33 protein-coding genes (1 of these 33 running past the window's edge) are annotated in these 43,973 nt (G+C 72.0%); 18 read left to right on the top strand and 15 right to left on the bottom strand.

Annotated features, from left to right (window positions below; all coding sequences use genetic code 11):
- The 5 genes from Ade02nite_RS23100 to Ade02nite_RS23080 all read right to left on the bottom strand — a co-directional run.
- Nucleotides 1-1,645 (bottom strand): UvrD-helicase domain-containing protein (locus tag Ade02nite_RS23100; RefSeq protein ID WP_203767439.1); only part of this gene is annotated, 1,645 nt, incomplete at its 3' end.
- Nucleotides 1,646-1,660: 15 nt separating this feature from the next.
- Nucleotides 1,661-1,957, bottom strand: coding sequence for a DUF6510 family protein (locus Ade02nite_RS23095; protein ID WP_275409938.1), 297 nt, complete (start codon nt 1,955-1,957; stop codon nt 1,661-1,663).
- Nucleotides 1,954-2,712: a ferredoxin reductase gene (locus Ade02nite_RS23090; protein WP_203767436.1), complete on the bottom strand. Its 759-nt coding sequence runs from the start codon at nt 2,710-2,712 to the stop codon at nt 1,954-1,956. The genes Ade02nite_RS23095 and Ade02nite_RS23090 overlap by 4 nt, the downstream gene beginning before the upstream one ends.
- Nucleotides 2,682-3,281: a sulfite oxidase-like oxidoreductase gene (locus Ade02nite_RS23085; RefSeq protein ID WP_203767434.1), complete on the bottom strand. Its 600-nt coding sequence runs from the start codon at nt 3,279-3,281 to the stop codon at nt 2,682-2,684. The genes Ade02nite_RS23090 and Ade02nite_RS23085 overlap by 31 nt, the downstream gene beginning before the upstream one ends.
- A gap of 104 nt (nt 3,282-3,385) precedes the next feature.
- Nucleotides 3,386-5,281 (bottom strand): S8 family serine peptidase, encoded by a 1,896-nt coding sequence (locus Ade02nite_RS23080; protein ID WP_203767431.1) that lies wholly within the window; start codon nt 5,279-5,281, stop codon nt 3,386-3,388.
- A 189-nt stretch (nt 5,282-5,470) separates the two neighbouring features.
- On the opposite strand from Ade02nite_RS23080, the gene Ade02nite_RS23075 reads away from it, so the two are divergent.
- Nucleotides 5,471-6,232: a hypothetical protein gene (locus Ade02nite_RS23075; RefSeq protein WP_203767428.1), complete on the top strand. Its 762-nt coding sequence runs from the start codon at nt 5,471-5,473 to the stop codon at nt 6,230-6,232.
- A 68-nt stretch (nt 6,233-6,300) separates the two neighbouring features.
- Here Ade02nite_RS23075 and Ade02nite_RS23070 read toward each other — a convergent pair whose 3' ends face one another.
- Nucleotides 6,301-8,115, bottom strand: coding sequence for a hypothetical protein (locus tag Ade02nite_RS23070; RefSeq protein ID WP_203767425.1), 1,815 nt, complete (start codon nt 8,113-8,115; stop codon nt 6,301-6,303).
- A 217-nt stretch (nt 8,116-8,332) separates the two neighbouring features.
- The gene (locus Ade02nite_RS23065; protein ID WP_203767422.1) at nt 8,333-10,897 is read right to left on the bottom strand and encodes a beta strand repeat-containing protein; all 2,565 of its coding nucleotides are present in this window, start codon (nt 10,895-10,897) and stop codon (nt 8,333-8,335) included.
- 326 nt (nt 10,898-11,223) lie between these two features.
- Here Ade02nite_RS23065 and Ade02nite_RS23060 point away from each other — a divergent pair, with 326 nt between their 5' ends.
- The 8 genes from Ade02nite_RS23060 (at nt 11,224) to Ade02nite_RS23025 (ending at nt 19,628) form a co-directional block, all read left to right on the top strand.
- Nucleotides 11,224-11,514 carry a DUF1540 domain-containing protein gene (locus tag Ade02nite_RS23060; protein WP_203767419.1) on the top strand — a complete coding sequence of 97 codons (291 nt, stop codon included), beginning with the start codon at nt 11,224-11,226 and terminating at the stop codon, nt 11,512-11,514.
- 180 nt (nt 11,515-11,694) lie between these two features.
- Complete coding sequence (locus Ade02nite_RS23055) at nt 11,695-12,426, top strand: NUDIX hydrolase (protein WP_203767416.1); 732 nt, start codon at nt 11,695-11,697, stop codon at nt 12,424-12,426.
- Entirely contained in the window at nt 12,423-13,145 is a 723-nt protein-coding gene (locus Ade02nite_RS23050) for a serine/threonine-protein kinase (RefSeq protein ID WP_203767413.1), read from the top strand. The genes Ade02nite_RS23055 and Ade02nite_RS23050 overlap by 4 nt, the downstream gene beginning before the upstream one ends.
- Before the next feature lie 24 nt (nt 13,146-13,169).
- Nucleotides 13,170-14,126, top strand: a complete 957-nt coding sequence (locus tag Ade02nite_RS23045) for a hypothetical protein (RefSeq protein WP_203767411.1) — start codon at nt 13,170-13,172, stop codon at nt 14,124-14,126.
- A complete protein-coding gene (locus Ade02nite_RS23040) occupies nt 14,123-15,313 on the top strand; it encodes an adenylosuccinate synthetase (RefSeq protein ID WP_203767408.1) in 1,191 nt (396 codons plus the stop codon). Before Ade02nite_RS23045 ends, Ade02nite_RS23040 begins: the two co-directional genes overlap by 4 nt.
- A 10-nt stretch (nt 15,314-15,323) precedes the next feature.
- On the top strand, nt 15,324-17,102 hold the full coding sequence (locus tag Ade02nite_RS50350) for a nitroreductase/quinone reductase family protein (protein WP_203767405.1): 1,779 nt from the start codon (nt 15,324-15,326) through the stop codon (nt 17,100-17,102).
- A 195-nt stretch (nt 17,103-17,297) separates the two neighbouring features.
- Nucleotides 17,298-18,449 carry a DUF5925 domain-containing protein gene (locus tag Ade02nite_RS23030; RefSeq protein WP_203767390.1) on the top strand — a complete coding sequence of 384 codons (1,152 nt, stop codon included), beginning with the start codon at nt 17,298-17,300 and terminating at the stop codon, nt 18,447-18,449.
- A gap of 123 nt (nt 18,450-18,572) precedes the next feature.
- The gene (locus tag Ade02nite_RS23025) at nt 18,573-19,628 is read left to right on the top strand and encodes a glutathione S-transferase family protein (protein ID WP_203767387.1); all 1,056 of its coding nucleotides are present in this window, start codon (nt 18,573-18,575) and stop codon (nt 19,626-19,628) included.
- A gap of 178 nt (nt 19,629-19,806) precedes the next feature.
- Here the strand turns inward: Ade02nite_RS23025 and Ade02nite_RS23020 are convergent, their stop codons facing one another.
- Both Ade02nite_RS23020 and Ade02nite_RS23015 read right to left on the bottom strand, forming a co-directional pair.
- Entirely contained in the window at nt 19,807-20,526 is a 720-nt protein-coding gene (locus tag Ade02nite_RS23020; protein WP_239168977.1) for a MarR family winged helix-turn-helix transcriptional regulator, read from the bottom strand.
- 110 nt (nt 20,527-20,636) lie between these two features.
- Nucleotides 20,637-21,281 carry a Rossmann-fold NAD(P)-binding domain-containing protein gene (locus Ade02nite_RS23015; RefSeq protein WP_203767385.1) on the bottom strand — a complete coding sequence of 215 codons (645 nt, stop codon included), beginning with the start codon at nt 21,279-21,281 and terminating at the stop codon, nt 20,637-20,639.
- Between the two features lie 91 nt (nt 21,282-21,372).
- On the opposite strand from Ade02nite_RS23015, the gene Ade02nite_RS23010 reads away from it, so the two are divergent.
- The 6 genes from Ade02nite_RS23010 to Ade02nite_RS22985 all read left to right on the top strand — a co-directional run bounded on the left by Ade02nite_RS23010 (nt 21,373) and on the right by Ade02nite_RS22985 (nt 31,044).
- Nucleotides 21,373-24,159 (top strand): SWIM zinc finger family protein, encoded by a 2,787-nt coding sequence (locus Ade02nite_RS23010; protein WP_203767383.1) that lies wholly within the window; start codon nt 21,373-21,375, stop codon nt 24,157-24,159.
- Nucleotides 24,160-24,290: 131 nt separating this feature from the next.
- Complete coding sequence (locus Ade02nite_RS23005; RefSeq protein WP_203767381.1) at nt 24,291-25,352, top strand: ATP-binding protein; 1,062 nt, start codon at nt 24,291-24,293, stop codon at nt 25,350-25,352.
- On the top strand, nt 25,345-27,735 hold the full coding sequence (locus Ade02nite_RS23000; RefSeq protein ID WP_203767379.1) for a DUF5682 family protein: 2,391 nt from the start codon (nt 25,345-25,347) through the stop codon (nt 27,733-27,735). Before Ade02nite_RS23005 ends, Ade02nite_RS23000 begins: the two co-directional genes overlap by 8 nt.
- Nucleotides 27,732-28,970, top strand: a complete 1,239-nt coding sequence (locus Ade02nite_RS22995) for a VWA domain-containing protein (protein ID WP_239168976.1) — start codon at nt 27,732-27,734, stop codon at nt 28,968-28,970. Before Ade02nite_RS23000 ends, Ade02nite_RS22995 begins: the two co-directional genes overlap by 4 nt.
- Nucleotides 28,971-29,030: 60 nt before the next feature.
- The gene (locus tag Ade02nite_RS22990) at nt 29,031-29,792 is read left to right on the top strand and encodes a class I SAM-dependent methyltransferase (RefSeq protein WP_203767377.1); all 762 of its coding nucleotides are present in this window, start codon (nt 29,031-29,033) and stop codon (nt 29,790-29,792) included.
- Nucleotides 29,793-29,943: 151 nt separating this feature from the next.
- Complete coding sequence (locus tag Ade02nite_RS22985) at nt 29,944-31,044, top strand: calcium:cation antiporter (RefSeq protein WP_203767375.1); 1,101 nt, start codon at nt 29,944-29,946, stop codon at nt 31,042-31,044.
- Between the two features lie 169 nt (nt 31,045-31,213).
- Here Ade02nite_RS22985 and Ade02nite_RS22980 read toward each other — a convergent pair whose 3' ends face one another.
- On the bottom strand, nt 31,214-32,248 hold the full coding sequence (locus tag Ade02nite_RS22980; protein WP_203767373.1) for a LacI family DNA-binding transcriptional regulator: 1,035 nt from the start codon (nt 32,246-32,248) through the stop codon (nt 31,214-31,216).
- Nucleotides 32,249-32,381: 133 nt separating this feature from the next.
- Here Ade02nite_RS22980 and Ade02nite_RS22975 point away from each other — a divergent pair, with 133 nt between their 5' ends.
- Nucleotides 32,382-33,764, top strand: coding sequence for a DUF1996 domain-containing protein (locus Ade02nite_RS22975; protein ID WP_203767372.1), 1,383 nt, complete (start codon nt 32,382-32,384; stop codon nt 33,762-33,764).
- A 41-nt stretch (nt 33,765-33,805) separates the two neighbouring features.
- On the opposite strand, the gene Ade02nite_RS22970 is transcribed toward Ade02nite_RS22975, so the two are convergent.
- The 5 genes from Ade02nite_RS22970 to Ade02nite_RS22950 form a co-directional block, all read right to left on the bottom strand.
- Entirely contained in the window at nt 33,806-34,360 is a 555-nt protein-coding gene (locus tag Ade02nite_RS22970; protein ID WP_203767370.1) for a DUF305 domain-containing protein, read from the bottom strand.
- A gap of 82 nt (nt 34,361-34,442) precedes the next feature.
- A complete protein-coding gene (locus Ade02nite_RS22965; RefSeq protein WP_203767362.1) occupies nt 34,443-34,817 on the bottom strand; it encodes a VOC family protein in 375 nt (124 codons plus the stop codon).
- A gap of 41 nt (nt 34,818-34,858) precedes the next feature.
- Nucleotides 34,859-37,798 carry a discoidin domain-containing protein gene (locus tag Ade02nite_RS22960; protein ID WP_203767360.1) on the bottom strand — a complete coding sequence of 980 codons (2,940 nt, stop codon included), beginning with the start codon at nt 37,796-37,798 and terminating at the stop codon, nt 34,859-34,861.
- Nucleotides 37,799-37,925: 127 nt separating this feature from the next.
- Nucleotides 37,926-38,702: a DUF5995 family protein gene (locus Ade02nite_RS22955; protein ID WP_203767348.1), complete on the bottom strand. Its 777-nt coding sequence runs from the start codon at nt 38,700-38,702 to the stop codon at nt 37,926-37,928.
- 164 nt (nt 38,703-38,866) lie between these two features.
- Nucleotides 38,867-41,650, bottom strand: coding sequence for a helix-turn-helix transcriptional regulator (locus tag Ade02nite_RS22950; protein ID WP_203767345.1), 2,784 nt, complete (start codon nt 41,648-41,650; stop codon nt 38,867-38,869).
- A gap of 177 nt (nt 41,651-41,827) precedes the next feature.
- Between Ade02nite_RS22950 and Ade02nite_RS22945 the strand changes: the two genes are divergently transcribed.
- A complete protein-coding gene (locus Ade02nite_RS22945; RefSeq protein WP_203767342.1) occupies nt 41,828-42,430 on the top strand; it encodes an adenylate/guanylate cyclase domain-containing protein in 603 nt (200 codons plus the stop codon).
- A 102-nt stretch (nt 42,431-42,532) separates the two neighbouring features.
- Nucleotides 42,533-43,973, top strand: the beginning of a protein-coding gene (locus Ade02nite_RS51080) for an ATP-binding protein (protein ID WP_307871225.1). 2,105 nt of this gene lie beyond the right edge of the window; only the first 1,441 of its 3,546 coding nucleotides appear in the window; its start codon is at nt 42,533-42,535; its stop codon lies off the right edge, out of view.

Genomic DNA, 43,973 nt, shown 5'->3' with positions numbered 1-43,973 from the left:
CCTGGGCGGGTGGAGCGGAAACCGCGGTGAAGTCGGCCGGTAGGTCCTCGGGGGCGCCGACCAGGTGCAGGTGTGAAGTGGCGCGGGTCAGGGCGATGTAGAGCAGCCGGTGGCCGCGCGGGTCGTCGTCGACGATGAGGCCGGGCTCGACGACGATGGCCGCCTCGAAGTCGAGGCCCTTTGTCTCGTGTGGGGCGAGCAGGGTGATCGGCGGGTCGGTGGCCGGGTCCGCGTGCCAGTCGAGCTGTTCCCGGTCTAGCAGGGCCGCTATGTCGTCGCGGCAGCGGTGGGGGCAGACGATGGCTACCGAGCGGCCCTCGGCCGCATGGCCGGCGGCGGCCGCCACCACCACGGCGGCGCGGTCCGTGGGGTCGGCCACCGGGGCGATGACCGGGTCGGCGGGGCCGTCGCGGACGGTTGTCGGTGGCTGGACGCTGGGGGCCGCGGTGGGCAGGAGCTCGGCGGCCAGGTCGAAGATCTGGCGCGGGACGCGGTAGCCGAAGCGCAGCTCGCGGTGCACGTGCGGCATCGGGGACGGCAGGTGGGCGAGCACCTCGTGCCAGTCGTCGCGGGCCCACGGGCCGGTGGACTGGGCCATGTCGCCGACCAGGGTCAGGGCGCCGTTCGCGGATCGGCGGGAGATCGCTCGCAGCTGCATCGGCGAGAGGTCCTGTGCCTCGTCGACCAGCACGTGGGCGAAGCGGTCGGGTGCGGCGCCGGCCAGGTGGGTCGCCTCGTCCAGAAGAGCCAGGTCCGCCTCGCTGAAGCCGAACCCGAAGCCGAGGCCCGAGCTGGAGCCGTGCCCGAGGCCGGAGTGGGAGTCGGAGCCGTGCCCGAGGCCGGAGTGGGAGCCGCTGCCGAGCCCGGAGTCGGAGCCGGGGCGGTACAGGGCGTTGATCTCGCGGTCGGTGAACTCCTCGCCCGCCGCGGCGGACAGCCGGTCGCGGGAGGCGAACAGGTCGCGCAGGAAGACGGCCGGGTCGAACTCCGGCCAGATCAGCTCGGCCAGCAGGTCGGCGGCCTCCAGCACCAGGGCCGGGTCGGGGCTGCCGGCGACGAGGACCGCTCGCAGCAGCCGGCGGCGGTCACCGGACGATGCTTCGCTCGCCCGCGCCGTCGTGATCACTCGCTGGACGGTGGCCGGGTCGAGGGTCACGGCCCTTCCTCGTACGGTGACCGTCGCCGGCGTACCGTCAGGAATGATCTTGGGGTGGCCCTCCAGGGCGCGGCCGAGCAGGCCCGCCATGCGCGCCTCGCCCTTGAGCCGGGTCACGTAGAGCGACTCGGGGCGGTCCGCCTCCGCCTTCGGCAGCAGGCCGGCGACCGACCGGTGGGTCACGCCGGTGTGGCCCCAGCCCTCCAGCAGCGTGCGACTGCGCCGGGCGTACGCGGGGGAGGGGCCCACCACCAGCACGTCGGCGGCCGACAGCTTGGTGCCCGGATCGTCGAGCAACCACGCCACCCGCCGCAGCGCCGTGATCGTCTTGCCGGTGCCGGGGCCACCGTGGATCACCAGGAGGCTTTCCGCGGGCGTACGGACGAGCTCGTTCTGGGCCGCGCCGATGGCGGCCGTGAAATCCGGGCCGGCCTGGGTGGTCGCCCGGCGCACCTCGGCCAGCAGCTCATCACGCGAGTCGCCGATCATGCGCCGGGCCGGTTCTCAGCTGTCCGCGAGCGGCACTTCGAGGCGGACGCAGCCGTGGAGGTCGAGGAAGACCCTGTCCGGCGCGCGCACCACCCGGAGGACGACGTCGGAGCAGTGCGGGCAGCGCGCCACCCGGCCGGTCGGCGCTCCCCACAGCATCAGCGTGGCGACCGCGTCGGCGTGCCCGCAACCGGCGCACTTGTAGCGCGCCGCGGTCACGTCGACCGCGAAGAGCTCCCGCAGGTCGCCCGCCATCGCATTACCGTCCAGGGTGGTCGCCTCGACGGGTGCTCTGTCGTCGGGGTCGCTCACGACGTGCCTCCGAAGCGTTCGGTGCGGATCCGGCGTGGGTCGTGGCCGAGCGCGACCAGGATGTCCGCGGCGGTCTCGACGAACGTCGTGGGACCGCAGACGTAGCAGTCCGGTGCGAAGTCCGGCGGCCAACCGTACGTGTTCAGGGTCGCCACGTCGATACGTTTCGGCGGACCGGGCCAGTCGGCCGGCGCCTTGCGTGTGTAGACGAAGCGCACGTCGAGGCCGGCGTCGTCGCGCACCCGCCGGCGCAGCTCGTCGGCGTAGAGCGTGTCCTCGGGGGTGCGCACCGAGTAGATCAGCCGGAACGGCTGCTTGGTGCCCGCCTCGGCGCGGTCGCGGATCATCGCCATCAGCGGCACCACGCCGGAGCCGCCGGCGACCAGGGTCACCGGCGACGGGCTCTTGGAGCGCCAGACGAACCAGCCGCCCACCGGCCCGCGCAACTCGATCTGGTCGCCCACCTCGACCGCGTCGGTCAGGTAGGGCGACACCTCGCCGTCGTCGAGCCGCTGGATGGTCAGCTCGACCTTGCCCTCGCCGGAGGACGGCCAGGCGGAGGCGATCGAGTAGCTGCGCTGGGCGCGGTAGCCGTCCTCGGCCGTCAGCCGCACGTCGACGTGCTGGCCGGGCAGGTGGCCCGGCCAGTCGGGAACGTCGAGCACGAGGGTGCGTGCCGACGGTGTCTCCCAGCGGGCGTCGGCGAGCGTCGCCGCCCGCCAGGTCAGTCGCCCTGGTACCGCTGCTCGAGCCATGGGTCTCCGTACATGTGATAGCCGGCGGCTTCCCAGAAGCCGGGCTCGTCCTCGTTCATCAGCTGGATCCCGTTGACCCACTTCGCCGATTTCCAGAAATAGAGGTGGGGCACGACGAGCCGGGCCGGCCCACCGTGCTCCGGCGCGAGATCCTCGCCGTCGAATTTGTACGCGATCCACGCCTTGCCGTCGAGCAAGTCCTCCATCGGGACGTTCGTGGTGTATCCGCCGAAGCTGTGCACCATCGTGTAGTCGGCGGCCGACTCGACGTTCTCCATCAGGGTGTCGAGCGAGACGCCGCGCCACGTGGTGCCGAGCTTGGACCACTTGGTGACACAGTGGATGTCGACCGTGTAGTCCTCGGCGGGCAGCGCCGTGAACTCGTCCCAGTTCCAGCTGGTGCTCTCGCCGGTCTCGGTCTGGATCGTGAAGCGCCACCGGTCGAGCGGGATGCGCGGGGTGGGCCCGGCCGACAGCACCGGGAAGTCGTGGGTCAGGTACTGACCGGGCGGCAGGCCGGGGACGGACTCGCGCCGCCGACCGCCGAATCCTCGGGAAATGATGGCCATGGTGCTGAGTAAACCGCATGATCAAGCACCCCGGGACCGGACGTACCGAGCGTCACGTCGAGGTTTCGCTCGGCGTGCGCCCGGTCTGTCCGGATCCTCCTGAGTCAGACCGCCGAACTGGTCACGCCGACGATGCCGGCGGTGTCCGGGACGACGACGCGGTACTTCTGGCCGGTGACCAGGTTGCCCACGGTGGTCCGGGCGGCGGCCGGGAAGTCGCCCACCTTCGCCCAGACCTTGTTCACCATCTGCTGCACCTCGACGGTCTGGCCGGCCACGCCGGTCATCGTCACCGTCATCGTCGACTTGGACCGGCTGACCCGGGCCGTCGCCTTCACCGTCACGGCGGCGGCCGGCGAGGTCACCTGGGCCGTCGTGCTCGTCTCGGCCACCGTCACCTGCACCGTGTACGCGGCCGTGGCGGTCCGCTTGACCGGCACCGTGCCGCTCTTGCTGGTCGTCGCGCTCGTGCAGACCGGCGAGCCGCCGGCCTCGGAGACGCAGACCTGCACCGAGGCGTACGGCAGGGTCTTGCCCGCGGACTTGACGGTGAACGTCGTCGTGACGGCCGCGCCGTAGGTGACCTGCTTGGTCGCGGGGCTCACCGTCACCACCGGCACCGTCTTGGCGACGGTCCGGGTCGGCGCCGGCGAGGCGGTGGTCCGGCTGGGCGCCGGTGAAGCGGTGGCGGTGGGCGCCGTGGTGGTCGGTGCGGTGGTGGTCGGCGCAGCGGTGGGCGCCTGCGTGGGCCCGGCCACCTTCGCCAGCGCGGCGGCCGCGTCGATCCGCCCGTACCCGAAGTCGATGTCCTTGCCCGCGGCGCCGAGATCGACCGCCGACGACTCCAGGGCGGCCTGGATCTGGTCCGGCGTCAGGCTGCGGTTGTAGCCCTCGAGCAGCGCCGCCGCGGCCGCGACGTGCGGGGCCGCCATCGAGGTGCCGGACATGTAGGTGTAGCCGCTGCCGAGCGCGGTCGGGTGGGTGCTCGCGATGGTGACGCCGGGCGCCGCCACGTCGACGTAGCCGCCCTGGTTGGAGAAGGAGGCGACGCGGTCGGCCGAGTCGGTGGCGGCCACGCCGATGACGCCGGGGTCGGCGGCCGGGTAGCTGGCCGGGCTGCCCGAGGCGCGCGAGTTGCCGGCCGCGGCGACGACCGTGACGCCCTTGCTGCGGGCGTACGAGATGGCGGTGGTCACGGCCGACACCTGCGTGGTCGCGCCGAGCGACATGTTGATGACCTGAGCGCCGTGGTCGGCGGCCCAGACGATGCCGCTGGCCGTGTGGGACATGAAGCCCGAGCCGTTCGCGTCGAGCGTCCGGATCGGCAGGATCTTGACGCCCGGCGCGACCGAGGCCACGCCGATGCCGTTGCCGGTGAGCGCGGCGATCGTGCCGGCGACGTGGGTGCCGTGCCCGTGCGGGTCCGTGCTCGTGCCGGTGGTGCCGGTGACGTAGTCGATGCCCGGCAGGACCTGCCCGGCGAGGTCCGGGTGGGCGGCGTCCACGCCGGAGTCGATCACGGCGACGACGACACCCGCGCCGGTCGACTTCGCATGCGCGGCCGAGGTGTTGATCTTCGGAAGATCCCACTGCATGGAGCGGTACGGGTCGTCGCCGAATGCCACGACCGGCACGTCCACCTCGACGCCCACGGCGTTCTTCGCCCGCTGCGCCTCCTTGATCAGCTCGCCGGCCGCGGCCTTGTCGGTCGCCGTCCGGACGCTGACCACCGGGCGTCCGTCCTTGTCGATCGTGGTGCTGACGACGCGGACCGGCTTCTCGGCGCTGACGGCCGACGGCAGCAGCTGCGCCGGGGTCGCGCTCAGGCCGTACGGGGCCGGGCGCCACTCGTCCGCCGCGACGCCGTTCGCCGTCGAGCTGTCGAAGGCGCCGGCCGGCCTCCCGCCGTCCGAGACGCCGGGCAGGGCGACAGCGGCGCCGCCCGCGACGGCTCCGACGGCCACCGCTCCCACTGCGTACCTGCGCAGGTTCTTCCGCATGTGTCCCCCTCCGTGGTGAGTGAGCACAACAACGGCGGGGGCGGGCTCGTCTTGAAGGTTGCCGGGGTTGCGGACCGGTTGTTCCGCGCAACGACGGCGTTTTAGCCCGATTTATCCGGCTCTTTGGGACCATGGAGCTTCGGGGTCCGCCCGGGGCGGACCGTTGGCCGAGCTCTTGAGGATTCTGAGATGAGCATTCCAGAGGAAGATCGCTCCGGCGACGAGGGCGTCTACCGGTCGGCCGAGACCGACCGGCGGCAGCGCCGCCGCAAGCAGCGAGCCAAGCAGGCCGCCGTCGGCGTCGCCGGCCTGGCGGTGCTGGGCGCGGGCGCGTTCTTCGTCACGACCCAGGTCGCCGGCCGGAACGCCGGCACCGAGACCCGCGACGCGGGCGCCCTCGCCCCGATGGCCTCACCGGCCACCGGCGTGCCGCCGTCGACGGCGCCCTCGGCCGAGCCCACGGCCGAGGCGGACACCGTCGCGCCGAGCAAGGGGGCGGTCAAGCAGTCGAGCAGCCCGACCCCGGCGCCGTCGCGCAGCCTCTCGGTCGAGGAGCAGATCAAGGAGGCCCGGGAGAAGGCCGCCAAGGACGGTCACCCGGTGCAGCGGGCGCTGACCGCGGCGCCCAACGCCAAACCGGGACCGGTGAACAAGCGCAACGAGACGCTGCCGAACGGCACGCTGCGGGTCATCACCGCGAAGCACGACCTGACGGGACAGGGGGAGTTGCTCTGGGCCGCCGACAAGGGCAAGAAGATCGGGCAGATCAGCTGCACGCAGAACTTCAAGTTCAGCAACAACTCGAAGGCGTCGGTGCGGCCGAACATGCTGCTCTGCTGGCGGACGTCGGCCGGCAAGAGCGTCGTCACGGTGCTGGTGGACCAGGACGGCAAGCCGTCCACCGAGAAGAGCGCCGAGGTCATCAACAGCGAGTGGGCCAAGCTCGGCTGATCCCGGTCGGCGGCACGTGAAACGGCCCGGAGCTTGAAGCTCCGGGCCGTTTCTCGTTCTCAGGTCGGTCAGTAGTCGGAGACGGTGAAGATCGAGCCGCTGGAGATGCGGGACACGTTGTCGTCGATCGCCATGGCTGCCGCGTTCGAGTCCTCCACCACGGCGACGTTGTAGACGCCGCGCGGTACCGAACCGGTGTTGTAGTAACCCGTCGAGTCGCTCGACTTCTTGGTCAGGTCCAGCGTGCAGATCATCTCGTTGTCGCTGATCTTCGTGACGTCCATGCACTGGCTGACCAGGCCCGTCGCGATGACGCTGTTCGCTGTGTCCATGGCGGAGAACCAGCCGTTGGCGACCAGGAACACGCCCACGCCGTCACCGGGCGCGGTGGAGGCGCCGGCCTCCGCCGAAGCGGCGAAGGTGAGCGAGTCGAACCCGGACCCGAGGATGTCGAGGGTCACGGCGGTGTCGTCGAAGGTGGCCGTGTTCGGCGTCGTCGTGATGCCGTACGAGTAGGTGTAGTCGTCGGTGGTGCTGGTCTGGGTGCCGGCCGCGGTGGTCACGCTGAGCCTCGTCGCACCGGCCGCGTGCGCGGTCGTCGTGGCGCTGAACGAGTCGTCGCCCAGGATGGTGATGTCCTCCAGCGGGCTTCCGCCGAGCGACGCCGAGACGGTGCCGCCGACCGGCGGCAGGCCGCCGACGATCTGGACGGTGATGGTCGAGTTACCCTGCGCGGGGCCGCCGTTGGGCGTGATGGTGACCGTGCTGACGTCGAGCTCCTCGGCGACGCTGTAGGTCGACGGCACCGCGATGAGCGCGCCGTCCACCGCGTTCGCGTAGAGGCAGAACCGCCACGCGGTCGTCTCCTCGTCCCCGGTGTGCAGGACACCGGCCGGAACCGCGACCGCCGCCTTGACACCGGAGATCCTGGTGACCGTGGCCGCCTGGTCGTCCACGCCCGCGACGTCGAAGGTGGCGGGGCACGAGGTCGACTCGGTGAACAGGCCGCCCGGGGTGGTGCCCGCGGCCATCGTGCTGGTCGCGGTGGTCACGATGATGGTGTTGCCGCCGCCGGAGTTGCCGGAGGTCGGGCTCACCGTGGACGTCGGCAGCGCCGAGTAGGTGGCGTTACCGAGCAGGTTGCTGGTGCCGGCGGTGCCGGCGTAGATGCAGACGGTGTAGGCGCCGGCCGACGGCAGCGTGGCCGGGACCGTGAAGGTCGCGACCGTGTTGGCCGCGTTCTTGGTCGCCGTCGTGGTGGCGGCCGCGCCGGTCGTCGTGTACGTGCCCGCACAGGCGCCGGTGGAGCGGAAGACCACCCCGAGGGTGCTGCCGCCGGTCGACAGGTAGTTGCCGCCGCGGGTCGCGGTGACCGACGTGCCACCGGCCGCGGGGCCCGCCGCCGGGCTGAGCGTCGGCACGGTGTTCGCGCCGCTCACGGTGAGCGTGTCGACGCCCGAGGTGGCGACCAGGGGCGTCGAGCTGCTGAGGGTGGTGCCGGTGGTCGCGCCGAAGACGCAGGCCTTCCACGTGCCGGCCGCGAGCGACGGCACCGCGATGGTGGCCTCGTTGGCGTTCGCGATGGTCACGGTCGCGGCGGGTTTGGCCGTGGTCGTGGTGCCGTACAGCAGATCGCAGGTCGCGCTGCCGGCGATGAAGCGCCCGCCGACGGTGCCGGGCACGAGGCCGGTGAAGGCGCCCGTCGCGGTCAGGGTGACGGTGACGCCGCCGCCGAGCGGCGCGGCGTTCGTCGAGAGTGTGCCGTCCACGGCCACCGCGTAGGCGGGGCCGGCGGCACCGGCCACCACCAGGGCGGCCGTCGCCGCCGTGGCGATACCGGCGCGCAGAGGCCGGTTGCCGGTCTTGGGTTGGGACTTGCGCATGCGAGGTCCTCCTACGGTTTCAGAAACCGCGTTGTGGAATGGGTGAGCCCGCGCGTGTCGAAGACGGCGGGCCGTCTCGCAGGGAGCGTAACGCGGCTTATAGCCCGAATTTGGTAGAGCGAGAAATTCGCGAAAAATGCTCTGCGCCGTGGTAGTGACCAGGCATAACGCAGGGCGGCCCGGGGAAACCCCGGGCCGCCCTGATGAAGCGGAGGGACTACGCGGGCGCGACCGTGAAGGTCGAGCTGCTGGAGACGACGCTCTGGCTGTAGTCCGGGTCGCTGCTGTTGGCACCGACCGCGCCGTTCGACACGAACGTCAGGGTGTACGCGCCGTTCGGAACCGCGATCGGCGAGTAGAAGCTGACCGTGGTGTCGGTCTGCTGGCTGGCGGTCGGCAGCGACACGGTCGCCGACGCGCCGCCGGGCGCGACCGAGGTGATGAACGTGACGCCACCGGCGTTGAGGCCGGTGCCGCTGATCGGGCGACCGATGTCCGCGCTGGTGAAGGTGCCCGCGTTCGCCGTGATGGTGTAGACGTTGCTGCCGGAGATGTCCACCGTCGCGTTCGTCCGCAGTGCGCCACCGACCGTGAGAGACGTGGTGGAGCTGGCGCCGATCGGGTCACGGTCCATGACGGCCGTGGTGGTGCTCAGCACCCGGGCGATGCGCGTGCCCGCGGCCGCGCCGGCGTGCGTGATCTGAAGGCCGACGTCCTCCGGCTTGAAGGTGCCGGTGGTGGCCGTGATGACCCGGCTGTTGGCCGTGGTGGTGCCGGCCGTCGCGGCGCCCGTGTAGGTGGTCGGGTTGATCGCCGCGCCGCTGGCGTCGAACCGCCGGTTGAGCGACAGCGTGCAGATCAGCTCGGTGTCGCTGATGACCAGCACGTCGGCGCACTCGGACATCGGGCCGTTGGCCTTGGTGGTGCCGCCGATGTCGGTCGGGTTGTAGGCGCCGTTCACGAGGTACATGTGCGCGTTCGCGGCGGCGGTGCCGAAGGTGACCGAGTAGAACCCGACGCCCTTGACCGTGAGGTCGATGGCGGAGGTGGTGTTGGGCGCCGTGTTCGGCGAGACCACCAGGTCGTTCAGGAACGAGAACGCGTTGGCCAGCGTCCTGTTGCCGGACACCGTGGTGACGACCAGCGTGGCGTCGTTCTCCGCGGCGTGCTGCGGCGTGGTGGCGGTGAACGCGTTCGGGCTCACCGGCGTGATGTTGAGCAGCGGCACGCCGCCCAGGGTCGCGGTGATCGAGCCGGCCGTGGTCGGGAAGTTGGTGCCGGTGACCACGATCTCGGTGCCGCCCAGCACGCTGCCGGAGGTCGGCGCGACGCTCGCGACCGTGTGCGGGTTCATGACGGTGTACGCCGCGGAGCCGACCAGGGTGCTCTGCCCGACGGTCGAGCCGTTGTAGAAGCAGGCCTGGTAGACGGTGGGCGACCCGTTGGTGAGCGTCAGAACGGGAACGGTCGCCGCGAGGCGGTTGTTGGCCAGCTTGCGCACCGAACCGACCGCGCCCTCCACGACGCCGGTCGTCGCGGCGGTGTAGGTCACCGGGCAACGCTCGGCGGTCACGTAGTTGGCGGCCAGCGTCGAGACGCCCAGCAGGAAGTTCGCCGTCGAGGTCGCCGTGATGCCGTTGGTCACGCCGGCCGGGCCGACGGTGCTGCTCAGCGTGATGGCGGGAAGCGTCACGCTGTACGGCGAGGCGGAGCTGCCGATCAGCGTCTCGGCGGCGCTCGCCGCGCCGTAGAAGCAGACGTTGTACGGCGTCGTCAGACCCGTGCCGGTCACGCCGGACGGCACGACCACGGTGAGAGCGCTCGTGGACGTCTTGGTGACGCTGGTGCCGACGCGGCCGGCGGCCGGCGAGCCGTAGGCCGCCGGGCAACCGGTCGCCGAGAACACGACGGCCGGCGTGGCCGTGGTGAACGGCGTGCTGCCGCTGGGCGCGGTGAAGGTCAGCGTGTTGCTGCCGCCGCTGGGGCCGGTCGTCGCGCTGGACCCGATGCCGGGAGTGAGCAGGAAGGTCTGCGGATTGTCGAGGACCGGCGTGCTGGAGCTGGTGGTGCCGTTGTAGTAGCACACCCGGTAGGCCCTGGTCGCGCCGTCGGTCAGGGTGAGGCTGGCCGGCGCGGCGAAGGTGATGGTCGTGGAGTCGACCCGCGTGATGTTGGACGCGGCCGCGGTCGTCTGACCGGTGATGCTGGTGGTGTAGGTCGCCGGGCAGCTGGCGTTCGACGTGAAGATGATGCCCGGCGTCCCGGAGTAGTAGGACGTGTTGGGCTGCTTGTTGGTGAGCACCGTGCCCGTCGGGCCGCCGCCCGGCGTCTGCACGGACGGCGTGACCGTGAGCGTCGGCCCCGCGTCGAGCGTCGCTCCGGACGCTGTCGTTCCGGCGTAGGTGCAGACCTTGAAGTCCTTCGAGACCGTGCCGGTCGGGATGCCCAGGGTGGCCGCCGAGGGCACGACGAAGGTGGCCGTGGGATCGCCCGTCTCGGTCGCGGTGACCGCGACAGCGCCGGCCTGGGCCGCCGTGACTGTGGAGTCCGCGTTACAGGTGTTGGCGACCGGAGTCAGGACGATGTAGGGCTGAGCCGTGCTGGCGAACACGCCGGTGTTGACCGTCGCCGTGATCGTGGTGCCCGGTGTCGCGGACGCGGACGACAGCGAGACTGACGCGAACGCCGCTGTCGGTGCCACCAGAACGGCGGCCCCCACCGCCCCGGCGGTCAGCCCGGCTCCGAGAAGCCGCGCTGTGAGTTTGGACTGGGACTTGCGCATGCGAGGTCCTCCTACGGGTCCCTTACGGACCACGTCGCTGGATGGGATGGGGCCCGGCGTGCGGTGAACCGTCGCGGGCCGTCTCGCGGGAAGCGTAGCTATTTATGAGCCGTTCCTGACTAAAAGCGGTGAACATTCGGATATGTCGGACGTAAGGGGGTTGGAGCTGCTACGGAGCCGGGTCGAGGGGCGTCGATGCGGGCGGCCGTCGTCGATGTTAGGAATGGCTTACCTCAATTAAATTAACCGTGGTGTAGTTATGGACCGATCGGGGAATGGTTTATCGTCGTGTAGAACGGGATGCGAGAAATGGGAGGCGAGGAATCATGACTCAGGCTCTGGAAATGCCCCGCGTGCAGACCTGCACGGTCACTCAGTGTGGCTACAACCACGACGGCTGTACGGCCTTCGCGATCACCATCGGCAGCATGAACGCCGAATGCGACACCTACGTCGAGACGGGCGACAAGGGTGGCACCGGCAAGCCTCTTGCGCAGGTCGGAGCGTGCAAGCGCGCCGACTGCGTGCACAACACCGACCTTGAGTGCCACGCTCCGGCCATCGTCGTGGGCGCCTCGGGCGACAAGGCCGACTGCCTCACGTACGAGGCTCGCTGAGCGCAATCTTCGAAAAAGCGCCCGCCGTTCCCGGCGGGCGCTTTTTCTTTAGGTAAGGCAAGCCTTTCGTAGGTGAGCCTTGCTTAATGGCGAGGGCGCCGGGAATGGCGACCGCTTGACGGGCGGTGCGGCCCGCGCTAGGTTATTCTCACATCGAGTCAGTCTCAAGGTGAGGACAACATGGCGAGCGAAGCGGACTTCCTGGCGGGATACGACCCCGCGGCCTACCCGGCCGTCGCGGTCACGGTCGACGTGGTCGCGCTGACCATCCGCGACGGCCGGCTCTGCGTGCTGCTCGTCGATCGGGCCGAGCACCCGTTCGCCGGCCGGCGCGCCCTGCCCGGCGGCTTCGTCCGCGACGAGACCCTCGACGCCGCCGCGCTACGCGAGCTCCACGAGGAGACCGCGCTCGACCGTGTGCATCTCGAGCAGCTCAAGACCTACGGCGATCCCGGCCGCGACCCGCGCATGCGGGTGTTCTCGGTCGCCTACCTCGCCTTCGCGCCCGGGCTGCCCGAGCCGCGCGCGGGCTCCGACGCCTCGGCGGCCGAGTGGGTGCCGGTCGAGCGGGCGACCGGCCTCGCGTTCGACCACGACGCGATCCTCGCCGACGGGCTCGACCGGGCGCGGTCGAAGCTCGAATACACGCCGCTCGCCACCGCGTTCGTCGGCGACGAGTTCACCGTCGGCGAGCTGCGCCAGGTCTACGCCGCGGTCTGGGGCGAGGAGCTGCACGCCGGCAACTTCCACCGCAAGGTGCTCTCCGTGCCGGGCTTCGTCGAGAGCACCGGCGAGACCACGGCACGCGGCGGCGAGCGGGGCGGCCCCCGGGCCAAGCTCTACCGCGCCGGCGACGCCCAGCTGCTGCACCCCGCGCTCCTGCGCCCGGCCCGCGAGGACGGTGTGCGATGACCTTCGCCGAGGCGGTCCGCGTGGCGAGCGGAGACATCGCCGACCTCGTCGCGGCGCGCGACGTGCTCTTCAAGATTCCCCGCGACCCCGCCGACAACGACCTCATGGAGGCCGAGGCGGCGGCGCTGGGTGCGCTGGCCGAGCACGGTGATCCGAAATACCGGCCGTACGCGCCGCGCCTGCTCGAGACGTTCGTCCACGAGGACGGCCAGCGGCGCCGGCGGCGGGTCAACGTGCTCGAGAGGCTCGACGGCTTCGTCCCGCTGAGCGCGCTGACCCGGACGATCGATCCGCGCGACGCCGCCTGGATGTGGCGCCGGCTGCTGGCCGGGCTCGGCTGGGCACACCGCGCGGGCGTCGTGCACGGCGCCGTCTTCGCCGAACACGTGCTGATCCACCCGGAGCAGCACGGCCTGGCCCTCGTCGACTGGTGCTACTCCGGCAGCCGGGTCAGTGCCGTCATCAAGAACCATCACTACCCGCCCGAGGTCAAGCGGGACCGGACGGCCGGCCCTGCCACCGACATCTACCTGGCCACTCGCCTGATGACCTGCCTGATCGGCCCCGGCCTGCCGCCGGCGATGCGCCGCTTCGCCGACGGCTGCCTCTACGACGCGCCGCGCATGCGGCCGCAGGACGCCTGGTCGCTGCTGGGCGAGCTCGACGACCTGCTCCACACGCTCTACGGGCCGCGCACGTTCCGGCCCTTCGCGCTCTGACCGTTCACGAAAACGGAGGACATCATGGGAAGCGGACGCTGGTCCACCGACGTCTACACCGCCGCCGCCAACTACCGCGCGCGCAGCGGCACGAGCGCCTTCGCCTACAGCGACAGCGGCGCCCGGAAGGCCCACCCGGCGCTCGACCCGAACGGGGTCGGCAAGCGCGAGAGCCGCGACAGCGGCGAACACCCGTTCAGCACGCCGATCGCCGTCATCTTCGACGTCACCGGCTCGATGGGCACCGTGCCTCGCACGCTGCAGACCAAGCTTCCGCAGCTGCTCGGCCTGCTGACCCGCAAGGGGTACGCGACCGATCCGCACATCCTGTTCGGCGCGGTCGGCGACGCCACGTGCGACCGGGTGCCGTTGCAGGTCGGCCAGTTCGAGTCGGACAACCGGATGGACGAGGACCTGGCGCGGATCGTGCTCGAGGGCGGTGGCGGCGGGCAGAAGCGCGAGTCGTACGAGCTCGCCATGTACTTCATGGCCCGGCACACCTCGCTCGACTCGGTGCTCAAGCGCGGCCGCCGGGGCTACCTGTTCCTGATCGGCGACGAGATGCCGTACCCGAAGGTCAGCCGCAAGGAGGTCAAGCGGTTCCTCGGCGAGGACCTGAGCGAGGCGATCAGCACCGAGGAGATCCTCGCCGAGCTGCGGCGCAGCTTCGACGTCTACTACCTGATGCCGACGGCGGCGGGCTGGGGCGGCGACCGCGAGATCCTCGAGCGCTGGCGCGGCCTGCTGGGCCAGAACGTGCTGGAGCTCGACGACCTGGACGCGGTCTGCGAGACGATCGCGCTCACCGTCGGCCTCGGCGAGGACATGATCGACCTGGACGAGGGCCTGTCGCACCTGACCGAGGCGGGCTCCGCGCACGGCGGCACGGTCGGCAAGGCGCTCGCGCCGCTCCAGCGCGGCACGGTCGTCCGATCGGCTCTCGACGTCACCTCGGCGGCGAGCGGGAACGAACGGCTGTGAACGAGCACGTCGCGGTCGTCGACCTCGGGTACGGCGACGCCGGCAAGGGCACCGTGGTGGACGCGATCTGTGCCGCCACCCCGGTGCGGGCGGTCCTGCGCTTCAACGGGGGAGCGCAGGCCGCCCACAACGTGATCACCGAGGACGGCCGGCACCACACGTTCGCGCAGTTCGGCTCCGGCACACTGCGTGGCGTGCCCACCCACCTGACCCGCTTCATGGTGGTCGACCCGCTGGCGCTGGCGGCCGAGGCGGCCGCCCTCGGCAATCCGTTCGAGCTGCTCACGGTCGATGGCGACGCCCTTCTCGCCACTCCGTGGCATCGTGCGGCCAACCGGCGGCGAGAGGCCGAGCGGGGCTGGTCCCGTCACGGTTCGTGCGGCATGGGCGTGGGCGAGGCCATGTCGTACGCGCTGAGCCACGCCGACGCGCCGCGCGTGGCCGACACCCGCTCCCGTGCGCGCCTGCGCAAGGTCCTCGCCGCGGTGGAGGAGGACCTCGGGCCGATCGGCGCGCCCCTGGACGACGTGGTGGAGGCGTTCGCGCTCTTCGGCTCGACAGTGTCGATCGTGGACGGCGCGCACACCGGCCGGCTGCTGCGGGAGGGGCCGTGCGTCTTCGAGGGCGCCCAGGGCGTGCTGCTCGACGAGTGGCGCGGGTGGCACCCGCACACGACCTGGTCGACGACGACGTTCGACAACGTGGCCGCGCTGTGCGGGTCGTTCCGGCGGCTCGGCGTGGTGCGCACCTACACGACACGGCACGGCGCGGGACCGTTCGTCACCGAGGACGCCTCGCTGGCGCTGCCCGAGGCGCACAACGGGACGGGCGAGTGGCAGGGCACGTTCCGGGTGGGCCACTTCGACGCGGTGGCGCACCGCTACGCGGTGGAGGTCGCCGGCGGCGTGCACGGCCTGGCGGTCACGCACCTCGACACCCCCGCCCACTGCGCTTCGCTGCGCGTCTGCACCTCGTACGAGATCGACGGGGTTGATGTTGATCGGCTCGTCCCCGGCACCCTGGGCGACCTGGCGCACCAGGCCGAGCTGACCGCGCGGCTCTTCCGCGCCCGGCCGGGACGGCTCCACCGGCCCGCGGACTGGTCGGGCGAGATCGAGTCGCTGCTCGGCGCCCCCGTGGAGATCGAGTCGCACGGGCCCACTTCAGCGGAGAAGAAGTTCGTGTGACGCTGAGGGGGTGCTCGCTCGGCGCCGGAGCCTGCCCGTAGCCGTCGTGATGGCGGTCGGCCTCCTGCTGCCTCCCTCCGCCGCGCCCGGGACAGACGACGCGGCGATGGCCGTGGCGGCTCGCTCCGCCGTCGTGCGGGGCGCGGAGGTGGCGGGGACCGTGACGGGCCGTTCCGCCGTCGTGCGGGGCGCGGAGGTGGCGGGGACCGTGACGGGCCGTTCCGCCGCCGTGCGGGGCGCCGAGGTGGCGGTGACCTTGACGGCCCGGTCCGAGAAGGGCAGATACACGCTTAACGGCATCACGCCGGGGCCGCAGATCCGGATGCTCGCGGGGCAGACGCTGCGGGTGACGGTCGTGAACGAGTCGGTGCCCGAGGACGTGACCATGCACTGGCACGGCATGAGGGCGGACGCCGTCACGCTGCGGCGGGGCGAACGGCACGTCTACCAGCTCGGCCCGGCGGCGGAGGGGACGTACTGGTACCACGCGCATCGGGAGCTCTTCGGCGCGCTGGTGGTGGGGCGGCCGGCGGTGGACGTGGACCGGGCGCTGGTCGTGCGCACGTACGACGGGCGAAGAACCATCAACGGGATGCCGGGCCTGTCGTCGCTGACCGGGATCGCCGGATCGGCACCCTCGCCGGGCTCGGTGTCGCGCGTGCGGCTGATCAACGCGGACCCGGAGCCGCTGCGCGCGTGGGTGTCGGGCACGCCGTTCCGCGTGGTGGCGGTCGACGGGCACTCGGTCAACGGCCCGTTCGACATCCTGAACGAGGCGGTCCTCGTGCCCGCGGGCGGCCGGGTGGACCTCGCGTTCTTCGGGGCGGCCCGCGTCGACGTCGGCGGGGGAGCGGCGGTCGTGTGGGGCGCCGTGCAGCCGACGGCGCCGCCGCGGGACATCGTCGATCTTCTGTCGTACGGGACGCCGGCGCCGCTCGGCTTCGACCCGGCGGCCATGGGACGGCGCCTCGAATACCAGGTGGGGCGGCGGATCGGGCTGTTCGCCGGGATGCCGGGACTGTGGTGGTCGGTCAACCGGAGGCTCTACCCGGAGGTGCCGGCCTACCTGGTCCGTAGCGGCGAGCCGGTCCACCTGACCGTGACGAACGCGAGCGGCGCGGCCCATCCGTTTCACCTGCACGGCGCCCGCGCGGTGGTGCTCAGCCGTGACGGCGTCGCGGCCTCGGGCAGCCCGTGGTGGTTCGAGACGCTCAGCGTGGGCGACGGGGAGACGTACGAGATCGCCCTGGTCCCCGGCCACGTCCCCGTGTGGGCCGGTCACACCTCCGTGCCCGCAGTGATATGTGTCTCTGCTTGCGGGGGCAGGTTCCTCCCTAGGCTGGGGGTCATGCCACTCAGCGGAGAGTACGAGCCGAGCACCTCCGGGTGGGCCCGCAAGCAGGCCGAGAAGTTCGAGTCGTCCCAGGGCGCCTCGGCCGGCACGATCCAGGGCTATCCGATCGTCCTGGTCACCTCGGTCGGTGCCATCAGCGGCAAGCTGCGCAAGACGCCTTTGATGCGCGTGGAACACGACGGCGAATACCTGGCGGTGGGCTCCCTCGGCGGCGCCCCGAAGAACCCGGTGTGGGTCCACAACCTGCGCAAGAACCCCCACGTCGAGCTCCAGGACGGCGCTGAGCGGCACGACTACGTCGCCCGCGAGCTGTCGGGCGAGGAGCGCGCCGTGTGGTGGGAACGGGCCGTGGCGGCGTTCCCCCATTACGCGGGTTACCAGGCCAAGACGTCGCGGCTCATCCCGGTCTTCCTGCTGAGTCGCTTGCCCTCGTGAGCCGCTTGCCCTGCTGAGCCGCCTGCCCTCCCGGTGCGCGTCCCGCCCTCCTGCCGGGTCCTTCGCGGGGGCGCCACTTCCCTTCGCCCTGCTGGGCCTTCGCGGCCGTTTCGATCGGGGCGCGGGCGGGTCCCGATCGGGCCAACTGAGGGAAAACGGGGTGCCTTTCGGGCATCGACGCTCGATCATGGAGTGATGCGCACTCCCCACCAGGCCGTCGACCGGGCCGGCAACCGGCATGCCGAGGCTGCCGCCGCGCTGCCGCTTTCCGGCGCCGCGCCGCTGCCGCTGTCGGGGGCGGTCGACGACGGCGACCGCCTCGTCGATGTGGTGGACCTGCTCGCGCTGGACGGTTTCGTGACGGGCCGGGAGCCGTTCGGCCGCAGCTGCTACCTGGAGAACGTAAAGGCCGACGCCGCGCTGACCACAGACGACGCCCGGGTGGTCCGCGACGCCGTCGACGAGGACGGCCAGGGCCGGCTGTCGGTCGGCGAGGGCTGGACGTTGCACGTCACCCGCTGGAAGCAGAGTCGCCGAGCGCGCGTCACGGTCACGGCGGTCACCGCGGAGCTGGCCGAGACGGTCCTCGAGGCGGCCACGAAGAACGCCGTCGAGGAGCCGGTCCCGGCGAGCGACAGCGTGCCCATCGGCTTCTGGCACTTCGGCCCGCACGGCCCGCGCCGCGTCCAGCGCGAGATCGACGCCGCCCCCTGGCCGAAGATCTCGGCGAACTACGCGACCCCCGTGGCCCGAACCCTCGAAAAGCTGATGGCGCTCGACGGCACCGCCGTGAACGGCCGCCTCCTGCTCCTGCACGGCGAGCCCGGCACGGGCAAGACCACGGCCCTGCGGGCGCTGGCCCAGCAGTGGCGCTCGTGGTGCCAGGTCGACTGCGTGCTCGACCCCGAGCGCCTGTTCAGCGACCCCGCCTACCTGATGAGCGTGGCCCTGGGCAGCGACGACGAGGACGAGCCCCGCTGGCGCCTGCTCATGCTCGAAGACTGCGACGAGCTGATCAGCGGCGAGGCGAAAGCCAGCGCCGGCCAGTCCCTGTCCCGCCTGCTCAACCTCACCGACGGCCTGCTCGGCCAGGGCCGCAACGCCCTGATCGCCATCACCACCAACGAGGACCTGGCCTCCCTGCACCCCGCCGTGGTCCGCCCCGGCCGCTGCCTGGCCAGCATCGAGGTGGGCAGGCTCCCCTACACGGAGGCGGTCACCTGGCTCGGCACCCCCCGAGGCATCGGCCCCGAGGGCGCCACGTTGGCCCAGCTGTACGCCCTCAAAACCGGCACCGAGCCCGTGACCGTCCCCAAGCCGGAGCCGGCCACCGGCATGTACCTGTAGCCGCCCATCGGCGGAGCGCTCCGCCCGCCCGGCCGCGCGCCGGGGCGGGAGGGTATTGGGTAGGCCGCTTCGGAATCGCTCGCTCGGCCTGCGGGCCGGCCGCGCCCGTCGCAGGATGGGGGCATGGCTTACGTGAATCCGTCGGGCGAGTACGACCGGGACCAGCGCTACATCCCGACCCGGATCACCGCGGACGGGCGCGACGGTTATCCGGTGGAGCCCGGGCGTTATCGGCTGATCGTGAGCCGAGCATGCCCCTGGGCGAACCGGGCGATCATCGTGCGGCGGCTTCTCGGCCTCGAGGACGTGCTCTCCATGGGCATCGCCGGTCCCACTCACGACGAGCGCAGCTGGACCTTCGACCTCGACCCGGGCGGGCGTGACCCGGTGCTCGGCATCGAGCGCCTCCAGGAGGCCTACTTCGCCCGCTACCCGGACTACGACAAGGGCATCACCGTGCCGGCGATCGTCGACGTGCCGACCGGGCAGGTCGTGACGAACGACTTCGCACAGATCACCATCGACCTCTCGCTGGAGTGGGCGCGCTATCACCGTCCGGGCGCGCCGCAGCTCTACCCGCCCGAGTTGCGCGACGCCATCGACAAGATCAACCGGCTCGTCTTCGCCGACGTGAACAACGGCGTCTACCGGGCCGGGTTCGCCGGCACGCAGGAGGCGTACGAGAAGGCCTACGCGCGGCTTTTCGCGCGGTTCGACAAGCTGTCGGACCTGCTGGCCGGACAGCGGTACCTGGTGGGCGACACGATCACCGAGGCCGACGTCCGGCTCTTCACGACGCTGGCCCGCTTCGACGCGGCCTACCACGGCCACTTCAAGTGCAACCGGAGCAAGCTGACCGAGATGCCGGTGCTCTGGGCCTATGCCCGGGACCTCTTCCAGACCCCCGGCTTCGGCGACACGATCGACTTCGTCGACATCAAGAAGCACTACTACGTCGTCCATAAAGACATCAACCCCACGGGGATCGTTCCGGCCGGACCGGATCTCTCCAACTGGCTGACCGAACACGGCCGCGAGAAGCTGGGCGGCCGCCCCTTCGGCGACGGCACTCCGCCACCGCCGCCGAAGGCCGCCGAGGTGGTCCGGCCCGGCCACGGCCCGGAGGCGGCAGGACTCACCGCCGAAGCCACCGCAGCCGTCGAAGCCACCGCAAGGTGAGCGAACACGGCCGGCCTCGGAGCCCCTCGACTGCACGGCAAGCGGATGCGCGATCAGTGCCGACCGGGAGGCTGCCGACCGGGTAGCCACCGTGACTCAGGCTGCTGCCCGGTGGCAGCCTCCCGGTCGGACGCCTTGGACGCGGCGACGGCGAGGACTGAGCCCGGCCGCCGCGAGCTCAGGACCGGCCACGTCCGCGGCCTCGGGAGCCGCGGGCATCGCCCCGCCCGGAGTCACGGCCGGTGGCGAACCACCGGATGTCGCCGGTCATGCGCGCACCGCCCGTCGCGCGCAGCGCCTCGCGCAACAGGGCGTCGAGCTGCCGGAGCCGTTCGCTGGGCAGGTCGGCGAGCATGCGCTGCTGCTCGGCCAGCCCCGCACCGACGGCCTGCTCGATCACCTCGTAGCCCGCCTCGGTGAGGCGGACCAGGACGCTGCGCCGGTCACTGGGCGACGGAAGCCGCTCGACCAGGCCGGCCTTTTCCAGCCGGTCGAGCCTCGCCGTGGTGCCCCCGGTGCTCAACGCCATCGAGGCGGCGAGCTCGCCCGGCGAAAGCTGGAAGGGCTCACCAGCGCGCCGCAGCGTCGCGAGCACATCGAACTCGGGACGGCCTATCCCGAACGCGGCATAGGCCTGCTCCACCCGGTCGCCGGCGATGCGGGACAGGCTGGCGATGCGGTCGAAGACGGCCATCGCCGTCGTGTCGAGGTCGGGCCGCTCGTGGGCCCACTGACCGACGACCTGATCGACGCCGTCGAGGTCCTCGGTGTCGCGCTCGCTGTCGTGCCGGCCGCGAACGGCCGGGGCGGCCTCGTGCTCGGCCGGTGAGGGCTCGGGCCGGCCGGTGCTGCCGCCTTCAGCGGGGGCGTCCTGAGCGAGGTCTTCATCGGTCTCCACCTCTCCATTGTCTCGATGGCGAGCTTCTTGACAACGAGAGACTAGCGGGCCTTTATCTCGATGTCGAGATACTTTCCGTCGAGGGAGTTGGCGTGATGCGTTTCCGCTGGTCAGCGCAGATCGGCGTGCTCCACGACACGGTTCGGGAAGCCGACGCGGGCCGCCCTCAGCATTGCCCGCCCGAGCCGGTCGGTCGTCGTGACGTACTTGGGGGCGATGCGCTCCAGCAGGGGAATCAGCGGGCCCAAGACCGTGTAGGCGGTGTTGTAGAGCCGGGTCTTCGACCGCACGCCCCGGGTCGGCTGGATGATGCCGGGCCGGAAGGCGTAGCCGTTGGGCAGCAGGTCGATGATGTCGCGCTCCGTACGGCCCTTGACGCGAGCCCACATCTGCCGGCCGTTCGGGTTCGTGCCGGCTCCGGAGACGTAGACAAAGGTCGTCCGCCGGTCGAGCTCGGCGAACATGCGCGCCGCGGCCATCGGATAGTCGTACGAGACTCGCGCGTAGGCGGCCTCGTCCAAGCCCACCGCCGACACCCCGAGACAGTAGAAACAGGCGTCGGAGCCGCGCAGCTCGTCGCGGATGGGCCCGAGATCGGCGAAGTCGGCCAGCCGCACTTCCCGCAGGCGTGGATGCGAGATTCCCGTCGGCGTCCGAACGACCGCCAGCACCTGCTCGACGTCGGGCGCGAGCAGGCACTCGTGGAGCACGCCCTGGCCGACCATGCCGGTCGCCCCGAAGATCACGACCTTCATCGGTCCTCCCTCTCGATCAGCTCGATCATGGCACTCGGCGTCTCGTCCGCGGACGGCCAAAAATGTCGTACGGGCGGCCTAGGGTTCTCCCGTGTCCGTTGAACGATGGTCGGCCGCCCAGGTCGAGACGCTCGCGCCCGACGCCGCGTCGGTCAAGGCCGGCCGGGCGCTCTCCGCGCCCATCTCCTGGTCGGCGACCGGGCGGCTCGACGACGTCCTGTGGGGACTGTGCCGTGGCTATCAGGTGTGCGCCGACCTGACCGGCCCGGCGTACAAATGCTCCTGCCCCAGCCGCAAGATCCCGTGCAAGCACGCCCTGGGGCTGCTGCTGCTCTGGGCCGAGACCGGTGTCGCGACCGCGGCGGCCCCCGACTTCGCGCGTGAGTGGCAGGCCGCCCGCGCCGCAAAGGCGGCGGCCAAGCCGCGAGCCGCCGCCACTCCCGATCCCGCCGCCGCGGCCAGGCGAGCCGAGCAGCGCGCCGAGCGGGTGGCCGGTGGCATGACGGAGCTGCGCCGGTGGCTCGACGACCAGGTCCGCCAAGGGCTGGCCGGCGCCCAGCGAGCCGGCCACCAGCCATATGAGGCGATGGCCGCGCGGCTGGTCGACGCGCAGGCCCCCGCCGCGGCCAACGCCGTGCGGCGGCTGGGCACCATCGCGGGGATCGGCCCGCACTGGGCCGACCGCCTGCTCGGTGAGCTGGCCCTGCTCCGGCTGCTCGTCACCGGCTACGACCGGCTTGCCGACCTGCCGCCCGAGCTGGCCGCCACGGTCCGCAGCCGCATCGGGTTCCCGGTCGCCACCGACGACGTTCTCGCCGGCCCGCGCGTCGCCGACCGATGGCAGGTGCTGGGCCAGGTCGAGATCGACGACGGCGCGCTGACCACCCGGCGCACGTGGCTGCGGGGGTCGCGGGGCCGGTTCGCGCTGGTCCTCTCGTTCGCCGCGCCCGGCCAGCCGCTCGTCAGCGATCTCGTCCCGGGCACGGAGTTTCGCGGCGAGCTGGCGTTCTACCCCGGTTCCGCCCCGCTGCGCGCGCTCGTCGCCGGTCGCGACAGCGCCGCCGAGCCGTTCGGCGAGCCCGAGGGCGCCGCGACGATCGCCGACGCTCTGCTCGGCTACAGCGCGACGGTCGCGGCCGAGCCCTGGCGGTACGACGCTCCCGTCCTGCTCGCCGGCGTCGCGCCCAGCGACGACGGCTGGCTGGTCGACCAGACCGGCGCCGCGCTGCCGCTGGCCGCCGGTCACAGCGAACCATGGTGGCTGCTCGCGGCCGCGGGTGGCCGGCCGGCGACCGTGGCGGCCGAGTGGTCGCCCGGCGGTCTGCGCCCGCTCGCCGCGTGGACCGGCGGGACGTTCGTGGCCGCCGGTGTGCCGGTGCCCACGGCCGGCGCCGCCCGGCGCCCGGAGCTGCCTCCGGAGCTGCTGGCCGCCGCGCTGGTCGGCACCAACCGCCGGCCGTGGCCGGGCGACGGTTCCCTGCTCGACGCCGCGGCCGTCGCGCTCGCCCGGCGGCGCGCCGGCGTCCTGCCCGGCTCCGGCCATGCCGCGGTGCCCGCCGCCCCCGCCGAGACCACGGCCGCGCTGCCCCCGGCCGCCGGGGCGCGGCTGCTGCGGATCCTCGGCGAGGGAGTGCCGGGCGGCGCCCAGCTCGCCCAGGAGCTGCTGGGCCAGTGGCTCGCGGCGGCCCGCGAGCTCGGCGCGCACGTCCCGCCGATCGCGTTGCCCGCGCTGCTCGACGCCGGGCGGCGCAACTCGATCATCCGGCCCGCGCTGGCCCGGGTCGCCGGCGAGCGGGGCGTGTGGTTGGCCGCCATGCGCGACGAGTGGCGGTGGCTTCGCGACGAGGCTCCCGTTCCGCCGTCCACCGCGGCCTTCGACTGGCACACGGGCAGCTCCGGCGAGAGGCTGGCGCACCTGGCCGAGCTGCGCCGCAGCGATCCGGGGCGCGCCCGTGAGCTGGTGGAGAGCACCTGGGCCGAGGACTCCTCCGACACCCGGGCCCGCTTCGTCGCCGCCCTCGCCACCGGCCTCTCCGCCGACGACGATCCGTTCCTGGAGCGGGCTCTCGACGATCGCCGCAAGGAGGTCCGCGAGGCCGCCCTGGAGCTGCTGCGGCGCCTTCCCGGCTCCGGCCTGCGCACGAGGATGGCCGAGCGTGCCCGGGCCGCCGTGCGGCGCGAGCGCCGGACGGTGGGCGCCGACCGGCTGATCGTCACCCCGCCGGAGGAGCTCGACGAGGGCCTGCGTCGCGACGGCGTGGCCTCCACCCCGGCGCGCGGCACGGGCGTGAGCGCCTGGCTCCTCGAGGAGGTCGTCGCCGGTGCGCCGCTCGACACGTGGGCCGGCGCCGCCACGATGCTCCGGCTGGCGCGCGGCAACGACTGGGAGTCGCCGCTGCTGCACGGCTGGGCCAAGGCCGCCGTGGCGCAGGAGGACGTCGGGTGGGCGACCGTCCTGCTCCACGAGGTGTCCGGGACGCTGCGCGAATCGGTGCGGTGGGACCTGCACCTCGTGCTGCCCTCCGCCGAGCTGGGCCGGCTCGCGGCCGACGCCCTGCGCCGGGAGGATCCGATGGCCAACAGGCTGCTCGCGATCCATCCGGGCCGGTGGCCCGACGAGCTCTCGGTGGCCGTCCTCGAGACCATCGCCCATCGAGCCCGCAACGACCGGCACAGCTGGCAGCTCGGCGAGTTGTGCCGCGCGGCCGCGCTGGCCATGCCCCCGGCGTACGCGGATCTGGTGGGCCGGCTCGCCCTGCAGCTCGACCAGGAGCCCGCCGACGCGTCCCGGGTGCGGCCGGTCGCCGACCTGGCCCGCACGCTGGCCTTCCGGCAGGAGATGTTCGACGAGCTGAAACAGGCGGCCGGCAAGCCCTGAGCGACACCGTCACACCGTCGGATCCCCGCCGCCGCGGCCCCCGATTTTTGTCAGAGGCAGGCGATAGCGTTCGGTTCTGGCGAAGCATTGCCAAAGCCGGCCGGACGGGCCGTCAGACACGAGGAGTTCGAGTGACCGCATTGCGCCCGCACGCCGAGGATCAGTACGCCGAGGAGCTGGCTGTGCTCGCCTCCACCGACGACCGTCCGCGCCCGCCCGGCTGGCGGCTCTCCCCGCAGGCCGTGGTGACCTACCTGCTGGGCGACGGCGCCAAGATCACCCCGAAATACGTGGGACCACGCCGGCTCATGGAGGTCGCGGTGTCCACGTTGGTCACCGACCGTGCGCTGCTGCTGCTCGGCGTGCCCGGCACGGCAAAGACGTGGGTCTCCGAGCACCTGGCCGCCGCGATCTCCGGCGACTCGACGCTGCTCGTGCAGGGCACCGCGGGCACGGCCGAGGAGGCGATCCGGTACGGCTGGAACTACGCGCGCCTGCTCGCCGAGGGCCCGACCGACGCGGCCCTGGTGCCGAGCCCGATCATGCGCGCGATGCGGACCGGCTCGATCGCCCGGCTCGAGGAGCTGACCCGCGTGCCGTCCGACGTGCAGGACGCGCTGATCACGATCCTGTCCGAGAAGACGCTGCCGGTCCCCGAGCTGAACACCGAGGTGCAGGCGGAGCGCGGCTTCAACCTGATCGCCACGGCCAACGACCGCGACCGCGGTGTCAACGAGCTCTCCAGCGCGTTGCGCCGCCGGTTCAACACGGTGGTGCTGCCCGTTCCCGCGTCGGCCGACGACGAGGTCGAGATCGTGGCCCGGCGGGTGGAGCAGCTCGGCCGCTCGCTCGACCTGCCCGAGGTGCCGGCCGCGCTCGACGAGATCCGCCGGGTGGTGACCGTCTTCCGCGAGCTCCGCAGCGGCCTCACCGAGGACGGCCGCACCAAGCTCAAGTCCCCGACCGGCACGCTGTCCACGGCGGAGGCGATCTCCGTCATCACCAACGGGATGGCGCTGGCGGCCCACTTCGGCGACGGCCGGCTGCATCCCGGCGATGTGGCGGCCGGCATCGTCGGCGCCGTGGTCAAGGACCCGGTCTCCGACGGCGTCGTCTGGCGCGAATACCTGGAGACCGTCGTGCGCGAGCGCGCCGACTGGCGCGATTTCTACCGGGCCGCCCGCGATGCCTGAGCGGCTCTACGGCATCCGTCACCACGGCCCGGGCTCGGCGCGCGCCGTGGTGCAGGAGCTCGCCCGGCAGCGCCCCGAGGTGCTGCTGGTCGAGGGACCGCCGGAGGCCGACGGGCTCGTGCGCTGGGTGGCCGACGCCGGCCTCGAGCCACCGGTCGCGCTGCTCGGTTACGCCTCGGACGACCCGCGGCGGGCGGCGTTCTGGCCGTTCGCCGTCTTCTCGCCGGAGTGGCAGGCGATCCGCTGGGCCGTGGACAACGATGTCCCGGTCCGCTTCTTCGATCTTCCCTTCGCCTACCGCCTGACCGGCGATACCAAGCAGCCCACGCCCGCGCCCGGTGACCCGGGACCGCCCAGCTCAGAAGCCCCGGGCGGGGAGACGGTCGGTCCTGTCGAGGGGGGTCCGGGCGGGGAGACGGTCGGTCCTGTCGAGGGGGGTCCGGGCGGGGAGACGGACGGCCCAGTCGAGGCGGGGCCGGGTGGGGAGGCGGGTCCGCGGCGGCCGGTCGACCCGATCGGCGAGCTGGCCGCGGCGGCCGGATACGACGATCCGGAGCGCTGGTGGGAGGACGTCGTCGAGCATCGGGGCATGCCGGCGTTCGAGGCGATCGCCGAGGCGATGACGGCGATCCGCGACAACTCCCCCGAGGATCCGGACGACCTCGTGCGCGAGGCGTACATGCGCACGGTCCTGCGCGAGACGCGCAAGAAATACTCCGAGATCGCCGTCGTCTGCGGCGCCTGGCACGTGCCCGCGCTGGCGCGCAAGGTCGCCGTCAAGGACGACGCCGCGCTGCTCAAGGGACGCCGGAAAGCCAAGGTCGACTTCACCTGGGTGCCCTGGACGTACGGGCGGCTGGCGTCGTGGTCGGGCTACGGCGCGGGGGTGTCGTCGCCGGGGTGGTATCACCATCTGTTCACCTCCGCCGGCGAGGTGGTGCCGCGGTGGCTGGTGGACGCCGCCGGGGTGCTGCGCAGCGAGGGGGTGCCCACGTCGTCGGCGCACGTCATCGAGGCGGCCCGGCTGGCCGAGGCGCTCGCGACGCTGCGCGGGCGGCCGCTCGCGGGGCTGGCCGAGGTGACCGAGGCTGCCGAGGCGGTGATGTGCGACGGCGAGCCGCTTCGGGTCGAGCTGATCAGCCGCAAGCTCGTGGTGGGCGAGCGCCTCGGCGGGGTGCCCGACGACATGCCCGCCGTGCCGCTCGCCAAAGACCTGGCCGCGCAGCAGCGGGCCGCGCGGCTGAAGCCGGAGGCGCTGGAGCGCGCTCTCGATCTCGACCTGCGCAAAGAGACAGATCTGCGGCGCAGCCGCCTGCTGCATCGCCTTCGCACCATCGAGGTGCCGTGGGGCGAGCCGGCGGCCACCCGGCGGGGCACCGGCACCTTCCGTGAGGAGTGGCGGTTGCGCTGGCAGCCGGAGTTCGCCGTGCGCCTCGTCGAGGGCAGCATGTACGGCACCACGGTCGCGGCGGCGGCCACGGCGAAGGTCGTGCGGGCCGCCGACCGTGCCGAGACGCTGGCCGATGTGACGGCGCTCGTGGAGACCTGCCTGCTCGCCGATCTCGCGGAGGCGTACCCGCAGGTTCTTGCCGCGCTCGACGCACGTGCCGCCCTCGACGCCGACATCACCCATCTGATGGCGGCGATCCCGGCGCTGGCGCGCACCCTGCGCTACGGCGACGTGCGGCGGACGGACCTGGCCGGGCTCGCCACCGTGACCGCGAGCCTGCTCGGCCGGGTGTGCGCCGGGCTGCCGTCGGCGGTCGGCTCGCTCTCCGACGAGGCCGCCAAGCTGCTGCGTGACCGGGTCGACGGGGTGCACGCCGCGGTGGGCCTGCTCGAAGACGACGGCTTGCGGGAGCGGTGGCTGTCCACGCTGGAGTCGCTGGCGGGGCGAGCCGACCTGCACGGGCTCCTGGCCGGGCGGCTCACCCGGCTGCTGCTCGACGCCGGCCGGCTCGACGGCGCCGAGGTGCGCCGGCGCCTTCGGCTGCCGCTGACGGTCGGCACACCACCCGCGCACGGAGCGGCCTGGGTCGAGGGGTTCCTCGCCGGCGGCGGATTGCTGCTCGTGCACGACGAGGCGCTGCTGACGCTGCTCGACGACTGGCTGGCCGACATCCCGGCGGACGCGTTCGACGACGTGCTGCCGCTGCTGCGGCGCACCTTCGGCGCGTTCGACGCCGGCGAACGGCGGGCGATCGGCGAGCGTGTGGCCGGTCCTCGCGGTGCGGCGCGGGACGGCGGCTCGGACGGTCTCGGCTTCGATCCGCAGCGGGCCGACCTGGTGCTGCCCACGCTGAGCGCCCTGCTGGGCCACGACATCGGCCCTGGCGGGCGGGGCGCGATCACCACGTCGGCTGCGAACGGGGAGGTGCGATGAGCCAGGCTGGGGGTGCCGTGGGCACGAACGGTCTCGACGACGCTGCGGAGGATCCGGCCAAGCGGGAGCGGCTGCGGCGCTGGCGGATGGTGCTCGGCGGGCCGGCCGAGGAGGCGCTCGGCAAGGCCGAGGGGCGCGACGGCGCGATGGACTCGGCGCTGGCCGCCCTCTACGACGGGGGCGGGGCCGACGGCGACAACGAGCGCAGCGCCAAGCGGTCGGCGGGGCTGGGCAGTTCGGCGCCGAAGGTGGCGCGGTGGCTGGGCGACATCCGCGAATACTTTCCCAGCACCGTCGTGCAGGTCATGCAGGCCGACGCGATCGAGCGGCTGGACCTCACCCGGCTGCTGCTCGAGCCGGAGATGCTGGCGGCGGTCGAACCGGACGTCCATCTGGTGGGCACGCTCCTGTCGCTCAACCGGGTCATGCCCGAAAAGACCAAGGACGCCGCGCGTCAGGTCGTGCGCACTGTCGTCGAGCAGCTGGAGAAGCGCATCACGCAGCAGACGCGCGCCGCCGTGAGCGGCGCGCTCAACCGGGCGGCCCGGATCCATCGGCCCAAGCACGCCGACATCGACTGGGACCGGACCATCCGGGCGAACCTCAAGCACTACCAGGCCGAGCACCGCACGGTCATCCCGGAACGGCTGATCGGGTATGGGCGGCGGACCACCGCCGTGCAGCGCGACGTGGTGCTGTGCGTGGACCAGTCCGGCTCGATGGCGGCGTCGGTGGTGTTCTCCGGCGTGTTCGCCGCGGTGCTCGCGTCGATGCAGTCGTTGCGCACGTCGCTCGTCGTCTTCGACACGGCGGTCGTGGACCTGACCGATCAGCTGGACGATCCGGTCGAGGTTCTCTTCGGTACGCAGCTCGGCGGCGGCACGGACATCAACCGCGCCATCGCGTACAGCCAGCAGTTGATCACGCGGCCGCGGGACAGCATCTTCGTGCTGATCAGTGACCTGTACGAGGGCGGCGTGCGGGAGCAGATGCTGCGCCGCGTCGCGGAGATGACCGCAGCCGGGGTGCAGGTGGTCGTCCTGCTCGCGCTCTCCGACGAGGGCGCGCCGGCATACGACCACGAGAACGCGGCGGCACTGGCGGCGCTCGGGGTGCCGGCCTTCGCCTGTACGCCCGACGCGTTCCCCGACCTGATGGCCGCGGCGATCGAGCGGCGCGACCTGAAGGCCTTCGCCGAACGCCTCACCGACGAGCGGAAGGCTGGTGGTCGATGACGGGAGACGAGCCGTGGGAACGGGTTGTGAGCGATCCGGCCGGTAACTAGCGTTGGCGGCATGAGTGCTTACTTGAGGAACCCGCACGTCTGGCAGGAGAGCTGGGACCGGCAGCAGGAAGCCTTCATGCCCGACCGGGAGGAGCGGTTCCGGGCGATGCTCGCAGCGGTGGCGGCGGTCACCGAGGGCGAGCCGCCGCTGCTGCTCGACCTGGCGGGCGGGACCGGCACGATCACGCTGCGGGCGCTGGCGCGGTTCCCGGGGGCTCGGGTGACGGTGCTCGACCAGGATCCGGTGCTGCTGGCCATCGCCGCGTCGTCGCTGCGGGAACGGGCGACGATCGTGGACGCCGACCTCGGCGACCCGGGGTGGCGGGCGAAGCTGCCGGAGGAGGGGTTCGATGCGGTGCTGACCGCGACGGCCCTGCACTGGCTGCCCGCCGAGCGGGTGGCGACGCTGTACGGGGAGATCCGCGAGGTGCTGCGGCCGGGCGGGATCTTCGTGAACGCCGACCACATGCCCGAGGAATCGCTGCCGACGCTGTCGGAGCGCCTGCGGGACCACGCCCGGGAGCAGCGCGAGGCGCGCTACGCGACGGGGGCGGCGACGTCGTGGGGTGACTGGTGGGCGGCAGCGGCGGCCGACGAGTTCCTCGCGCCGAAGGCGGTGGAACGTGACCGGATCTATCCGGCCACGCGCCACAGCCAGGAGTGGACCCCGCCGGCGCTGTGGCACGTCGACGCCCTGCGCGTGGCAGGCTTCACCGAGGCCGGCGTGCTGTGGCGCGGCGGCACCGACGCTGCGGTCATCGGCCTCCGCTGACACGCCGCGCGCCGGGCAGCCGCCGTGCGCCGGGCAGCCGCCGTGCGCCGGGCAGCCGCCGTGCGCCGGGCGGCCGGCGCGCGGCGGGGCATGAGTAGCGGAAAATGCCGCGTGTGAGGCGCGGTCTCTTCCCTTCTGGCAAAGTTGCCGGATGGAAGCCAAGATTCGCAGCTACCTTGCTCACTGGACCGTCGTGGTGCCCATCGTGGCGATCGCCGCGCTCGTCCTCACCTGGGGACGCGATCTGCCACCGCCCGTGGTTGTCGTCGTCGCGCTGCTGCTCGGCGGGTCGGTGCTTGCCGCCGTTCATCATGCCGAAGTTGTCGCGCACAAGGTCGGCGAGCCGTTCGGGTCGCTCGTCCTTGCCGTGGCGGTCACCATCATCGAGGTCGCGCTGATCGTCACGCTCATGATCAGCGGTGGGGACAAGGCGCAGTCGCTGGCTCGGGACACCGTCTTCGCGGCGGTGATGATCACCTGTAACGGCCTTCTCGGACTGTCATTGCTCGTCGGCGCGCTTCGCCGGCACGTCGCGGTGTTCAACGCGGAGGGCACCGGCGGCGCCTTCGCCACCGTCGCGACGATCGCCACGCTCAGCCTGGTCCTGCCGAGCTTCACCACGAGCCGGCCCGGGCCGCAGTTCTCGCCGGCGCAGCTCGCCTTCGCGGCGGTGGCGTCGATCGCGCTCTACGGTCTCTTCGTCACGGTGCAGACCCGGCGGCACCGGGACTACTTCCTGCCGATCACCACGTCCGGCAAGGTGATCGACGCGGAGGAGCACCTCGACCCGCCGACCCGGCGGGCCGCGCTCACCAGCCTCGGCCTGCTGCTGGTGGCCCTGATCGCGGTGGTCGGCCTGGCCAAGGGAGTGTCCCCGTCGATCGAGTCGGCGGTGCAGGACGTGGGCCTGCCCAACGGTGTCGTCGGCGTTGTCATCGCCCTCATGGTCCTGCTGCCCGAGACGATCGCGGCCGTCCGCGCCGCCGCTCGCGACCGCATCCAGACCAGCCTCAACCTGGCGATCGGCTCCGCCATGGCGAGCATCGGCCTGACCATCCCAGCCATCGCCCTGGCGATGATCTGGCTGCCCGGCCCGCTCCTGCTGGGCCTCGGCGGCACGCAGATGGTCCTGCTGGCGCTGACCGTCGTCGTCGGCACCCTGACCATCGTCCCCGGCCGAGCCAACGTCCTCCAGGGCGGCGTCCACCTGGCGTTGCTGGCCGCCTTCCTGTTCCTCGCCGCCAGCCCCTGACCCGCCAGCCCTTGACCCGCCAGCCCTTGACCCGCCAGCCCCTGACCCGCCGGCCCCTGACCCGCCGCGGCGACAGGAGCATCGAGACAGTCGCGCACCGAAACCCGCTGGAGCGCGGGTTGGATTTGGGCGGGCCGCGCCCGCGAGGGGGAAGCATGGTGAGGGCCGATCAGGCTGACGTGCGCCTGACCAGCGACGGCTCGTAGATGACCGAGGAGACCTGCATCGCGGGGTCCTCGACGCGGGCCAGGAGGAGGCGGGCGGCCTCGGCTGCCATGTCCTCCAGAGGGTGGCGGATCGTGGTCAAGGGTGGGGCGGCGGCCGTGGCGGCGCTGCTGTCGTCGAAGCCGACCACCGCTATGTCGTCGGGGACGCTTTGCGGGGTTGAGCGCAAGGCCAGCAGGGCGCCCAGGGCCATCAGGTCGTTCGCCACGAAGACGCCGTCCAGGGCCGGGTCCTGGGCGAGCAGGGCGCGCATCGCGGCCTCGCCGCTGTCCTGGGTGAAGTTGCCGCTGGCGGTGGGGAACCAGCCGTGGCCGTGGCGGGCCATGGCTCGGCGGAAGCCGGAGATGCGGTCGAGGCTGGCGGGGACGTCCGCCGGGCCGGAGATCATGCCGATGCGGCGGCAGCCCCTGGCCAGCAGGTGTTCGGCGGCCAGGGCGGCGCCGGTGTCGTTGGCCAGGTCGACGTAGTCGATGGGGACCGGGTCGGCGGGGCGGCCGATCAGGACGGCCGGGATGCCGCCGTCGGTGAGCATGCGGGGCAGCGGGTCGACCGCCGGAAGTGACAGGACCACGGCGCCGTCGGCCTGGCCGCTGCGGAGGTCGCCGACCAGGCGCTTCTTGGCGTCGTCGGTGCCGACGATCTGCAGGGCCAGCTGAACGCCCTCGCGGCGCAGCACGCTCATCAAACCGCCGACGACGCGGCCGAAATAGGGGTCGGCGAAGAAACGGCTCATGAACGGGTCGTCGTCGTGCGCCTCGGAGTCGGAGACGACCAGCGCCACCGTGCCCGTGCGGCGGGTGACCAGCGAGCGGGCCAGGCGGTTGGGCACATAACCGGTCTGGCCGACCGCGTCCCACACCACCTCGTGCAACTGCGGATCGACGTTGCGAATCCCGTTTATCACCCGGGACACGGTCGCCCGTGAGACCCCCGCGACCCGGGCCACGTCCTCCAGGGTCGGGGCCCGTCCACTTCGCATGACCGTCTTTATAGCACATGGAGAGCGCTCTCCCCGGCGCCACGAACAGGCGGTTCCGGAACCGGCGGGACATTGACCGTCGTGCGCGCGAAGCGCAGACTCGGAAAGCGCTCTCCAACGAAAGGAGAAATCTGTGACCCCGCACAGAGCGATCCCCACCGCCCTTCTCGCGGCGGCGCTCACCCTGACCGCCGTGCCCCGGGCGGCCGAAGCCGCCGACACCCTGCTCTCGCAGAACCGCCCGACCCTCGCCTCGTCCACCGAGAACGGCGGCGCCCCGGCCGCCGCCGCGGTCGACGGCAACACCACGACCAGGTGGGGCAGCGCCTGGTCCGACCCGCAGTGGCTGCGCGTCGACCTCGGCTCCACGGCCACGATCACCTCGGTCAAGCTCACCTGGGAGGCCGCGTACGCCAAGGCCTTCCAGCTCCAGACCTCGCCCGACGGCTCCGCCTGGACCACGGTCTACAGCACCACGAACGCCACGGGCGGCACCCAGACGCTGACGGTGACCGGCCAGGGTCGCTACGTCCGCATGTACGGCACGCAGCGCGCCACCGGCTACGGCTACTCCCTGTACGAGCTCCAGGTCTACGGCCAGTACACGAACCCGCCCCCGACCGGAGGCCCCGGCTACGTGCTCGCCGATCCGCCGGTCACCGGCGTGACCCCGTCGACCGCCGTCCCGGCGCCGACCAACCCGCCCACCACGCACCATGAGTTCCAGGCCAACTGCTCGGTGAGCCGCGGCAACCTCAACGACGACCCGATCGTCTTCCCCAACCTGCCGGGCGCCTCCCATTCGCACACGTTCATGGGCAACACCACCACGTACGCCGGCAGCACCCTCGCCACGCTCAAGGCCGGCGGCACGTCCTGCATCACGCCCGGTGACAAGACCGGCTACTGGATGCCGACCCTGTACAACGGCGACACCGTGGTGCAGCCGATCGGCCGCCAGGTCATCTACTACAAGTCAGGGGTCATCGACTACCGCAGCGTGCGCCCGTTCCCCGCCGGGCTGCGCTACGTCGTCGGCAGCCCGCAGGCGACGCTCGAGGACTTCCGCAACAGCCCGGGCGCCGTCGAAGGCTTCGAATGCGGCGACAGCGCGTTCAACTGGGACATACCCGCCACCTGCCCGGCCGGCACTCAGCTCAACGTGCGGATGCAGGCCCCGAGTTGCTGGAACGGCATCCACCTCGACACGCCCGACCACAAGAGCCACATGGCGTACCCGGTCCTCGGGGTCTGCCCCGCCGACCACCCCGTCGCCGTCCCGATGATCGAGTTCAAGATGGCGTGGCCGGTCAGCGGCGACATGCGCAACGTCCGCTTCTCCAGCGGCCGCGGCTACTCGTTCCACTACGACGTCTTCAACGCCTGGGACGCGCCGACACTGGCCGCGCTCACCTCGCACTGCATCAACGGCGGGCTCCAATGTGACCCGCGCGGATTCGACCTCTACAAGCCCGACCGCGGCGCCGCTCTCAACGAGAACTACGAACTGCCCTGACGGATCGACGGGCGCCGGATAACGAAAATCCGGCGCCCGTCTCAATTGGCGGTCTCGATGGTGGAGAGCGCCACTTCCCTGGTGCGCAGGATTTGCAGCGCCAATTGGCGTGTCTGCGGTTCGGTGCCGGATTTCTCTTCGCTGCGGGCCAGATTTCGGCTCTGTTCCAGGTGGGCCTTGATGTGCTTGGTGACGGTCTCGTCGAAGGCGGGACCGGCCAGTTGGGACGCCTCGGCGACCTGCTCGGGGGTGACCATGCCGGGCATCGGCATGCCCTCGTGCGGGTTCTCGTCGGGGAGGCCCGCTCGGGTGTGCAGCTGTTTGAGCAGGCCCAACTCTGCCTGGGTGAAGGCTTTCACCTGGGTCGTCAGGGCGAGGGTGCTCGGGTCGGTGGTGCGTTTCGGGGGAAGGTCCAGGAGGGGCAGCAGTTGTTCGTCCATGGCGATGTTGATTTCGATCCAGGCGAGATCTGTGCCGCCGAAGGGGGAGGGGATCGAAGGGGAGGTGGCGGGTGCAGATTGGGGAGTGTTGCCCGTCGCGGAGCAGCCGCCCAGGGCCAGGGCGGCGATCACCACGAGACGGGGAAAAGCATTCACGTTGGGGAGTGTGGCGTTTTATCGGGGGTGGTGTCAATTCATTGGGGGTTTGGGGGTCCCGGTGCGGCGGGACCCCCAAATTTCAGGCGTTTTGCCAGATGCCCAGCAGGTTGCCCTCGGTGTCGTGGAAGTAGGCGCAGTAGCCCATGTCGCCCACGGGCTGGCGGGGGACTGCCACGGTGCCGCCGGCCTTTTCGATCTGGGCCAGTTTGTCGTCGATGTCGTCCACACCCATGATCAGGACCGGGCCGGTGAACGGTTGCTCTCGGGCGAACATGCCGCCGTTGATGGCTCCCGGCTCGGTGGGTCGACCCTGGTCGTCGGTGTCTGTCGTGGTGGCCATGGTGTATTCCATGCCGGGCACGGAGCCCAGCTGCCAGCCGAAGGCTTCGCGGTAGAAGGTGCGGGCGCGGTCGCCGTCCTCGAACGGGACCTCGAAATGAACGACTTTGTCCATGGTGGGACCTCCTCGACTCGACACTAGGACGGCCGCCGGGGCTAGTAAACGCCCAGCTCCCACAGGGAGTACCCGTACGAGGTGGCGCGCGCCGTGCCCGTCACGCGGACGTAGCGGCCCGAGCCGGTGACCGCCAGGTCGTCGAAGCCGCCGTCGCCGCTCGCCGTGGCGTACAGCGGGGTCCACGATGTGCCGTCGGGTGAGGTCTCCACCCGGTAGGCGGTGGCGTAGGCCGCCTCCCACGCCAGTTGGACGCGGCGGATCGGCTGGACCGAGCCCAGGTCGGCCTGGAGCCACGCCGTGCCGGTCCACTCGCTGGCCCAGCGCGTGCCGTAGTCGCCGTCGACCGCGTACGCGGGAAGCTGCGGGCCGTTCGTGCCGGTCGGCTGGTAGCTCGACGCCGTGACCGGCTTGCCGCGGGCCAGGTTCGGGCCGGGCGCCACCGGCGGGGTCACGCGCACCGACTTCTGCTCGATGCCGACGTTGCCGTGGCCGTCGAAGGCGTACACATAGACCTTCCACACCCCGAGCCTGTCCGGCGCCTTCGCGGTGAAGCCGCCGCTGCCGTTCTCGGTGAAGGTGACGTTCGTCAGGCCCGTACCGCCGGTGATGTGCTTGTCGGAGTACATGAGGTGGTAGCGGATCAGGTCGCCCTGCGGGTCCGTGGCGTCGACCGAGACCGTGAGGTTCCCGCCCGCCGGTACGGAGGTGGGCACGGTCATCGCCGTGATCTCCGGCGGCGTGTTCGCGGGCTGCTGCCCGGTGTACGCGCGCATCAGCGAGTAGTAGCCGTGCCGCCGCCAGCCGCCGGTGAACGTGTTGAGCCAGACGCCGCCGAAGTCGTTCTCGAGGCCGTAGTGGAACTCGGTGGCGCCCAGCGCCACCGTCGGGTGCGCGGCGATCGTGTTCCAGCTGTTCGTGTAGCCGTCGCGCTTCTGCAGGTCGGTGGGCTCGGCCGGCACGCCGTTGACGTCGTCCGGCACCTCCCACTCACCGGCCGGGCCGGCCTCGGTGACGATGTACGGCTTCGTGTAGCCGCCGGCGACCCAGTCGTTGTAGACGTTGCCGATCGCGCCGTACGAGTTGACCGCGAGCAGGTCCAGGTCGGGCGCGTACTGCTTGTAGTAGGGCCAGGCCCCGGTGTACGCGTCGGTCGACGTGACCGGGTGGTTCGGGTCGGCCGCGTGGATGGCCTGCGCGACCTGGTTGACGAACTTGGCGTAGCCGACACGCCGCGCCTCCACCTCGGCGGCGGACAGGCCGTGATCCTGCATCGTCAGGATGACCTCGTTGCCGACGTCCCACATCAGCACGCCCGGATGGCTCTTCAGCGCGTTGACCCGGTTCACGATCTCCGTCTTGACCGAGCTCATGTACGCGGTGTCGTTGACATAGTCGGCGCCCTGGTTGAGCCAGTGCCCGACGATCACCTTGATGCCCTGCCGGGCGGCCCGGTCGAGCAGCGTCGGCGTGTTCGCGTCGTCCACGCCCCAGGTGCGGATCGTGTTGACGCCCATGCTCGCGAGGTCGCGCATGTAGCCGTCGGCGGCGGCCTGCGGCGGCCCGTACGTCAGGCCCTTGACCTGGTAGTTGCCGCCGTTGACCTGGAGGCGCCAGTTGCCCTGGGTTCCGGTGACCTTGACGACGCTCGGGCCGGTGGGCAGCGGCGGGTCCGTCATCGGCGCCGGCGTGCCGCCGGTCGCGCGGGCGACGCTCACCGAGTCGACGCTGAGCACGCCGCCGGAGGTCGTGTCGGCGGTGGGGGTGGTGCGGCCGGCGACCGCGTTCGGCAGCGAGCCGCCGATCGCCAGGTCGAGCCGGAGGAAGAAGCCGTGCTGCACGGCGGCCCGCCACGCGGTGACGCCGGCCTGCGACTCGCGGACCACCCAGGTCTGCCGGCCGTCCAGGTAGAAGCGGATCTCCTCGTCCGTCTTGGTGCGGTCGATGACCTGCGCATATTCGTGGTAGCCGGTCTTGCAGCCGGTGCAGGACGCGAAGCCGGAGGACCGCCCGGTGTACTCGGCGCAGGGGCCGTCCGGCGCGGTGCCGCAGTGCAGGGTCTGCGCGAGCTGGCCCCGGCCGTTGACGTCGGTCATGATGTCGGTCTCGCCGATGCCCGGCCAGTTGGTGTAGTTGCCGCGGAACGCGGCGCCGGTCGCGCGGAAGCCCGGCCAGTAACCGAGCGCGTTGGCCACGTCCGGCTGTTTGATCACCGCGCTGAAGCGGGTCAACGTGCCGGGCAGTGGCGCGAAGTCGTCGCGGGTGGTCTCGATGCGGCCCGACGTCCAGGCGCCGGCGCCGTCGCGCACGGCGCGGATGGTGAGCTTGCCGGCGCCGTCCAGGGCGACGTTCGCGCTGCTCGCCGTCTCGACCGAGCCGGTGCCCCACTGGGCCGCGCCGCCCGGATACGACGTGCCGGTGCGGACCAGCCAGTCGGCGGTGTTGAGCGTGGTGCCGTCGAAGGTGTCCTGCCAGATCGTGGTGTAGGGATCGGCGGGGGTGGTGCCCGTCGTGCCGTACACCTGGAACTCCCACAGCGAGTAGCCGTAGCCGCCGCTGCGCGCGGTGCCGTAGAGGCGCACGTAGCGCCCGGTGCCACTCACGGTGAGCGTCTCGGTGCCACCGGCGCCCTGCGCGGTGGCGTGGACGCGGGTCCAGGTCGTGCCGTCGGCCGAGGTCTGGATCTCGTACGCCGTGCCGTAGGCGGCCTCCCACTCCAGCGTCACGGAGGTGATGGTGGCCGTGGCGCCGAGATCGACGCGCAGCCACTGGGGATCGGCGAACTGGCTCGACCAGCGTGTGCCGGGGTTGCCGTCGGTGGCGTTGCCGGCCGCGGTGTCGCCGGTCTCCTGGGACGAGGCGGTGGTGGGGCGGCCCTGGGACAGCAGGGTGCCGGCCGCCCGGGCGGGGCCCTGCGCGACGGTCAGAAAAGCCGCGACCAGGGACAACACAATCAGGGGGACGAGTTTGTGAGTGCGCACGGGGACTCCTGGGGATGGGAAAGCGCTCTCCAACGGTGCCCGAAGTGTTGCGCCAGGCTTTCAGGCATGTCAATAGATCGCGCGAGTTCCGGTCCCCAGAAGCCGATAGTGGGAGAGCGTTCTCCGGCTATTGCAGGAACGCGCCGAGCGGCGACAGCAGCAGGCGGTTGAGGTCCGAGGCGACGCGGTCGAGGCCGGCGCGCTCCTTGTCGAGGGCGCCCATGTCGTGCCGGAAGCCCCAGAGCTTCTGCGCGTTGCGCCAGGCGACGTTGCGCGTGTATTCCACGGCCTCACCCTGCCACCAGTCGTCGAGGCAGCCGTTCATCATGTCGATCAGCAGCTGCCACTTCTCGAGGTAGCCGCGGCGCAGGCCGGGGATCGAGTCGGCGAAGATCTCGTTGATGACCAGGTAGTCGTGGTGCTGATCGCTGTCGTCGACCGGCTCGGTGCCCAGGTGGTCGAACGTGGTCACCAGCGCGAACGGCAGGTCGTAGTTGATGTGGGCGTTCACGCCGGCGCAGGCCGACGGGAGCGGGCGGCAGTCCGGGCCCGGGATCCGCGCGAACAGGGTGGACCACACCTGCGGGCAGCGCGGGCTCGACCCCGAGCCGGCCCAGGCGCGCAGCGCGTCGAAGTAGCGCGCCGCGAACTCGACGTCGAGCCGGGACAGGAACGCCGGGTCCTTGAACTCGCCGTCGTAGAGCTTCTCCAGCACGCCCTCGGTGATCGTCAGGTACAGCTTGTTGAAGTCACCGAGCGGGTTCTCGCGCAGCAACGGGGGCACCCGCATCAAGATGTCCTGCAGCTTGGTCAGCTGGTCCACCACGGCGGGCACGTCGTCGGGGTATCCCTGCAGGAGATCGGACATCTCCTGCTGCACGGGTCCCCAGACCGACTGAGTCATCGGTTCCTCCACGGGCGATCTCGGCGGAGGGCCCCCAGCACCACCCGGCGGCGGTGGCCGCCGGGTGGTGCTCCCCCGTGCGACCAGCCTTCCACCGGCTACGTACGGGGGGATCGGTAGAACTACGTATTCGCGCGGCTTAGGTCACGGGAACGTAACGACGGCTACGCCGCGGTGAGGTAGACCCGGCTCGCCTGCACCCGGGTGCGCACCTGGAGCTTGTCGAAGATGTGCCCGACGTGCACGCCGACGGTGCGCTCGCTGATGAACAGCCGCTCGCCGATCTCGCGGTTGGTCAGGCCCTCGGCCAGCGCCGCCAGCACCTCGCGTTCGCGCTGGGTGAGGGCGCCGAGCTCGTCGCCGGGCTCCGGCTCGGGCGGGGACATCGGCACGGTGTCGGCGTCGTCGGCGAGCGCCACCCGGTAGCGCTGGGCGACCGAGACGATCTCGGCGGCGAACGGGCGCGCACCCATCGAGACGGCCGTCGCGTACGCCTCGCGCAGCGGGGTCACCGCGCTGGCCCGGCGCGCCTTGCGCTGCAGGATCGCCTCGGCCTGGCGCAGCCTCGCGTACGCGGCGGGGTAGGGCTGCTGGCGCTTGTCCCACACGCCGGCCGCGCGCGCCCACGGGGCCGGGTCGGGGCGCCCCTCGATCCGGCTGATCTCGGCGGCGCAGAGGTCGAGGTAGGCGTCGACGACGGCCCTGACCTGCACCGCCGCGTTGCCGACCCCGGCCTCCATGCGGGACACGGCGGCCTTGAGCCGGCGCAGCGCCAGCGGGTCGACCGGCTCGCCGGCCGCGTGCGCCTCGGCCTCGGCGCGCAGGCCGTGCCAGGCCAGGATGCCGATCAGCACCAGGTCGTCGGAGCGGGTCTCGGTGAGGCCGCGCTGCACCGCGGCGCGCGCCTCGGGGAACCGGGCCAGCCACATCGCCTGGCCGGCACGCAGCGTGAGCATCGGCAGCACGTGCCGGGCGCCGCCGCCGGCGAGCAGGGTGGCGGCCGCGTCGAGGTCGCGGTGGGCCGCCTCGACGTCGCCGAAGCCGACCCAGAGCCGGCAGCGGGCCAGCAGCAGCTCGACCGCCTCGGCGCCGGACGGGCGGTGGCGCATCGCCGTGTCGAGCACGGCGTCGGCCTCGGCCCACTGACCGACCCGGAACAGGCCGTTCGCGGCGATCGCGAGCAGGCGTGACGCGTACGTGCGGCTGGCCTTGCCGGCGCCGCGGCGGGCGACCAGCACGCCCTCCTCGATGCTGTTGAGCGGGCCGGCCAGCAGCTCGGCGAGGTGGAGGTAGGCGACGCCGATCTCGTCAGGGTGGCCGCTGCGCTCGGCGATCTCGACCGCCTGGCGCAGGACCGCCAGGCCGGCGTCGGGGTCCTCGCGGAAGGCGGCGCTGTAGCCCAGGGCGGCGCTGGCGCGGACCAGGTCGGCGCTGTCGGCCCCGGCCATCTCGAGCGCCTCGCGGGCGCGCTCGTTGGCGTCGGCGTAGCGGCCCAGGTGCACCAGCAGCTCGGCCAGGTGGGCGGCGGCGGACGCGCGCTGTGCCGGGCTGCAGTCGGGCGCCTCGAGGGCGTGCACGTACTCGGCCTCGGCGGTCGCCGTGCGGCCGGCGGCGGTCAGGTAGCGCGCGCGGCGCAGGTGCAGGTCGCAGGCGCTGGGCGCGTCGGCGCGGGCGGCCAGGTCGTCGAGGCGGGCGAGGGCGCGCTGGTGCTCACCGCAGCGGTGGGCCGACTCGGCGGCGTGCGCCAGCAGCTCGGTGCGCTCGGGCGCGTCGTCGGTGGTCAGCTCGAGCGCCGTCGACCAGTGACGATGCGCCTCGGTGAAGCCGTAGAGGGCCTCGGCGTCGCGGGCGGCGGCCACCACCGAGGGCAGCGCCCGGGCGGGCTCGCCGGCGCGCTGCCAGTGGTGGGCCAGGCGCGCGTGGTCGAGCGGGGCGTCGCCGGACTCCAGCGCCTCCGCGTAGCGGCGGTGCAGGGCCGTGGCCTCGGCGGGCAGCACCTCGCCGGCCAGGATCTCGGAGACCAGGCGGTGGCGCAGCCGGTAGCCGTCCTGGTCGCTGATCACGAAGCGGTGGGCGACGGCGGCGCGGATCGCCTCGATCAGCCTGTCCTCGGTCAGCGGCACGATGCGGGCCAGGACCGCGTGGGCGACGGGCTCGACGCCGGCCGCGATCGCGCGGACCACCGCGTACGCCTCCGGGGGTAGCTCGTCGACGCGGGACAGGAAGATCTCGCGCAGCGTGTCGGAGAGCTCGACGCGGCCGTCGCGCAGGTCGCGGGCCAGCTCCTCGGCCACGAACGGGTTGCCGCCGCTGCGCTTGTAGACGCGCTCGGCGTCCTCGGGGTCGACCGCCGGGCCGGCGATCGCGGCGACCAGCTCGACGGTCTGCTCGCGGTCGAGCGGGGCCAGGTCGACGACTCGTACGGACCGCAGCCTGCGCAGCTCGGCCAGCACCTTGCGCAGCGGGTGGGCGCCGTGCAGGGCCTCGGCGCGCACCGCGGCCAGCACCGCCAGGGGCACGTCGCCGAGCCCCGCGAGCAGGTAGAGCAGCAGCTGACGGGTGCTCCGGTCGGCCCACTGGAGATCGTCGAGGACGAGCAGCAGCCGGCGGCCGCCGGCGACCTCGCGCAGCGCCTGAGACACGCGGTCGAGCAGGTCCCCGGCGTCGGCGGGCTGGACATTGTGGTCGAACTGCCGCAAGGCCTGAAGAACAGGGTGCAACGGGGACGCGTCGCCGATGTCGAGGCAGGTGCCGGACAGCACGGCGAAGCCCGCGTCCCGCATCGCCGTGGCGGTCTCGCGCAGCAGCCGGCTCTTGCCGACACCGCTCTCCCCGGTGACGAACACCGCGGACGTACCGCCCGGGCCCGCGTTGCGCAGGTCGGACTGGATCTGGGTCAGCGTGCCGGCGCGCCCGACAAGCGGCCCGTCCTCCTCCTCGCTGGCCATGGTGCGCAGCCTAGTGCGAAGTGACCTAGCACGTTGTCGGCGGTTCGGTCTGTTCTGCGTCACATAAGTGACGGGCTCTCCAGGTGTCAGAGATACGTCGTTCTGCAGATCCGCGAAGTGGACCGCGGCTGGCACCGTTCAGCCGGGGCACAGCACGGAACTGGGGGAGCGTGAGACATGACCGCAATCGCTATGGCGGAGCAGGAGCGGCGTCAGACCGTCACCGTCCTTTTCATCGACATCGTGGGCTACACCTCGCTGATCGACGACCTGGACTGCGCGGTCGTCCGCGCGTTGCAGCGCGACTACTTCGGCATCGTGTCCGAGGTGGTCCGCTCCGGCGGGGGAGTGGTGGAGAAATACGTGGGCGACGCGGTCATGGCGGTGTTCGGCACCGACGAGACCGGGTTCGGCCCGGATGCGGCCGCTTCGGCGGTGCGGGTGGGCCTGTCGGTCCAGGAGGCGTTGAGGGGGCAGCTCCTGGCCGGCAGGTTCGCTGTGCGGACGCGGGTGGGCATCGCCACCGGCGACGTGATCGTCGATCTCGCGGCGACCCGCGAGTTCGGGCACGGGATGATCAGCGGGAGCGTGGTGAGCACGGCCGCCCGGTTGCAGGCGTACGCGCCGCACGACACCGTGGTGGTTTGCTCGTCCACCCGTTCGGTTACTGACGAGCTCATCGCGTACCAGGAGTTGCCGCCGGTGCGAGTGGCCGGCAAGCCGTACCCGCTGGACCTGTTCCGGGCTCTCGAGCCGCAGGGGGTCCTCTGCGTGGCGTAGCTCACCCCGCGTTACTTTTGTCGGTATCGTCCGGTTCTTCGGTGGCCGGTACCGGCTCGGTTGGCGGGAAGTGTCGGAGGCTCCCGGTAGGCTCGCCGCGACCTGACCACCACCAAGGCCGATCGGGAGTGCCACCTCGTGACCGCGGAGATCCTGTACGGGGCCGATGACCTCACGCACCTGGAGGGGCTTGACGCCGTCCGGAAGCGACCGGGCATGTACATCGGCTCCACCGACAGCCGGGGCGTCAACCACCTCGCCAACGAGATCATCGACAACGCCACCGACGAGGGTGTGGCCGGCCACGCCACTAAGGTGGCCGTCTCGCTCTACGCCGACGGGTCGGTGCAGGTCGAGGACGACGGCCGGGGCATCCCGACCGACGTCAACGCCAAGTCCGGGCTCAACGGCGTCGAGCTGGTGATGACCCGGCTGCACGCCGGCGGCAAGTTCGGCGGCGCCGGCTACAAGACCTCCGGCGGCCTGCACGGCGTCGGCGCGTCCGCGGTCAACGCCCTCTCGCTGCGCTTCGACGTGCAAGTCAAGCGCGACGGCAAGGTCCACGAGATCTCGTTCCAGCGCGGCGTGCCCGGCGTCTTCGACGGCCCCGGCCCGCAGGCCAAGTTCCACCCCGAGTCCGGCCTGCGCGTCGTGCGCCGGATGAAGCGCGGCGAGCCGAGCGGCACGACCATCCGCTACTGGTACGACGCGCGTTACTTCGAGACCGGCGCCGGGCTCGACGTCGAGTCGGTGCGCGCCAAGCTGCGCAACACGGCGTTCCTCGTCCCCGGCGTGATGTACACGTTGCGCGACGAGACCGCCGAGGAGCCGACCACCGAGACGTTCCACTTCCCGCGCGGGCTCACCGACATGGTCGAGTTCCTCACCCACGCGGGCGACAAGCCGGTCTCCGGCGTCCTGCTGGTCAACGGCGAGGGCACCTACAAGGAGAACGCCGCCGACGCGAACGGCGTCATGCAGTCCAACGTCGAGCGCCGCGCCGAGGTCGAGATCGCCTTCCGGTGGGGCACCGGATACGAGCGCACCGTCGAGTGCTTCACCAACACGATCCGCAACATGCACGGCGGCACCCACCGCAAGGGCTTCGAGCGTGCCCTCGTGCGTGCCCTCGGCGAGGCCATCCGCAACACCCGCGGGCTGCTCAAGCCCAAGGAGGACGTGCCGGTCCTCGACGACATGCTCGAGGGCATGACCGCGGTGATCCACGTGCGGGTGCCCGAGCCGCAGTTCACGTCGCAGACCAAGGACGAGCTCTCCACCGCCGGCGTCACCCGCACGGTGCAAAACCTGGTCGAGGCCCACGTCAAGGAATGGATCGACGGACGCAAGACCAAGGCCGAGGCCCGCACGGTCCTGCAAAAGATCGTCGACGCGGCCCGCGTGCGCCTCACCCAGAAGCAGCAGAAGGACGCGGCCCGCCGCAAGACGGCCCTCGAGGGCGCGTCGATGCCGCCCAAGCTGGTCGACTGCCGCGCCACCGGCATCGCCCAGTCCGAACTGTTCATCGTGGAGGGCGACTCGG

Source organism: Paractinoplanes deccanensis (genome assembly GCF_016862115.1).
Taxonomy (GTDB): Bacteria; Actinomycetota; Actinomycetes; order Mycobacteriales; family Micromonosporaceae; genus Actinoplanes; species Actinoplanes deccanensis.
The sequence above is the reverse complement of the archived record's forward strand: the minus strand, read 5'-3'. Positions and strand labels throughout refer to the sequence as shown.

Bases quoted from the DNA above. Each gene is read 5' to 3' on its own strand.
- Ade02nite_RS23090 (WP_203767436.1), bottom strand. From the start codon at position 2,712: ATGGCTCGAGCAGCGGTACCAGGGCGACTGACCTGGCGGGCGGCGACG.
- Ade02nite_RS23085 (WP_203767434.1), bottom strand. From the start codon at position 3,281: ATGGCCATCATTTCCCGAGGATTCGGCGGTCGGCGGCGCGAGTCCGTC.
- Ade02nite_RS23080 (WP_203767431.1), bottom strand. From the start codon at position 5,281: ATGCGGAAGAACCTGCGCAGGTACGCAGTGGGAGCGGTGGCCGTCGGA.
- Ade02nite_RS23075 (WP_203767428.1), top strand. From the start codon at position 5,471: ATGAGCATTCCAGAGGAAGATCGCTCCGGCGACGAGGGCGTCTACCGG.
- Ade02nite_RS23070 (WP_203767425.1), bottom strand. From the start codon at position 8,115: ATGCGCAAGTCCCAACCCAAGACCGGCAACCGGCCTCTGCGCGCCGGT.
- Ade02nite_RS23065 (WP_203767422.1), bottom strand. From the start codon at position 10,897: ATGCGCAAGTCCCAGTCCAAACTCACAGCGCGGCTTCTCGGAGCCGGG.
- Ade02nite_RS23060 (WP_203767419.1), top strand. From the start codon at position 11,224: ATGACTCAGGCTCTGGAAATGCCCCGCGTGCAGACCTGCACGGTCACT.
- Ade02nite_RS23055 (WP_203767416.1), top strand. From the start codon at position 11,695: ATGGCGAGCGAAGCGGACTTCCTGGCGGGATACGACCCCGCGGCCTAC.
- Ade02nite_RS23050 (WP_203767413.1), top strand. From the start codon at position 12,423: ATGACCTTCGCCGAGGCGGTCCGCGTGGCGAGCGGAGACATCGCCGAC.
- Ade02nite_RS23045 (WP_203767411.1), top strand. From the start codon at position 13,170: ATGGGAAGCGGACGCTGGTCCACCGACGTCTACACCGCCGCCGCCAAC.
- Ade02nite_RS23030 (WP_203767390.1), top strand. From the start codon at position 17,298: ATGCGCACTCCCCACCAGGCCGTCGACCGGGCCGGCAACCGGCATGCC.
- Ade02nite_RS23025 (WP_203767387.1), top strand. From the start codon at position 18,573: ATGGCTTACGTGAATCCGTCGGGCGAGTACGACCGGGACCAGCGCTAC.
- Ade02nite_RS23015 (WP_203767385.1), bottom strand. From the start codon at position 21,281: ATGAAGGTCGTGATCTTCGGGGCGACCGGCATGGTCGGCCAGGGCGTG.
- Ade02nite_RS23000 (WP_203767379.1), top strand. From the start codon at position 25,345: ATGCCTGAGCGGCTCTACGGCATCCGTCACCACGGCCCGGGCTCGGCG.
- Ade02nite_RS22995 (WP_239168976.1), top strand. From the start codon at position 27,732: ATGAGCCAGGCTGGGGGTGCCGTGGGCACGAACGGTCTCGACGACGCT.
- Ade02nite_RS22990 (WP_203767377.1), top strand. From the start codon at position 29,031: ATGAGTGCTTACTTGAGGAACCCGCACGTCTGGCAGGAGAGCTGGGAC.
- Ade02nite_RS22985 (WP_203767375.1), top strand. From the start codon at position 29,944: ATGGAAGCCAAGATTCGCAGCTACCTTGCTCACTGGACCGTCGTGGTG.
- Ade02nite_RS22980 (WP_203767373.1), bottom strand. From the start codon at position 32,248: ATGCGAAGTGGACGGGCCCCGACCCTGGAGGACGTGGCCCGGGTCGCG.
- Ade02nite_RS22965 (WP_203767362.1), bottom strand. From the start codon at position 34,817: ATGGACAAAGTCGTTCATTTCGAGGTCCCGTTCGAGGACGGCGACCGC.
- Ade02nite_RS22955 (WP_203767348.1), bottom strand. From the start codon at position 38,702: ATGACTCAGTCGGTCTGGGGACCCGTGCAGCAGGAGATGTCCGATCTC.
- Ade02nite_RS22950 (WP_203767345.1), bottom strand. From the start codon at position 41,650: ATGGCCAGCGAGGAGGAGGACGGGCCGCTTGTCGGGCGCGCCGGCACG.
- Ade02nite_RS22945 (WP_203767342.1), top strand. From the start codon at position 41,828: ATGACCGCAATCGCTATGGCGGAGCAGGAGCGGCGTCAGACCGTCACC.